This window comes from Mycolicibacterium sp. Y3, from assembly GCF_051188035.1.
In the GTDB taxonomy this organism is placed as follows: domain Bacteria; phylum Actinomycetota; class Actinomycetes; order Mycobacteriales; family Mycobacteriaceae; genus Mycobacterium; species Mycobacterium fluoranthenivorans.
This window is the reverse complement of record NZ_JAVQLT010000001.1, coordinates 573,965-629,969: the sequence shown is the minus strand read 5'-3', so window position 1 is coordinate 629,969 and position 56,005 is coordinate 573,965. Positions and strand designations below refer to the sequence as shown.

The following is a 56,005-nucleotide window of genomic DNA, read 5'->3' as shown; positions in this document are numbered from 1 at the left end:
CCGATCATGGTGAAGCGGAATGGGCCGGTGGCCGCCCTGGCGCTCGGCATGGCCGTCGAGGCCGAGCGCACATCGCCGAGGAAGCCGTCGTCGGTGCGCCAGCGGTAGTGGTGCGCCGCCGCCCCGGGTAGACCGTCGATCGGGGCGTGCACGTAGAACTGTTCGGCGGCCAGCACACCGCCGCGGCCATCGGGGATCTGGGTCACCAGATTCCGGATCTCGGCCTGCACCGTCGCGCCCAAGTCGGCCGTCGGGCCGTGGTCCAGGAAAACCCTCGTGCCCTTGGGATTTCGGGAGAGCTGTGCGGACAGCCGCAGCTGTGTCGAGGCATCCGAGCCATACCCCACCCGGCGGTTGGCCACCCCCAGGGGCGCGTCGTCCGCGTACGCGCGGACCCCGAACGGGGATCCGCCCACCGCGGCGATCGCTGCGGCGGCCGCCGCCCCACCGAGGAAGAGGCGGCGGGAGACCGGCCTGCTTCGCAGGTAGTTCAGATGCCAGTCATGGCGCTCGGCCGTGCTCATGGGGGCTGCAATCCCCACCGGGATCCCGGTGTCGGGTACGTCCCTGGCGTCGGGGGGTGAGTTGCGGACCATTCCACCGATGGTGGCTCAGATGGCGCCGCCATGCGCACCGCACCGGGGAAACCCGGACCGAACTTCCAGTGAACGACCTACTTCTGCGGGATGGGTCCCGGCTGCGTGGCATCGCATTCGCCGAGTGCGCAAATTCGATCCGGCTCAGCCGAACCCGATACCGATGCCGAACTCACCGCCCGGATCGTCATCGTTGTGGTTCGGGCAGCGCACGTCGACGTAGACGGTGTCACCGGTCGCCGGCGGCGCCCCCGAGTGATCGGGATTGTTCACCGCGACCACCGTGCACGAGGACAGCGGTTTGGTGTCGTAGCCGTTCACCCAGTTGATCTGGACGAGGTATCCCTGGTCTTCGAGATCGGCGATGACCGCATCGGCCCCCTCCGCGCGCGCGGTGGGGGCGGCGGTCAGCGCCGCAGCGGTCAGCACCGCCCCGACCAACATCCGCCCGCACCACATCCCTCCACGATCCACCCGATATCGCCGGGTGGCAACGGTCCGATCGAGGTCAGGATCAATCTCCCTGCAAGACAAACCGTTTCGCCGCCGCCGTCCGCCCCGGCCGGCCTGCCCCGACTCGCTGATTCTCAATGTTCTCGCGCTTGCTCCAGGTTCCGGACTTTCCCGGCCGCGGTCCGACGTTGCTGTGCCGGTCGTCCACGAAGGCTTCTCAGCCCCGGCCAACGGGGCCGCTAGGATGGGTGAATTCGGCAAGGGGGGGTTGCTTTTGAGCGCCATTGAGACGGAAGGGCTGACACCCGAGTTCCGTGAACTCGTCCATGCGGCGGCCCGCCAGGAGCTGACCAAGTGGGGCATCGATCGATTCAGCATCGTGGCGTTGGCGGATCGCAACGGTCTGCCGGTTGACGAGATCCTCGAGTTCTGGACGGACGAAGCGGCACTCATCATGGATGTCCTCCTGGACGGTGCCGGACGGGAGGCGGCGCCACCCGACACCGGTTCCCTTCGCGGCGATCTGTACGCGCTCGCCATCGGGATGGCCGCGTATCTGGGATCCGATCAAGGCCATCAGATCCAGGGTTCGCACCTGATCGGCGAACCGTTTCTCGATGGCATCGAGATCCGGCGCACGTTATGGCGGGTGCGCGTTCAGCGACTGGGCATCGTGTTCAACCGGGCGCGCGATCGTGGCGAGCTGCGAGACGGTATCGAACCGGCCGTCGTACTCGAGCTGCTGTTGGCGCCGATCAACATGCGCGCCCTGTTCACCGGCGAACCGATCGATGAGCCGTACTGCCGGCTCGTGGCCGATCTGGTGTGGCACGCGGTGCGTTGCTGACCACCGGTGGTCCGCGGTTGGGCTCAACGCCTGGTGGCGCGTTAATGTGCTGAGGTCAACCTCAGCGAACGCGCAGATAGAGAAGTTGAGCACAGCCATGACCGCAGCAGCAGATACCTCCGCACTTGAGTCCCGGGTCGGCCATTACTACCAGATGGACGACACGTACCTGGTGGGGCGCGAGAAGATACGTGAGTACGCCCGGGCTCTCCAGTCGGATCACCCCGCCCACTGGGACGTCGACGCCGCCAAGGCGTTGGGCTACCCGGGCCTGATCGCGCCGCTGACGTTCACCTCCGGCCCTGCCATGGCCTGCAACCAGCGCATGTTCGAGTCGGTGGTCGTCGGCTACGACATGTATCTGCAAACCGAAGAGGTCTTCGAACAGCACCGCCCGATCGTCGAGGGCGATGAGCTGCAGATCGACATCGAGCTGACCTCGGTCCGCCGGGTGGCCGGCCGCGACCTGATCACCGTCACGAACACGTTCACCGACACCGCCGGCGAGGTGGTGCACACCCTGCACACCACCGTCGTCGGCGTCACCGGCGAGGACGTCGATCCGGCGATCAAGCCCGCCGTGCAGGGCGTGATGATGCACGGCATCAACATGCTCGGCGCCGAGCACCCCGAGGACTACCGGAAAACGGTGCGGCCCGAGGGTGAGATCCGGATCGCCGAAGGCGGCGCCACCCGGACGCCCGCGTCGCCGTCATTCGACGAGCTCGCGGTCGGCGACGAGTTGCCCGTGCACCACACTCGGCTGTCCCGCGGCGACCTGGTGAACTACGCCGGCGTGTCCGGCGACGCCAACCCGCTGCACTGGGACGAGAACATCGCCAAGCTGGCCGGCCAGCCCGACGTGATCGCCCACGGCATGCTCACCATGGGATTGGGCGCATCGTTCTTCTCGGCGTGGTCGGGCGACCCCGGCGCGGTGACCCGCTACGCGGTGCGGCTGTCGCAGCCCGCGGTGGTGCCGGCTGCCGGCGGCGCGGACATCGAGTACAGCGGCAAGATCAAGTCACTGGACCCGCAGACCCGCTCCGGTGTCGTGCTGGTCGGCGCCAAGTCGCAGGGCCGGAAGATCTTCGGCTTGGCGACGCTCAACGTCCGGTTCAGCTGAGGGCAGCCGGCGAGCGCGCCTTGCAAGGCCGGCGCACCAGGAGAGATACTTAGTTCAATTAACGTTTCCTGGTTCCGCGGAAGAGGAGCACACGGTGAACCTCTGGGGTGATCTCACCATTCTCGACGGGATGCTGGCCCTGTCTCTGGTCGCGTGCGTCTTCGTCTACATCCGCCGGTTGGAGAACCGCACGCCCGCGGCGATGGGCGAACAGGTCGGCGCCCACAAGGCCGTACTGGCCAAACTGCGTAAACGCGAAACGCTCTCCCAAGAAGAGTTCGACTACGCCACCGAACTGGTCGACGACGCCCGCTCGCCGCTCGCCTACGCGATACCCGCCGTGCTCTTCAGCTGTGGCTTCTTCTACGTGGTGGGCTGCCTCTACGAGTTGCACGTACACGGTGGCAACCCTTCGTTTCGCACCTTCATCGGCGGTATCCCGATGCTGACCTCGATGAACATCGCCGCTCAGCTGCGCCGGGTGGCCCGGCTGAAGAAGAACCTGCGGGATGTCACCCTGCGGGATGTCGAGGCGACCGAGCCGCTCTATCGGGACTCCGGGGCCTCCGCGGCAACGTCGTCGTCGTCCTCCCAGAGCAGGAGCTGACGGACCGAGGCGCGGGAGCCGTAGGGCTGGAGCATCTGACTGGCGGGCCGGGGACGCACCTTCAGCGGCCACCAGAACCAGCGACCGAGCAGGGCCGCGATGGCCGGTGTCATGAACGACCGCACGATCAGCGTGTCGAACAACAGCCCGAGCGCGATCGTCGTACCGATCTGACCGAGGATGCGCAGGTCGGCGAAGACGAATGAGGCCATGGTGGCCGCGAACACCAGCCCGGCCGCCGTCACCACCGCGCCGGACCCGGCCATCGCCCGGATGATGCCGGTGTTCACGCCGGCACCGATCTCCTCCTTGAATCGGGATATCAAGAGCAGGTTGTAATCCGAGCCCACGGCCAGCAACAGGATGACGGCCAGTGCCAGCACGATCCAGAACAAGTCGATGCCGAGGATGTCCTGCCAGATCAGCACGGAAAGGCCGAACGAGGCGCCCAAGGACAGCGCCACGGTGCCGACGATGACGATCGCCGCGATGATGCTGCGGGTGATGAACATCATGACCAAAAGGATCAGGCTCAGCGCGGCGATCGCGGCGATCATGAGGTCGTACTTGGCGCCGTCCGCAATGTCCTTGTAGGTGGCGGCGGTACCGGCGAGGTAGATCTTCGATCCCCCCAGGGGCGTGCCCTTGACCGCACCCTGGGCGGCATGCCGGATGGCGTCGATATGCGAAATACCTTCGGGCGTAGCGGGATCGCCTTCGTGCGTGATGATCATCCGGGCGGCTTTGCCGTCGGGTGACATGAAAAGCTTCATCCCGCGCAGGAATTCGGGATTGCTGAACGCCTCGGGCGGCAGATAGAAGGAATCATCGGTTTTCGACGCGTCGTACGCCTGGCCCAGTGCGGTGGCGTTCTGCAGTGCGGCGGCGGTCTGGTCGTTGATTCCCGAGGTGGTGGCATAGTTCGTCAGCGTGAGATCGCGGTTGGTCTGCTGGCTCTGGATCTGCGGCGGGATCAGCGCGAGCAGTTTGGGTTGCAGCGCATCGAGTTTCGCGATACTCCCCGCGACGTTGCTCAACTGATCGGTCAGCGCGTCGATACCGTCCAGCGCGTCGAACACCGATCGCAGCGCGGCGCACCGCCGGGATGTCGAAACAGTGCGGCTCCCAATAGAAGTAGTTGCGCAGGGGCCGGAAGAAGTCGTCGAAGTTGGCGATCTTGTCGCGCAGATCGTTGGCGGTCTGGACGGTCTGCGCGAAGGCCTTGGCCTGCTCGTCGGTGACGGCGCCGGACTGTTGTTGCAGCGCGTACTGCTGGCGCAGCACGTCGATCGAATTGTTGATCACGTCAACCTGTTTGAGCAGATCCGCACCGCGAGCCTGCTGGAAGGGCAGGTTGTTGATCTGAGAAGCGCTGCTCGCGCTGATCTGGAACGGGATCGACGTGTGGTCCAGCGGTGTGCCCAGGGGCCGGGTGATCGACTGCACCTGCGCGATACCGTCGGTGTGGAAGACCGCCTTGGCGACCCGTTCCAGCAGGATCATGTCGGTGGAATTACGCAGATCGTGGTCGGCTTCGATCATCAACAACTCGGGGTTCAGCCGCGCCTGCGAGAAGTGCCGTTCGGCCGCGGCGTAGCCGACGTTGGCCGGGGCACCGGCGGGCATGTAGGGCCGGGCGTCGTAGCTGGTCTGATAGCGCGGCAGGGCGAGCAGGCCGATGAGCGCGATCGCGACCGTCGCCGCCAGAATCGGCCCGGGCCACCGGACGATGGCGGTGCCGATACGCCGCCACCCCATGGTGCGCATCGGCCGGGCGGGCTCGAACAGACCGAAATGGCGGCCGATGACCAGCAACGCCGGCGCCAGGGTCAGCGCCGCCACCACCGCGACGAGCACGCCGGTGCCGGCCGGGACACCCAGACTCTGGAAGTACGGGAGCCGGGTGAAGGTCAGGCACAAGACGGCGCCCGCGATGGTCAGGCCCGAACCCAGAATGATGTGCGCGGTCCCGTGGTACATGGTGTTGAACGCCGAGACGCGGTCCTGCCCGGCGTATCGCGCTTCGTGGAATCGGCCGAGCAGGAAGATCGCGTAGTCGGTGCCTGCGGCGATCACCAGCAGCGTCAGCAGGTTCGTCGAATACGTCGACAGCTCGATGATGCCCGCGTTCGCGAGCACGGCCACGACGCCGCGGGATGCGGTCAGTTCGATCATCACCGTGAAGATCACGAAGAACACCGTGGTGAGGCGACGGTAGAGCCAGAACAGCATCACCGCGATGACCCCGAGGGTGATCAGCGTGGTCTTCAGCGTGCCGTGGCGGCCGACCTCGAACTGATCGGTGACCAGTGGCGCCGCGCCGGTGACATAGACCTTCAGGCCCGACGGCGGCGGGGTGTGGTTGACGATGTCACGCACCGCGTCGACGGATTCGTTGGCCAGTGACTCACCCTGGTTACCGGCGAGGTAGACCTGCACCAGCGCGGCCTTGCCATCGGCGCTCTGCGACCCGGCCGCCGTCAGCGGATCGCCCCAGAAGTTGTCGATGTGTTCCACGTGCTTGGTGTCCTCGGACAGCTTCTGCACCAGGCCGTCGTAGTAGTGGTGCGCCTCGGCACCGAGCGGCTGGTCGCCTTCCAGCACGATCATCGCCGAACTGTCGGAGTCGAACTCCTGAAACACCTTGCCGATTTGCTTGCTGGCCTGTAGCGATGGCGCATCGTGCGGGCTCAGCGACACGTTGTGCGATTCGGCCACGGTCTCCAGCTGCGGTACGAAGACGTTCGTGACGACCGCCAGGCCCAGCCAGAAGAAGGCGATCAACACGGAGAACCGCCGGATGAAGTCCGGAACGCCGCCAGGGCGAGCGGAGCGACGGGGGGAGGTGCCGGGGGAAGCCGTGCTCATCCGGATTTGTCCAGACAGTAGGTGAGGGCGTTCAGGGTGTTCACCGTTCGCTCGTCCTTGACCGCGTCATCGATCTTGATCCGGCAGCCGATCGAGTCACTGTCGCCCTGTGCCGTGACGTTGACGAAGACGGCCGGTTGAGTGGTCGTCGTGTCATAGGCCCAGGGCAACGTGACACCATCGGCGCGCTGCGGTTGCGCGTCCACGTCCAGGTAGGTGATGGTGGCGACGGTGCCCGGCGGGCCGAACACCTCGATCACCACGTGTTTGGGGTTGAACGGCACGATGTCGTTGTCCGAGCCGCTGGGGGTGGACGTGACATCCGTCGAGGCGAAGATCCCGTGCAACCGAAAGACCGTGAAACCCGCGATGGCGACCACCGCCACCGCGACGAGAAGCATCCAGCGTTTTCCCAGCTTTCGGCTGAATGAAACCCGCTGCATCCGTGACCCTTTCGTGAGCGGCGACAGGCGCGGACAGTAGAGGCTTTTAGGACGGCTAATCAACTAGGTTGACGGTACGACAAGAGTGCGGGCATCACAACACCGGGCTGCGACCTACCCGTGCGCGCGGGTGCGTCCCGCCACGGCCCGAGGTGGGCATCTGTGCGCACCGGATCACCTGCTGCGACCCGAGTAGCATTACGGGACAACGATTCTCGGTCGTCCCGGCCGATTGTTCAGGCCAGGCCTGTCGCCGATCGGCGCCGGCGTGAGATCGCGTCGACGCTCGCCGCCAGTAGCAGGACCCCGCCGGTCACCAGGAAGTTGATGTAGGACGACTGGTTGAGCAGGCCCAACCCGTTGGCGATGGTGGCCACCACCACCCCGCCGATGACGGCATCCAGGGCCCGGCCCTTACCGCCGAACAGGCTGGTGCCGCCGATCACGGCCGCGCCGACGGCGTACAACAACACGTTGCCGGCGCCCGACGATGCGGACACCTTGCCGCCGTAGGAGGCGGCGATGATGCCACTGAGCGCTGCCAGCGACGAGCAGACCACGAACACCGACATCCGGATACGGGCGACGTGGATCCCGGCCCGGCGCGCCGCTTCGGCGTTCCCGCCCACCGCATAGATGTGCCTACCGTAGGAGGTGCGGTTGAGGACCACGCTCAGCGCGATGAGCAGCGCCCCCACCAGAGGCAGAACATAAGGAATGCCGCGTATCTCGACGTGCGGGTTGACGCTGCGATTGAGGTTGAGCACGTAGGCCACCCCGAGTGCCACCACGGCCACCCCGATGATGCGCGCGATCACCACACCGATCGGCGGATGGACCAACCCCTGGGTGACCTTGGTGCGGTGCCGATACAACTCGAGACCGGTGAAGCCGGCGACGATCAGCAGCGCGAACAGCCATCCCGCGGTGACCGGCATGTTGTCGATGGTGATACCGCGGATGACAGGGTCGTCGACGCGGATCGAGCCGCCTTCCCCGATGAGTTTCAGCGTCACGCCCTGCAGGCCGAGAAAGAACGCCAGCGTCACGACGAACGACGGGATACCGAGTTTGGCGCGCAGCAGGCCGATCGCCAGGCCGATCGCCGCACCGCACAGGACGCCCGCGAGCACCCCGGCCCACCAGGGCCAGCCGCCGTTGACGATCATCAAGCCCATCGCGCACGCCGACACACCTCCTGCCACGCCCGCGGACAGGTCAATATCGCCGAGCAACAGCACGAACACCAGTCCCATGGCGAGCACACAGATCGAGCCGGCCTGGGTGACGAGGTTGGCCAGGTTCAGTGCCGAGGTAAAACGCTCATTGGCGAGCCCGAACACGGTGAACAACACGATGAGGCCGAGGACGGCGGGCAGCGACCCCATGTCGCCGCCGCGGACGCGCCGCAGATAGCTGCGCACCGCATCGCGGAAGGATTCGTCGGTTCGGGCGTCGGCAGCGAAGTCCGCGTCGGCCAGTTTCGGATTGAGCGTTGTCATCGTGTGGTCCTCACATCGACTGTGCGGCGTCGGCCGGTGCCAAACCGAGGCTGCCGGAGCGGCCCGCCGTGATCAGTTCCACCACCTGGCTGTGGCTGACCTCAGCCGCTTTCACCTCTGCGGCCACCCGACCGAGGTACAGCGCGCATATCCGGTCGGCGACCTCGAACACGTCGTTCAAGTTGTGCGAGATGAACACCACGCCCACGCCTTGGTCGGCCAGCCGGCGGACCAGGTCGAGGACCTGCCGGGTCTGCGCCACGCCGAGTGCGGCGGTGGGCTCGTCGAGCAGCACCACCTTGGCCTTCCACAGGACGGACTTGGCGATGGCCACCGTTTGACGCTGCCCGCCGGACAGGCTGGACACCGGCTGGCGCACGGACTTCACCGTGCGCACCGACAGCGATGAAAGTGCTTCGCGGGCCAGCGATTCCATCTTCGCTTCGTCAAGTGCACCGTGTCGCTTGAGCTCACGCCCGAGGAACATGTTGGAGACGATGTCAAGGTTGTCGCACAACGCCAGGTCTTGGTAGACCACCTCGACCCCGAGCGCCGACACGTCGTTGGGTCCGTGCACCGTGACCGGGTTGCCCTCGAACACATAGGTTCCGCTGTCGAGTGGGTAGATCCCGGCGATGGCCTTCACCAGAGTGGACTTGCCCGCGCCGTTGTCTCCGACCAGCGCGGTGACCTCTCCCGGATACACCTGGAAGTCCACGTCGTGCAACACGTGCACGACACCGAAACTCTTGTTGACGCCGCGGAGTTCGAGGAGGGGCGCGTTCGGGACGGACACGATGCCCCTAGAGCCCCGCAGCGTTGCACGCCGCCACGAACTGCCCGGTGCAGACATCGGCCTTGGCCTGACCACCGTCGTCGAAGACCACCTTGACGGTGTCCTTGGTGATGGCTTTCGGCGTCAACAACACCGACGGCACGTCCCGGTTGCCCTTGTCGTCACGAGATGTGCTGTTGGTCTTGGGTTGTTCGCCCTTGGCGAGCGCGATCGCCGTCTGCGCGAGCGCCCCCGCCTCTTCCTTCGCCGATTTGTACACGGACATGCATTGCGAACCCGCGAGGATGTTCTGCAGGCCTTCGACGGTGGCGTCCTGACCGGTGACCGGCACCTGCCCGGCCCGGCCGTTCTTCTCCAGGATCGAGATCACCGACCCGGCGAGCCCGTCGTTGGCCGCGTACACGCCGTCGACCTTGCCGTCGGCGCCGGTGTACATCTGCTCGAAGATGGTGACCGCCTTGTCGTTGTCCCAATCCGGTACGGCCTGCTCGGCCACCACCTTGATGGTCGGCACCTTGTCCACCACCGAGTGCGCGCCACCGGTGAACAACGTGGCGTTGTTGTCGGTCGGTGATCCGTTGAGGAAGACCACATTCGACTGCTTGCCCGCGAGGCAGTCGACCAGCCCCTGGCCCTGCAACTCGCCCACCTTGGTGTTGTCGAACGAGACGTACGCATCGGCAGAGCCACCCAGGGTCAGCCGGTCGTAGTCGATCGTCTTGACGCCCTGGCCGGCGGCCTTCTGCTGGATGGACGCGCCGCTGTCGGAGTCCAGGTTGACCAGTGCGAGCACCGTCACGCCGTCGGCGATCATCGCGTCGGCGATGGTCGCCATGTTGTCGGCGGATCCCTCGGCGTTCTGGATGGAGTACGGTACGCCGGCCGCCTTGAAAGCGGCCTCCAATGCCGGCCGGTCCTTGGACTCCCAGCGGACCGACGACTTGGTGTCGGGCAGGATCACGCCGATCTTCTGCCCCTTGGCCTCACCTGCGCCGCCGCCACTGCCCCCGTTGTTGCCGCCACACGCGGTGAGCGTCAGGCCTGCCCCGACGACGACGGCGACCATCAGACCGGTGATTCGCTTCATGCAACCGCCCCTCATCACATCCGCCGATACCTCGGCCTTTTGTTGTTTCGGACAACTTATAGCGTGATGTGCATCACGTCCAGCGGTTCGGGCCGCGACTCTCAGCGCGCACCCATCAGATGCTCGATGGCCAACTGGTTCAGCCGGACGAATCCGAACCCCTTGGCGCCGAAATAGGAATCGGCATCGAAATCCTCGTACGCCGAGCGGTCGGCCAACAGCTCTTGATATGTCTCGCCGGCGCCCATCGTGGTTCGCCGGAGCTCGTCGACCCGGGCGACCCGGCGCGCCTCGATGACCTCCGGGTCGGCGCGGAAGGCCGCGGCACGTTGTTTCAGCAGCAGATACATCCGCATGTTGGCGGCGGCGGACTCCCAGACCCCACTGCTGTCCTCGGTGCGGCTGGGTTTGTAGTCGAAATGCCGGGGGCCGGTGTAGCTGGGGCCGCCGTCCACGCCGCCGTTCTCCAGGAGGTCGACGAGCGCGAAAGCATTGGCCAGGTCTCCGTGGCCGAACACCAGATCCTGGTCGAACTTGATCCCGCGCTGGCCGTTGAGGTCGATATGGAACAGCTTGCCGGAGTACAGGGCCTGACTGATGCCGTGCACGAAGTTCAGCCCGGCCATCTGCTCGTGGCCGGTCTCCGGGTTGACCCCGACCAGTTGCGGATGGGCCAACGACTCGATGAAGGCCAATGCATGCCCCACGGTCGGCAGCAGGATGTCGCCGCGCGGCTCATTCGGTTTCGGTTCGATCGCGAAGCGCAGCGCGTACTTCTGATCGAGCACGTACTCGCACAACAGGTCCAGCGCTTCGCGATAGCGTTCGAGCGCGGCCCGGACGTCTTTGGCGCTGTCGTATTCACTGCCTTCGCGACCGCCCCACATCACGAACGTCTCCGCGCCGAGTTCGGCGGCGAGATCGATGTTGCGCAGCACCTTACGCAGCGCGAATCGCCGGACGCCGCGATCATTGCTGGTGAATCCGCCATCCTTGAACACCGGATGGGTGAACAGATTGGTGGTGACCATGGGCACCACCAACCCGTGGGCCGCCAACGCCGAGGTCAGCCTGGAGATGGCGCGGCGGCGCTGGTCGTCGGTGCTGCCGAACGGGAACAGGTCATCGTCATGGAAGGTGAGGCCGTATGCGCCGAGTTCGGCAAGCCGCTCGACGGCCTCGACCACGTCCAGCGCCGGCCGGGTGGCCACGCCGAACGGGTCGGAGGCGACCCAGCCGACCGTCCACAGGCCGAAGGAGAATTTGTCCGAGCGCTTCGGGGCGAGGTCGCCCGTGGCCGCGGCGGTGGATTCGAGGATGGACATCGCATGCTCCTGAAACTGGATTTGTTGCTTGCCCGAACATAAGATGTGGCGCAGACCACTGTCAAGGGAGGATTCTCGAATGGGAGTCGGCACCAACACCGACGATGTCCGGCGCCGCAACCTGTCCGCGGTACTCACGCTGGTGCACCGTGCTCGCGCACTGACCAGGTCGGAGCTGACCCGCCGGACAGGATTGTCCCGCTCCACGGTCAAGGACCTGGTGGAAGAGCTGGTCGGCGCCGGTCTGATCGAGGAGTCGCCGGCCGCACCGGTCAGTCAGGTCGGCAGGCCCAGCCCTATGGTGCGCCCGCAGACCGGCACCCTCGCCATCGCGGTGAATCCCGAAACCGATGCCATCACCATCGGTGTGGTGGCCTTGGGTGGCACCGTGCTCGAGGTCGCCAGGTACCCGACGAACGGCGTACCCAGTGTGGGCGAGACCGTCACCATCACCGCCGACGCCGTCGCCCGGATCGAGGCCGGGCTGGACAGCCATCAACGTGTCATCGCGATCGGTGTTGCCGTTCCCGGCCTGGTGCACGCCACCAGTTCGGTGGTCCGGTTGGCCCCGCACCTCGACTGGCATGACGAGGAACTCGGCCAGATGCTGCGCGCGGCAACGGGATTACCCGTGTTTGCGGCGAACGACGCCAATCTGGGTGCGATCGCCGAACACATCTTCGGCGGCCATCCCGACGCGCGTCACATGATCTACGTCAATGGCGGCGCCAGCGGAATCGGCGCGGGCTTCGTCGTGGCGGGTGAACTGCTGGAAGGTGCGGCGGGCTACGCCGGCGAGCTCGGTCACACCTACGTCGGCGGCGCCGGGCCGTGCCACTGCGGACGCATCGGATGCCTGGAGACCGAAGTGAGCGAGACGACCACGAAAACCCTGGCGCACCAGGCTCAGTATCTCGGCATCGCACTCGGCAACGCGATCAACCTGCTGAACCCGAACCTCATCGTGCTCGGCGGATTTCTGAGCGCCTTCCCGATGCAGGCCGCTGCTGCACTCGACACCGCGGTCACCCGCCACTCCATGCGCGTACCGAACGAGCAGGTGCGCATCGTGTCGGCCAATTTGGGCTCGGGCACGTTGATGATCGGAGCCGCGGAGGCTGCCTTCGCGTCGTTGCTCGCCGACCCCGCGGCGCACTGTCCCACCAGCGGTGGACGCGCGATCAGATGAGGCCGAGTTTCTCGGCCAGGTCGAGGACCGCTTGTGCCCGGGCCCGGGTGGGGCCGACGCTGCCGTCGTACGGTCCGGCGGGTGCGTCCAGGTCGGCGAGCGTGCCACGCGCCTTGTCGATGTCCAGTGGCGACGGACTGAGCAACCGGTTGATGGTCTCTGCATGTTCAAGGTCCAGGCACAGCCGCCCGGTCATACCGGCAGCTTTGGCCACCGCCGTTTCCCGAGCGAGGTGGCGCGTCTGGTCACGCAAGGTGGGGCCGTCGATCGGCGCGGGCAGACCCGCGGCCCGACTGGCGATCACCAGCCGCGCACGCGCGTAGGCCAGCACCGTCGGCTCCTCGCTCATCCCGGTGTCGCGGCGAAAGTCACCGACCCCGAACGCAATTCGAGAACATCCAGGGGCCCGCGCGATATCGGAGACCGACTCGATACCCAGTGCCGACTCCACCAGCGCCACCAGTGGTGTGCCGGCCGGCAGCCGCGCGGCGGTCGCGGCGATATCGGCACCGGATTCGGTCTTGGCCAGCATGACGCCGGAGAGCCCACGGGCATCGGCCAGGGCATCGAGATCGGTCGACCAGTCGGGCGTGCTCACACTGTTGATCCGCACCCACCCCTGCGCCCCGGTGTTGAGCCACTCGACCACCGACAGGCGACCGGCGGGTCTCTGGGTGGCAGGCAGTCCATCCTCGATATCCAGCACGACCACATCAGCACTGCCGGCGGTGGCGGCGTCATACGCGTCGCGACCGTCCGGGATCCCCGGCTGCAACAGCCATGCCCGGGCCAGTGACCAGTGCGGCTTGCGGACTCGTCCCGTTACCTGTGGTGAAACTGTCACGTGTGGGGCCCTCTCGCTCGGCGACGTCGCATCCATCGTCCAAGCCCCGCGGCGTGGGTACCAGATTGCGCACATAAAGTTCACGACGCGTTCGCGCACGACAGCAGGAGGAAGCCCATGGCAGTGGCCACCGAGGCGATGGTGGTGCAGGCTGAGCGGCGCAGCCTGCACGCCTACATGTTCACGATGCTCGGCCTGGCGGTCCTCGGCTTCGCCGTCTACGCGATCACGCGGGTGTCGGCCACCCAGCTCGATGGGGTGATCTCGTTGATCAACGCGGCGGCCGCCTTTATCGCGGCACGGCTGGCGGTGACGGCGTCACGGCCAGCCGATGCCGACAACCCCTACGGCCGTCTGGCGCTGGAGAACCTGTACGCCCTGTTTCGTTCCCTGATGATCCTCGGCGTGGTCATCGTCGGTCTGGTCACCAATGCGATCAAGGTGATCGACTATCTGGTGACCGGCGAGGGCAGTGAACCGGAGTTCGGTATCGCGGCGGTGTACACCGCGGTGTGCGTGCTGATCTGCCTGGCGCTGAAGTGGAACCACGAACGGCACAACCGGGCGGTCGGCGGGGCGTCGGCGCTGCTGCGGGTCGAGGCGACGGCGGCGAAGATGGAAGCCATCATCAGCGGTGGCATCTGCGCTTCACTGGTCGTGGTCACGGTGATTCCGGAAGGCACCGTCATCACGTCGGCCGACTTCAACATCAAGGACATCGCCGACAGCATCATCGTGCTGATCCTGTGCGTGCTGCTCCTCGGTGAGCCGGTGCGCCAGATCCGGTTGGAGTTCGGGCGCCTGTCCGGGCGTCGCGCCGATCCCGATCTCGATGCCGCGGTGCGGGACGCGGTGAGCGCGGTGGACGCAGCCCATGCCCACGAGCTCGATCACGACCTGACGCTGGTCGACGCGCTGGCCATCAGCCGAGGCAAGACGATCGAGATCGACCTGCGGGTCTCCTACGCGGGCACGATGTCCGTCGCCGAACAGGATGAGTTGCGGGCCCATACCTATCAAGAGCTCCGCGACCGCATCGGGCCGCTGCGGCTGACGCTGGTCTTCAGCGACCTACCCATTCACGCCGTACCCACGCTGGATCGGCGATAGGCGTGACCGTAAGACCTGCACGCCGGGTCCGGTCAGGGCGTCGAGCGCCACCGCCCGACCGCAGAGCGCCAGCATCACCGATGTGCCGGATCCGCTGATCAGATCGCCACCACCCCAGGTCCGGCCGGTGTCCTCATCGCGCAGCGCGATGCCGCGCAGCCGACGCTGCGGGAAGAAGCCGAATTGTGTCGGGCCCGTGAGGAAATCGATGACGCGGGCCACGTGCTGCGGATCTGGGCGATGGGCCATCCCCAGGGGGATTCGAATGTCGGCACCGTGCACCAGCACATCGGTCAGACCCGACAGCGGGCCGGTGACCGGCGGGCTGAGCTGGTAGTCGGCCTCCCGGCGCAACGTTTCGGCGATATCGGCGGCCGAGGCGCGCGCCCGATGTCTCGCGAGCGCGTCGATGCCGCGATTCATCCCGCCGTGTCGTACCCCACTGGCCAGAAAGCCCCAGAATCCGTCGGTGAAATCGCTGACCAGATGTGCCGCAACGGTTTTGATATCCCAGCCGCCACACAGGCTCGGGGTGGCCAGCTGTGCTGGATCCAGCCCGTCGATCAGCGTCGCGATCGCCCGCCGCTCGTCGGCCACCGCGACGAAGACCCGTTCGCGTTCGTCCCCGCTGAGGCGCATGACCACAACCTATCCATCGCGGCGGATCGACTCAATCCGATAAATCAGGGTGCTCCACGCGGTTCACGAACGCAGGATTGCGGCGCCATACCAATGGCACAGCAGCAGGGCAACTTCCACGTCCAGCACGTCAGCGGTGACCGGTCGGCCACGGCGCTCGATCGCCCGTGCCACCCGATACTTCACCGAGTTGAAGTGCAGGTGAAGCTCGCCGGCAGCCGCGGTGAAGCTCTGTCCTGCTCGTAGGAACACCCGCAGGGTCTCACGCAGACGTTCGTCCCTCGCATCGGCAGAGGCCAGCGGCCCCAGTACCTCGTGCACCCAGACACGCGCCTCGGCCAGATCGCCGCCGGCCAGACCGGCCAGCATCAGTCCCGGCTCGGCGGCGCTGGCCGCCCGGGCAGGGCCGGTACCCGCAGCGGTCAGCACCGCATGCACGAGCTGCGCCTGTCGATGAGAACGGCGAAACCCTTCCACCCCAGGCAAGGGTTGGCCCGCAGCGAGATTGATCGACGAGTTCGCGGCGTCGGGCAGCGGGACGCGGCGGCCGGGTTCCAGCGGTATCCATGCCCACCCGGTCAGCCGGTCCGCCGACACGAACAGCGCACGGTCGCGTGCACCCACGGTGGTGGCGTATTCGTAGACATACCGCTCCAAGGTGGTCAGCTCATCCTGCTCGGCGGATTCCTCACACCAGAGCACCAGCGCCAGGTGGTGCGACCGCAGCGGATAGCGCAGCGCCGCAGCGACCGCGTCGACGTCGATGTCCTCGTCGCTCTCCAGCACGCGCCGAATCTCTGCTGCCCGCATGTGGTTTCGACTCTGTTGCCACCGGTCATGCTCGTCCTGATAGATGGTGAGGACTTGCTGGCTGATCCAGTCGATATAGCGGAATGTCACGGCGACGATCTCGTCGAACACGTCCAGCCTGCGTTGCGGATCCAGTTCGGCGGCTCGGATCTCCTCGAGCAGGATCTTGAGCACCTCCTGGTGACCGATCCGGTACGCGCGCACCAACGCGTTCGCCGATATATCCCGCTGTGCAAGCCGCCTCGCATACTCCAGGGCGGCCGTCGGCGCCTCCACGTGCTCCACCGGGATGCCGTGGCGGATCGCCGAGAAGACCGTGTCGATGTTCGCGGCAACGTTGTCCCGCATCAGCTGCACCAGTTGTGCGTCGCCGCGCAGGTCGGCGACCTCCTCCATCAGGACGGCCTGGGTGCGGGCCGTGACCTCATCAAGCTCGGCGGCCAGTCTGCTGACCACCGCCGCCGCGGAGTCAGCCACCGAATCACCGGCGCTGCGTTCAACCATGCCTGCGACCCTACTTGTCTTCCGGCAACAAAGAGAGGCCCGCAGTTGGTGCCCTGGGGATGTCGTTTTGGGCTCACGAGCCTCTTAGCGTTGTACTGAGCGGTTCTCAGACCGCAGACACAGAGCGTCTTGGAGCAGCCCATGTCCGTCGCAGCGGCAATCGACGAACCCGCCACGACATCACCCGAACCCCATGCGTTGCCGGATCCGGGTGCGCCGGTGCCCAAGCTGGCCCTGCCGACGGTGGCGCTCCTCGTGGTGGCGTGGACGGCGTTCGTGACGTCGACGGTCGGCTACCTCCACGGCTGGCTCCCTGCCGGAGTCACCATCGCGATCAACGCCGTGGTGACCTTCGTGATGTTCACCGTGAGCCACGACGCCATCCACCACGCGATCAGCGGCACGCGGTGGCTCAACGGGTGCGTCGGGCGGCTGGCGTGGCTGCTGGTGGTCCCGTTCATCTCGTTCCCGACGTATGCGTTCCTCCACATCGAGCACCATCGGCACGCCAACGACGACGCGAACGATCCCGATGCCTGGGCCTCGCACTCCCGGTGGTGGCAGATGCCGCTGCGGTGGCCGTTCCCCGAGCTGATGTACTCCGGGTTCATCCTCCGCACGGTGCGCAGCCGGCCGAAATCCGAAGTGGCCGAGACGTTGGGGCTGCTCACCCTCTGCGTGTCCGCACTGAGCGTCGCGATCGTCAGCGGCCATTTCTGGACGCTGGCCGTGGTGTTCCTGATCCCCCAGCGCATCGGGCTCATCGTTCTGTTGTGGTGGTTCGACTGGCTGCCGCATCACGGCCTGGCCGACACCCAGCGCAGCAATCGCTACGGCGCGACCCGAGCCCGGGTGGGCATGGAGTGGCTGTACACCCCGCTGATGCTGTCGCAGAACTACCACCTGGTGCATCATCTGCACCCCTCGGTGCCGTTCTACCGGTACCGTAAGACCTGGCACCGCAATGAGGAGGCCTACCTCGAGCGTGACGCGGCGATCACCACGGTGTTCGGCCAGCACCTCAACGCAGGCGAGTACCGCGAATGGAAGCTGCTCAACAGCAAGCTCGGCCGGGTGGTGCCGGTCTACATGCCGCCGCGGTCGAGCGCGCCGTACGCGGTGCTGCACAGCATTCCGGTGGCCTCGGTCGACCCGATCACCGCTGACAGCACCCTGGTGACCTTCGCGGTGCCCGAGGCGCTGCGCGATGAGTTCCGGTTCGAGCCCGGCCAGCACGTCACCGTGCGGACCGATCTCGGCGGTGCAGGTGTCCGGCGCACCTACTCGATCTGTGCACCCGCGACCCGTGCCCAACTGCGCATCGCGGTCAAACACCTTCCCGGCGGCGCATTCTCGACGTTTGTCGCCCATGAACTCGAGGCCGGAGACGTGCTGGAGGTGATGACCCCCAGCGGCCGGTTCGGCACCACACCGGAGCCGCTGGCCCGACGGCACTACGTGGGCCTGGTGGCCGGGAGCGGAATCACACCGGTGCTGTCGATCCTGGAAACGGTGATGCAGATCGAGACCGAAAGCCGGTTCACCCTGATCTACGGCAACCGCACCAGGGAGTCGACCATGTTCCGGCACGATCTGGCCCGGCTGGAGTCCCGCTACGCCGACCGCCTGGAGATCACCCACGTATTGTCCGACGAGCCGCTGCACACCCCCGCGCTACGGGGGCGGATCGACCGGGACAGGCTGCAGTCACTGCTGAGCACCGGCCTGGCGCCCGACACGGTGGACGAGTGGTTCGTCTGTGGGCCGATCGGCATGAGCACCGTGGCCCGGGATGTGTTGACCGGCCACGGGGTCGCCGAAGAACGCATCCACCTGGAGCTGTTCACCGGCTACCCACAGAAGCCCACCGCTGATCGTGACTATGCCTCTGCCACGGTGACTTTCACCTTGTCCGGACAGCAGGCGACGGCCGAGCTGACCCCCGGCGACTCTGTCCTGGAGGCCACGTTGCGCGTCCGCGGTGATGCCCCCTACTCGTGTATGGGTGGCGCCTGCGGGACCTGCCGCGCCAGGCTGTTGCACGGCACCGTGGTGATGGACCAGAACTTCGCGCTCGGGTCCGCCGACCTGGAGGCCGGGTATGTGCTGACGTGTCAGGCGCATCCGACGAGCCCGACGGTGACGGTCGACTTCGACGCGTGATGCTGACGACCGATCCCGGACTACTGCTCTTCCCACGGCAACAGCACGCACTTGCCCGTCGTTTGCCGGTCTTCGATGAGCCGGTGTGCCTTCGCGGCCTGCGATAACGGTAGCTGTACTCCGAGCTGGATTCGGAGGCGCCCTGATGCCACATGGTCGGCGAGTTCGGCGAGCGCAAACGTGACTTCGTGCCGGTCGCCGTACAGATAGGGATAGAGGCTGAAGAATCCCAATGTCTGGTTGCCGAACAACCGTCCAGCAGCGAACTCGGCCTCGAAATCTATGACCGGAATGGTCTTGTCGGCGCCGCCGTAAGCGCTCAGCCGGCCGAAGGGCGCCAGCGAGGCGACGGCTTGGGTGAACGCGCTTCCGCCGACGTTGACCAGCGCGGCGTCGACGCCGCGACCGCCGGTGGCGTCCAGCACCGCTTTGCTCCAGTTGGGTTGCGTGTAGTCGATACATACGTCAGCGCCCAGTTCGGACACCATCTTTCGCTTCTCCACCGAGCTGGCGGCGCCGATCACCGGTCGCGCACCCCGGATCTTGGCGAGCTGCACGGCAATCGAGCCCAAGCCTCCCGCCGCGGCGAGGATCAACACCGACTCGCCGGAGGCGAGCCGCACTCCGTCACGAAGCAAGAAGTAGGCGGTGACTCCTTGAACCAGCAGTGCGGTGCTCTCTGCGTACCCGAGGCCGGGAGGCAGTGGGCGCACCGCCTCTGCCGCCGCGACGACGTACTGTGCGTACGCGGCCGGCTCCGCTCCGGAGAGGAAGCCGAATACTCGGTCGCCCACCGCTGCGCTTGCGACACCGTCGCCGACGGCCTCGACAACGCCGGCGAACTCCGCCCCCAAAAGGTGAGGCAGTGCGGGCTGAAATGGGTAGTTGTTGCGCCGCTGGTCGATGTCGGCGAAGTTGATTCCCGCCGCCTCATTGCGGACCAGCACCTGGCCGGGACCCGCTTGGGGGATGGGGACATCCTCGTAGACCAGGCACTCAGGCGGCCCATAACGGTGGATCCTGACGGCCTTCATCGTACCGCTGGTCATTGAATTCTCCCTTATCGAAAACGCGCCGCGGGGCACTCGACCGAGATTTAGTTGGTATCATCAAACTATAGTCACATTGGTTGGTTTGCACCAACCAACTGTCACGCGGGGGAATGAGACACATGTCGACTCAGGAACAGCCCACTCAGCGCATCCACACCGCGATGGCCAAGCTGGCCCGCTTCATGACTCGTGCCGAGACGCGCACCAAACTGTTGGGCGACTCCGGCCGCGATCTGACGCCCATCGACGTCGAGTTGCTGCGGACCATCGTTGCCAATGGCCCCATGCGGGCGTCGGAGCTGTCCGATTGGCAGGCCGTCGACAAATCCACCATCACCCTGCAGGTTCGTCGGCTCGTGCAGCGCGAATTGGTCGCGCGGCAAACGGATCCGACCGATCGCCGGGCGGTGCTGCTCACGGCGACCACCCAGGGCCTGAGAACGTGTCGGCGGATGGACTCGGCGGGAGTCGAGTTGCTCGAAGCCGTGGTAGGCAAGTGGCCGAAGCGCGATCAGGTCATATTCGCCTCGCTGTTCTCGCGGTTCGTCGACGACCTGAGCGCGGGACCGACGGAGTAGGCGAACATCGGTCCGCGACCGATGTCCTGACCGAATACAGCCAGGGCGCACCTGCGATGTTGGCGCGACCCGTCGCACCACGCGACCTCGAGAGTGGCCTCGGTCACCCCCTTGCCGAAAAGTGCACTGAAACATTCAGGCATTCATGCGATTTCACAGCTTGGCCCTAAGAAATCCATTGATTCGATCATTAACTTGTCATTCCGTGTCGGGTGAAACCCCGAAACGGCCCGATAGCCGCAACCTCGCGCCACACCCTCCTGTGCCACCACCCCATACAGCGAACTCACGAGCCGATCGGAGCACCACTCCTCATGAACAGCCAGGACGTCGTCCAAGAACCGACCGACGAGCCGACGCGAGTGCGTCGGATACGTCATTTTCTGGGGGCGACCAGCGACGCCGTGGAACCCCTCGTCGATCTGTGCCGGCCCTATGTGGACGGCATCGACCATATTCCACACGACGGCCGGGTTCTTTTGGTGGGCAACCATACTCAGGGCGCCATGGAGGTCGTCCTGATATCCCATTACGTGCGCCGCACGATCGGCACCCGGGTACGGCCGCTGGCCGATCGAGGCATGGGCAAGATGAGAGGCCTGATGCGTGACGTCAACACCGCGGTCGGGGCCGTCGTCGGCTCGCACGAAAGCGCCCAGGAATTGATGACGAACAACGAGACCATTCTGGTCTTTCCCGGTGGCGGCCGAGAGATCGCCAAGTTCAAGGGCGAGGAGAGCACCATCAACTGGAAGGGCCGTTCCGGCTTCGCCCGGGAGGCCATCATCGGCAGCTATCCGATCCTGCCCGTCGCCCTCGTCGGTAGCGACGAGATGTACGAACATTTCCTCACCCGCGACAGCAAGTTGGGGCAGTTGAGTCTGGCGCTCAGCGAAAAGCTCAGTGGTCGCAAAGAAACGCCGATTCCACTCGTGCACGGGATCGGCCCGACACTGATACCGCGGCCACAGCGAATGTATCTCCGCTTCGGCAACGTTATCGACACCACCCGGCCACCGCGTACGTCGGCCGAGAAGTGGATCGAGACCGTCAAAGAGACGACGCAGACCTCCATGGAAGGAATGCTCGCCGATCTGCTCAAGATCAGGGCGGATGACCCCTACCGCGCACTGAACCCACTGGCGTGGCATCGCGCTGCGCACCCGGCGCCAGCGTCACGACTCCAGCATGCCGACGACGAGTAGCGCCCCCGTGAGCAGCAGGGCGGAAGTTCGGAGTCGACCGCACCGACTGCTGCCCAGGGAGATGGCGCACGCCGCCGCGGTGGCGGCGGCGGTGGCCGGTTTCGCCATCGCGGCCTCGATCATCCCGCTCTTCGCGCCGTTGGCATTGGTCACCATGGTGCCGATCGGGCTGTTGGCCTACCGGCACCGGTTGCGGACACTGATCGCTGCGGTGGTCGCCGGTGCGACGATCGCCTTCCTCATCGTCGGCGTGCCGGGTCTCATCACCGTGCTCAACTGTGCCTACATCGGCGGACTGACCGGTGTCGTCAAACGCCGCGGCGGTGGAGTCATCGCTGTCACGATTGCATCCCTGCTCGCCGGCGCAGTCCTGGGCGCCTTCGTGACCGTCCTATTGCTGATCTTGGTTCCGTTGCAGCAGTTGGTCTTTGGCGTTATCGGCGCCGCCTTGACCGCGCTGTCGGCAGTCCTCGGTCACCTGCCGGGCATGGCCTCGGCAGCCAACGGCATGCAGGAGGTCATCCGGATCGGGTTCGCGCACTGGCCGCTGTTGCTGATCGGCCTGGGGATGATCGTCGTCACGATCGTCTCGCTCGTCGGGTGGTGGGTGATGTCACGAGTTCTCGGCCGGTTGAGTGGCATCCCCGACGTCCATACCCTCGACGTCCCAGCCTCGGATCTGGCTGGTGGCGCGCCCGCACCGGTGCCGGTGACATTGCGGGGCGCCGGATTCCGGTACCCCGGCGCCGAGCACGCGGCGCTCGCACCCTCCGAGATCACCGTGGAGGTCGGCGAACACATCGCCGTGGTGGGCGCCAACGGCTCCGGTAAGAGCACCCTGATGCTGATTCTGGCGGGCCGGACGCCCACCACCGGCACCGTGCACCGACCCGGTGCGGTCGGCCTGGGCCGGCCCGGTGGGACGGCGGTTGTCCTGCAGCATCCCGAAACCCAGGTTTTGGGCATGCGGGTTGCCGACGATGTGGTGTGGGGTTTGCCGCCCGAGGTCGACGTCGACATCGACCGGCTGCTCAGCGAGGTCGGTCTGGCCGGTATGGGCGGCCGTGCCACTGCGGGACTGTCCGGAGGAGAACTGCAGCGCCTCGCGGTGGCTGCCGCCCTGGCTCGCAAACCGCGACTGCTCATCGCCGACGAAGTCACCTCGATGGTGGACCAGGACGGCCGTCAAAAGCTCCTCGGGGTTCTGGCGGCCCTGACCGACCACCGCCAGATGTCACTGGTACAGATCACTCACCACAACGACGAGGCCGAGTCCGCTGATCGCGTCATCAGCCTGTCGGAGGCCCAGGACAACACCGTCATGGTCCGGACGGCTCCGGTCCCGGCGACAACGGTCGACGAAGCACCGCGGACCGGGGTGCCGTTGCTGCAGCTGGACCGGGTCAGCCATGAGTATGCGGCCGGAACGCCGTGGGCCCACACCGCTCTGCGTGATGTCAGCTTCACCGTGCAGGAGGGCGACGGCCTGCTGATCCACGGCGGGAACGGTTCGGGAAAGTCGACGCTGGCGTGGGTGATGGCCGGGTTGACGACACCATCGGTCGGCACTGCGCTCGTCGACGGCGAACCGGCAGTCGATCGGATCGGGCACGTGGCCATCGCCTTCCAGGCGGCGCGTGTCCAGCTGATGCGGGCCCGCGTGGGCGAGGAAGTAGCATCGGCGGCCGGGTTCTGCCCGACCGATCACGAGCAGGTGGCCACGGCGCTGGCGAGGGTGGGCCTGGATGCTGTCCTGGCCCGGCGCCGGGTGGACCAGCTGTCGGGTGGACAGATGCGTCGCCTGGTTCTGGCGGGTCTGCTCGCCCGCAAGCCGCGCGTGTTGATCCTCGACGAACCGTTGGCCGGTTTGGATGCCGACAGTCAGCGGGGCCTGGTCCGGTTACTGACCGACCTGCGGCGCAGCTCTGGGCTGACGGTGGTGGTGATCTCCCACGATTTCCTCGGCCTCGAGGAATTGTGTCCACGGGTGCTGCATCTGTTCAACGGGACCATCGAGGCGTCGGTGTCGCCGACGGCGGGAGGACGTTCATGACGACGACCCAGCCACAGCAGAATCCGGCGCGCCGGCCGCTGGTGCTGTTACGTCCGGTTCCGGTTGCCAGCCCGATCCATTCGCTGTGGGCGGGCACGAAGTTGATCATCATCTTCGCGGTCGGATTGCTGCTGGCCACCAACCCCGGCTGGGTTCCACTTGCGGCGACAGCCGGACTCGTCGTGGTCGGCATCTGGTTGGCGCACATCCCGCGCAGTGCGCTGCCGGCGGTACCCGGTCCAGTCTGGGTGATGCTGGCGCTCGGCTCGGTCTTCTTGACCACGTCCGGGGGCGCACCGTTCATCGAGCTCGGATCGGTGCACGTCGGGCTCGGCGGAGTGTTGCAGTTCCTGCAGATCACGACATTGGCGATCGTCTTGCTGATGTTGGGCGCGTTGTTGTCGTGGACCACCGAGCTCTGCGATATCGCGCCCGCGTTGGTCACACTGGGCCGGCCGCTGAAGTGGCTGCGCATCCCGGTGGAGGACTGGGCAGCCACCCTGAGCCTGGCGCTGCGCTCGTTTCCGATGATGTTCGACGAATTCCGGTTGATGCATGCCGCGCGCAAGCTGCGCCCCGAACCGCCGTTGCGCACCCGTCGACAACGTCTCGGGTATCGGGTCCGTGATTTCATCGATTTGATCTCCACCGCAATCGCGATGGTCTTTCGCCGGGCCGACGAGATGGGCGATGCGATCACCGCGCGCGGCGGCGCCGGGCAGATCGCAGTCGGCCGGTCGGGCCCGGGACCACGCGACTGGGCGGCGTTGACGATCGTGGTGCTGGTATGCGCGGCGACGTTGGCGGTGCAGTTCGCCGTCGGTGGCCCGGCTTTCCCCCCGCCGCCCTAGTCTCGTCCGCAACGGGCTAGCGCACGGACCGGCCGGCCGAACCCAAGGTCTGCGCGGCCTCGACGACCCGCGCGGCCATCGCGTTCTCGGCCGGTTTGCCCCATGATCGCGGGTCGTAGGCCTTCTTGTTGCCGTAGCCGCCGTCGACCTTGAGCACCTGGTCGTAGCTGCCCATCATGTGCCCGGCGATCGACCGGGTGAACGCGTACTGGGTGTCGGTGTCGATGTTCATCTTGACCACACCACTGGCGACCGCGGACGCGATGTCCTCCGCACTCGATCCCGATCCGCCGTGGAAGACGAGGTCGAATGGCTTGGGTCGCCCGACTTCCCCGCCGATGACGGTCTGGATCTCATGCAGAAGTTCCGGGCGCAGCTGGACCGAATCCGGGTGGTAGACACCGTGCACGTTGCCGAACGTCAACGCGGTCAGGTACCTACCGCGCTCCCCCGCGCCCAACGCCTCGATGGTCGCGCGCGCATCGTCGACGGTGGAGTACAGCTGCTCGTTGATCTCACGGGATATGCCGTCCTCCTCACCGCCGATCACGCCGACCTCGATCTCCAGCAACGTGTTCGCCGCTACCGACGCCTCCAGTAATTCCGCTGCGATGCGCAGGTTTTCGTCCAGGGGCACCGCCGATCCGTCCCACATGTGCGACTGATAGAGCGGGTCGAGGCCACGGCTGCGACGCTCGAGCGAGTCGGCGAGCAACGGCCGGACCCAGTCGTCGAGATTCTCGGCGGGGCAGTGATCGGTGTGCAGGGCCACCGTGACCGGGTAGTGCGAGGCGACCTCGTGCGCGTAGAGCGCGAGGGCCCTGGACCCGGCGAAGCGGCTCTGAACCACGTTGCCGGACAAGTAGAGTGCCGTGCCGAGCGACACCTGGATGATGCCGTCGCTCTCGGCCTCCGCGAAGCCCTGCAACGCAGCGTTGAGCGTCTGGGAGCTGGTCACGTTGATCGCCGGATAGGCGAACCCGCCCGCCTTGGCCCGATCGAGCATCGCCACGTACTGGTCAGGGGTGGCTATCGGCATGGTGGGGGTCCTATCAAGAGGGCGGGGTTGGGCATTACGTGCATCCGCATGAATTGCGATGGTGAAACGTCGTCGGCACGCGTATCCGTTGCGGCGCGGCATCGTGCCCTCGAATCCGGCGCAGCAGCAGTTCCACCGCGGTGGCACCGATCGTCTCGACATCCTGCGCCGCCGCCGTGAGCTTGGGCTCGAAGAGATCTGACCATTCGAAGTCGTCGTAGCAGACCAGTGCCACGTCGGACGGAATGGACAAGCCGAGGCTGCGCACCGCTTTGAGCGTGCCGATGGTCATGGCGTTGTTCAGGGACACCAGCGCGGTGGGCCGGTCCGCCCGCGACATCAGCTCGCAGACCTCGCGTTCCGCCACGTCCGTGCTGGACTGGCCGTCCACCACCAGATCCGCGTGGACCGTAATACCGCGGTCTGCGAGGGCCGCGGTGTAGCCGTCGAACCGCTCGGTGGTGGAGGAGATCCCGGCAAGGCCGCGCACGACCCCGATCCGGCGGTGTCCGAGGTCGAGCAGGTGCTCGGTCAGCGACTGCGCCGAGGAGAAGTTCTCCGGACCGACCTGATCGCAGGCGATGTCGACCCAGCGATCGATCAGGACCAGTGGGGTTCCCGTGCGGGTGACCTGCGGGAGGGTGACCCGCTCCGAGCCGGCCGCCGGCGCCACGATCATCCCGTCGACCTGCCGGTCCAGCAGCGAGTCGGTGACACGTCGCTCCGAGTCGACGTCGTCGTGGGAATCTCCGACGATCAGGACGTACCCGGCATCGGACAGCGCACGTTCCACCGCGTGCACCAGGCTCCCGAAGTACGGGTTGGTCAACGCGGAGATCGACAGTCCGACCGTGTGCGTGCGTCCTGCCGCCAGTGCTCGCGCCACCACGTTGCGGCGGTAGCCGGTCTGCTCGATGGCGGCCTCGACGCGCAGCCGCGTCGCCGTGTCGACCTTGCGGGTGCCGTTGAGCACGTGCGAGACAGTCGAGGCAGAGACGCCGGCGATACGGGCCACATCGCCCATCGTGGTCACCGGATACGCACGATTCGGTCGGCGCGACCTGAGGTCGACTCGATCAGTTGGGCGTTGCGTTCATCGGACCCGAACGCCCAGAACGCCGCGTCCTCCGGGGACTTGCCGTGCGCTTCGTGTCGCCGGACCAGCCGCGCGTGGCGAACGTCGGTGTCGGGAGCCAGGAACCAGACCGCGTCGAGGCAGGCTCGCGCCGCGGGCCACGCGTCGCATTCCAGCAGGAGGTAGTTGCCCTCGGTGACAACCAGGGGCACCGTGGGCGGGACCGGAATGGACGAGCCGATCGACTCTTCGAGTTCGCGCCGGAACCGGGGCGCGTACACGATCGCGTCGTCGGCGCGCTGCGCCCGAAGGGCGGCGATCAACCGGGCATACCCGTCGTCGTCGAACGTGTCGTGCGCACCCTTGCGGTCCCGACGGCCCAGGTCGATCAGGACTTCGTTGGCCAGATGAAAGCCGTCCATGGGGACCAGCACGGCGGTGTCCGGGCCCAGCGCGGTGACGAGTCGTTCGGCGACGGTGGACTTCCCGGCTCCGGGGGCGCCGGTCAGGCCGAGAATGCGGCGCTCGCCCGGAACGACGAGGGCTGTGGCCCACTCGACGAGATCCTCCAACGTGGCGTCCTGTACGTCTCGCTCGATGGTCACCGTTCTCGCTTTCGAGTCTGCTGGGTGGGGAGTTCGTTCAGCCATGCCCGTGGCCCGATGACCGAGCACCGGAGTGCGGCGACCCGAGCCGAGCGATCGATGCGCTCGGCCACGCCGCGCTCGCTCTGGGTCGAGAAGTACGAATATGCACCATGGAAGACATCGCCGGCACCGAGTGTGTCGACCACCACCACCGGTTCCACCGGCACGGACCCGCACTCGCCGGCGGACCACCACTGCACGGGGTCGCCGCCGTGCGTGGTGACGACGGTGCGAACACCAGTGCGCACCAACGCCGCTGCGGAGGACGCGGTGTCGCCGGCGCCCGGCATCCGGAAGTCGTCGGAGCACACCATGTCCGTCGCGTAGCCGGCCAGCTCACCCATGACCGGTTTCCATCGGCCCGCGTCCACGACGAGCGTGACACCTCGGACCGCCGCGAATTCCGCGGCAGCGATGGCCATCAGCGGGTGGTGGCCATCGACGAGCACCACCTCGGCTTCCGCCACGAGATCACCGAGGCCTGCCGGTGGTGACGCGTCGGAGGTGACCGCGTCGAGTGAGACCACCGATCGGTCACCCGTCGATTCGACGACCGCCACCGACGACACGGGCACCGCCCGAGTAGTACCGGTCACCGCGTCGACGACGCGCACGCCGTACGCGGCGAGATCGGCTCGGATCAAATCGGCGACGGGATCATCGCCGAGCGCGGTCACGAGGATCGCGCGACCGCCCAGCGCCGCGAAGGTGACGGCGGCGTTCGCGGCTGGTCCACCCGCAGCGACGAACTGCGCGGTGGAGGTGATCTTCTGGTTGACCGCAGGGGCTGCTCCGATCCGGTGGATCACATCGAGGGTCGCCAGTCCGACGAAGACCCCGACCGGCGCCCCCTCAGAGTCCGGCGCGTTCCTCATCGGTGGGCTCCTCTGCACCGGTCATGAGCGCGACCACCTCGGACATCGAGCGCTTCTTCGGATCGACGACACCGGCACGTTGCCCCAGTCGGTGGATGTGGATCCGGTCGGACACCTCGAACACGTGCGGCATGTCATGACTGATGAGCACCACGGGGATACCGCGGTCGCGGATCGACTTGATCAGGTCGATGACCTGTCCGGACTCCCGGACCCCGAGCGCGGCGGTCGGCTCGTCCATGATGATCACCCCGCGACCGAAGGCGGCCGCGCGCGCCACCGCGACGCCCTGACGCTGACCCCCGGACAACGTCTCGACGGCCTGGTTCACGGACTTTATGCCGATCTTCAGATCCGCCAGGTGCTGGGATGCCTCCTGACGCATTCTCGGCATGTCCAGGCGACGGAACAGGCTGCCCGCGATGCCCTTTCGCCGGACCTCGCGTCCGAGGTACAGATTCGACGCGATGTCCAGCGCCGGCACCACCGCGAGATCCTGGTACACCGTCTCGATTCCGGCCGCTCTGGCGTCTCGGGTGCTCTTGAACGACACCGGTGCTCCGTTCATCAGGATCTCGCCCGAATCCGGTATCACCGCGCCTGCCAAGGCCTTGATCAGACTGGACTTCCCGGCGCCGTTGTCACCGATGACCGCGAGCACCTCACCCGCGCGCAGCTCGAAGTCGGCGCCGTTGATGGCGGTGACGTTGCCGTACTTCTTGACGAGACGGCGGGCTTCGAGCACGGGTACGCCGCTCTTGGTGGTCGTCATCCCGGTGGTCTTCCCGGTCGTCACTGCGATCTCCTGCGCGCGAATTGATCCACTGCAACCGCGACGATCACGAGGATTCCGGTCGCGATGTTCTGATACAGATTGTCGACGCCGGCCTGGGTGAGACCGTTGCGGAGCACGCCGACGATCAACGTGCCCACCAGTGTTCCGCCGACCCCGCCACGCCCACCGAACAGGCTGGTCCCACCGATGACCACCGCGGTGATCGTCTCGAGGTTGGCGTTCTGGTACGCGTTCGGGTCGGCGTTCGGGATGCGTCCCAGGGCCGCCCACGCGGCGATGGCGGCGATCACGCCCGTGGTGAGGTACACCGAGAACAGCACCCGCCCGGACTTGATTCCGGACAAGTTAGACGCCTGCGGGTTACCGCCGACGGCGTATATGTGTTTGCCCCAGGCGGTTTGGGACAGCGCGTACCCCATGGCGAGGTAGACCAGGAGCATCGCCAGCACGCCGTAGGTGGTGGAGAACGACCCGATCCGGAAGGACGTGCCGAGGAACGTCAACGGTCCCTGCGGCACGCGGTAGGTCTGCGAACCCGCGAGCAGCCGGGTGCCCGCCAGGATCGCCGTGAACGTTCCCAGCGTGACGATGAACGGCGGCAGGCGGAGCACCGTGACGAGCCCGCCGTTGAGCGCACCGAACACCATGCACACCAACAGCGTCGACCCCAGCGCCACGACCGGTCCTGCCGCACCGGCGCTTTGGGCCATCACGATTGTGCCGAAGACGGCGACCGCGCCGATCGACAGATCGATACCGGAGGTCAGGATGATCAGCGTCTGGCCCACGGCCAGAATGCCGACCACCACGGACTGTTGCAGGATCAGCGAGACGTTCTGCGGGTTGAGGAACGAATCCGAGACCGCACTGAAGATGATGATCGCGATGACCAGCGCCACCAGCGGACCGAGCAATGGTTCACGCAGGATGCTTGCCGCGTTGAACCGGCTCGATACCGAGGGCTTGGCCGCAGCTGGTGCTGTCGCAGGTGCGCCGGTGGTCATGTCTCGGCTCAGCCCCAGCAGTTCTTCTCGCCCCAGGCGGTGTCCTTCGACTCGAGTCCGGGAACCGGTTTGTCGGTGACGAGCTGCGAGCCCGTGTCGTTGAAACCGCTCGGCTTGGTGCCGTCCTTGGCGAACTTGACCACGGCGTCGACGCCCTGCTCGGCCATCTTGGCCGGGAATTGCAGCACCGTGGCGCCGATCTTCCCCGACTTCACGTCCGCGATACCCGTGCAACTGCCGTCGATCGACCCGATGGTGATCTGGCCTGCGCGGTTGGCGGACTGGATCGCCTGGTACGCACCGGCGGCGGCGGGCTCGTTGATGGTGTAGAGCGCGTTGGCGCCTGGGGCGCGTTGCAGGATGTTCTCCATCGCGGTCTGCGCCTTGGTCTGGTCGCCGTTGGTGCTCTCCCGGCCGACGATCTCCGGTGAGTCGTTGGTGATACCGAAGCCCTCGAGGAAGCCGTCGTGCCGGAAGGTGTCGACGGTGCCACCCGGGGTGCCATCCAGCATCACGACCTGGGGAGGTGTGTTGCCGAGCGCGGCCTTGACCCACTTGCCCTGGCTGACGCCCGCGGCCTTGTTGTCGGTGGCGAAGGTGGCGTCGACGGCGTCCTCGGGATCGGTGGCGGTGTCGAGTGCGATGACCACCACGCCGGCGTCGCGCGCCTTCTTGATCGCGTCGAGCACCCCGGTGGAGGAGTTCGGGGTGATCAGGATGCCCTTCACGCCCTGGCCGACCATGTTCTCGATCGCCGCGACCTGGCCCTCGTTGTCACCGTCGAACGCGCCCGCGAGGGCGATCAGCTGGGCGCCGTCCTTGTCGGCCTGCGCCTTCGCGGCCTCTCGCAGCTTCACGAAGTACGGGTTCGAGTCGGTCTTGGTGATGAGGCCGACCTTGACGCTGCCCGAACTCGATCCGCCACAACCGGTGAGACCGAGTACCAGCGAACCGGCCGTCAGCACCGCTCCTACGGCGAGCGTGCCCTTGTTGCGCTTGTCGAACATGCGGACCCCCTTGTCCTCGATGTGACGCCGATCACGCGACGTTCTTCGGCAGCCTAGGGGTAGGCAAGCGCTTGCGCATGCGCTTTCGCGAATTGGTTCCGACCGATGTGGAGCCCGCATGAGTTGCCCGCCCTCACGGGTTGATCAATCCAGACTGATAAGTCTAGCCTGATGATATGGGTGAGAGCCGGGAAACCGAGCAGGTGGCACGGTCACTGTTCCTGTGCATGGGCCTACTGCGCCGGCGCCTTCGGCAGCGACCGGTCGCCGACGTTCTGACGTTCCCTCAGATGGCCGCTTTGAGTCGGTTGGACCGGTGCGGACCCGCCACCTCGGCGGATCTGGCGCGACAGGAGCAGATCAGTCCACAGTCGATGGGCACCACGATCGGAGAGCTCGAAGCCAGAGGGTTCATCACCCGTCAGCCCGACCCTACCGATGGAAGGCGAATTCTCTTGTCCATCAGCGCCTCCGGCAGTCGAGAGGTCAATCGTCGGCGCGACGCCCGCGTCGACCAGCTCGCGGCCGGGTTGGCCGGCTTCACGGCCCACGAACTGGCCCAGTTGGCCGCCGCCGCGCCGCTGATCGAGCGACTCGCGCAGCGCCTCTAGATGACTGTCGAAGAGCAATCCACCGAGGCCCCGGACAACTACCGCTGGGTCGCGCTGACCAACACCACCGCGGCGGTATTCATGTCCGCCCTGGACGGATCGATCGTCATCATCTCACTGCCGGCGATCTTCCGCGGCATCCACCTGGACCCGCTGGCGCCGGCCAACATCACGTATCTGCTGTGGATGATCATGGGCTACCGCCTGGTCCAATCGGTACTCGTCGTGACCCTGGGCAGGATCGGCGACATGTACGGCCGGGTGCGTGTGTACAACCTGGGTTTCACCGTCTTCACCGTCGCCTCGATCCTGTTGTCGTTCGACCCCTTTGACGGGTCGTCCGCCGCGGAGTGGCTGATCGGCTGGCGCTTGCTGCAAGCCGTGGGCGGATCCATGCTGACGGCCAATTCGGCCGCCATCCTCACCGATGCGTTCCCCTCCGACCGGCGCGGCTTCGCACTCGGCTTCAACCAGGTGGCCGCACTGGCCGGCCAGTTCATCGGACTCATCGCGGGCGGACTGCTGGCGGCCTGGGATTGGCGGGCCGTGTTCTGGGTCAACGTGCCGGTCGGAGTTTTCGGCACCATCTGGGCCTATCGCCGGCTCCGCGACAACGGTGAACGGCACCGCGGGCGGATCGACTGGTGGGGGAACATCACCTTCGCCGTCGGATTGTCTGCAGTTCTGATCGCCATCACCTCCGGAATCCAGCCGCACGGCGGGCATCCCACCGGGTGGCACAGCCCGTTCGTCCTGGGCACGCTGACCGCCGGAATACTGCTGCTGATCGCGTTCGTCATCATCGAATCCCGTGTCGCCGAGCCGATGATCAGGTTGAGCCTGTTCAGAATTCGGGCCTTCAGCACAGGCAACATCGCCACGCTTGCGTCGGCGCTGGCGCAAGGTGGCCTGCAGTTCATGCTCATCATCTGGCTGCAGGGCATCTGGCTGCCACTGCACGGTTACGACTACGCCGACACACCCCTGTGGGCGGGCATCTTCCTGCTGCCGCTGACGGCAGGCTTCTTGATCGCCGGTCCCGCCTCGGGTGCGCTGTCGGATCGGTTGGGCGCCCGCGGTATCGCGTCTTCGGGCATGGTGCTGTTCGGGCTGAGCTTCGTCGGTCTGCTGTTGTTGCCGATCGACTTTCCGTACTGGATGTTCGCCGCACTCATCGCGCTCAACGGTGTCGGCAGCGGGATGTTCGCCGCACCGAACACCTCGGCCATCATGGGCAGCGTGCCGGCCGCCGAGCGCGGCGTCGTGTCCGGCATGCGTGCGACATTCCTGAACAGCGGCACCGCGCTGTCTATCGGGGTGTTCTTCTCCCTGATGGTCGTCGGCCTGTCCGGCAGCCTGCCCGGTGCCTTGGCAACCGGGTTGCAGGACCGTGGGATTCCCGGCGACGTGGCGCACCAAGTGGCTGGGCTGCCACCGGTGTCGACACTGTTCGCCGCGGTGCTGGGCGTCAATCCGCTCGAGCACCTGCTGACGCCGAGCGGCGTTCTCACCGCGCTGCCGACTGCCGATCGTGATGTCATCACCGGCCGCGAATTCTTCCCGCAACTCATCAGCGCGCCATTCCACCAGGGGCTCACCGTGGTCTTCGGGGTCTCGATCGGTCTGGCGCTCGTGGCTGCCACCGCCTCACTGGCCCGGGGACGGATTCGGCAGCCCACCAGACCTCGTTGATTGGCTCGATCGACGTCGTTTCTGTGCACAGACTGACAATTTTGGCAAAGAGTTGATGCACCGCATGAAGAACCGTGCCAAGATCGCCACTGGGGGCATCTGGTGCAAAGACCAATGGGACGGCCGATCGGAGTTCGCGGATCAGAGACGCGAGAGCGAATAATCGCGGCTGCCCGCGAAGTCTTCGGTGAAGTCGGATACGAAGGCGCGACGACAGGCGAGATCGCACGCCGAGCGAGCGTCACGCGCCCGGCGCTGCGTTGCTACTTCCCGTCCAAGCGGGCCGTCTACGACGGAGTGCTGGACGGGGCGAGTGCTGATATCGCAGTGGCGGTCGCGACCGCCGCACGCGAAACGACACTGCTCGAGCAGCTCACCGCGTTCATGGCGCTGATCGTCGTCGACCGGCGCCGCGCCACGTTCTTCGCCACCGTGGTCCTGGACTCCTACCGCCACCCCGACTTGAAGAATCGCCACTGCGCACCGCGCGAAGATGCCCTGGCATTCCTGACAGCGGCAGTGGGCGACGCTGTCGCGCGGGGTGAACTGACCGACGACACCGACACGGCTGCAGTGGTGGAAATGCTCTACGCGGTGATGGTCGGCGCCAGCCTGCACGGCGGGTTCGCCGATGCGGAGATCGAGCACACCGCCGCGGTCGAGAGGTTGCGCAGGCTGTTGTCCGGGGGATTCGGCGGCTGACTGCGAATCACTTTTCATGCCAATCAGATTCATCTTCCTTGCGTCGTAGAGTCCGACACCTTCGCTTGCCGGACAGGAAATGACCGCAACGAGGCAGACCGGCTACGCTGCCGTCTCATGGGCACGCGCCAGGTAGTCATCGCCATCGCAGCTGCCACCGGCGCGCTGGTGGTGGTCGGCGGCGCGACGCTCGCTGCGCTCCACCTGCAGGCCGACGAGACCCCCGGTTCACCCCATCCGAGCCAGCCGGCGACCACGGCCTCGCCGTCTCCGTCCAGTGGACTCGCCCCCGGTGCCCTCGCCGAATATGACCAGCAGCTGGTGACCAGTTTGCGCTCCCACGGGCTCAGCATCGCGAACCCGTCCATGACGGCGCGCGATGCACATCTCATCTGTGCACGGCTGCAGCACGGGCAATCCGTGGCGGAGGTGAAGCGGGACTATACGCAGGTGTCACAAGGTGATTCGGCAGTCGCGGACCTGTTCGTCTCGACGGTGATGGAGATCTATCCCAGTTGTCCGTGACCACGGGCGCTCTTGCGCTGTTTGAAAGCCGGCCGAATCGGCTATTCGATCGCGGTCGAGCCGATTTCAGACGCTCCCGGACCGAGGGGACCCCTCATGCCAGACGTTGCGATCCGGCAAGCCACCTTCGACGATCGATTGGGCGAGCTGCGGTTCACGCTGGAACAGGTCTGCGGACTCCTGGAAGCGTCGCTACTGGCGGTGGGCGATCTAAGTGATTCGGACACGTTGTTGGTGATCGATGAGGTCCGCCGCGACAACGATCAGGTCCAGACCGGCTGCGCCGAAGCCAAACGCGAGGCTCTCGCCTTGGCGCGGCAAGTCCCCTCCGCTTCGCGCATTCCGCCGCTCCTCACCGTGTACCGCGACGCCCGAGTGCTGGCCAAGATGGGTTGGCTCGTGGTCGAACTCGCCGAAGCGGGTGCCCCGATGGCGGAACAGTGCCGCGACGTTCTGCGCGCGGTGCAGTCGAAGATGCTCGCGGCCACGACCGACCTGTACGTCGTGATGACTGAAGGCGATCACCGTCGAGCCAACGATGTCGGCGCGATGTCCACACTCGGTATGTCCACACTCGGCGGATCTCAGCTCCACACCGGGGGCCGCTCGTCGGCCGGCCGGAAGACTGCCCGGCGACTGGTGCGCACGGGCGAGCGCTGGACCAGCCATGCGATGTCGATCTCCCGCAGAGCCGCGACGGTCGCCGCGTAGGCGGTCACTTCTGGGCCAGGGCCTCCACGATGGCGGCGCAGAACGCCGGGAGGTCGTCGGGCGAACGACTGGAGATCAGGTTTCCATCGACCACGACCTCGCGGTCGACGACCGAAGCACCCGCGTTCTGAAGATCGATGCGAAGACTCGGGTAGGAAGTCAACGTCCGGCCCTTGGCCACACCCGCGTCGATCAACGTCCACGGGGCATGACAGATCACGGCGACCGGCTTACCCGATTCGACGAAGTCGTGCACGAAGGTCACCGCCTTGGCATCACTGCGCAGTTTGTCGGCATTGACTGTGCCACCGGGAATCACCAACGCATCGAATTCGGCGGGCGTCGCTTCCGCCACCACACGCTCCACCGGCGTCTCCCCTGCCGGCTCCAAGTCATGGTCGCGCATACCGACCGAACCATCTTGCAGTGAAAGGAGTTCGGTACTTGCTCCGGCGGCGCGCAACGCCTCCCGGGGTTCTTCCAGCTCGCGACGCTCGACGCCGTCGGTGGCCAGTATCGCGACTTTCTTGCCCTCCAACTCCGCGATGCTCTCCTCCAGCGCCTGTTCGGCCTGCCCGGCGAAATCAGCCAACTCCGCGATCGACTCGTCGCCTTCTTCAGCGCGCATGGTGACTCCCCCTAGGTTGCGTTCGAATGAGACCGTTGGCTACCCCTGCCTTTCGGTTCCGAAACGCATCAGCTGCTGCGCGCGTCCACGCGGGTATGCGGCGATGAGGGGCGATGAGGACAGCGCGGCCGAAAGAGTCCACGTCGCCCCGCGAGGCAACATGCTTAACAGCAGTCCCATTGTTAACATCGCTCGGTGTCCGACTCGTCGTGGATGACCAACGAGCCGCGCGTCAGCCCGGTCTCCCGCCGTGACGCGCTGCGCTACGCCGCCGCCGTGACGGCCGTGACCGGACTGGGTGCGGCAGCGGCACGTGCCGGCGCGCCCACGGCGTCGGCAGCCGCGCCCACTCTGATCGACTTTGCCATGCGCCAGATTCCGGCTCGCGACATCCTGGCAGCGGGGCACGCCGGCGTGATCAACTACGTCTCGACGTCACGCCCGGGCTCGTCGATGGGTGCCAAGCCGATCACCCTGCCCTACGCGCAGTCGCTGACCGCCGCTGGGCTGGCGATCGTCAGCAACTACCAATACGGCAAGCCGGGCGGGACCGCACCGTCGGACTTCACCCGGGGCTACGCCGGCGGCGTCGCCGACGCCCGCACCGCATGGCAGCTCCACACCGCCGCCGGTGGCGGCCAGAGTGCACCCATCTTCTTCAGTGTGGACGACGATATCGACCGCGACACCTGGAACAATGTGGCACTGCAATGGTTTCGGGGAATCAACTCGGTACTCGGCGTGCAGCGCACCGGCATCTACGGCGGTATAAGGCCGTGCCAGTGGGCCACCACCGACGGCGTCATCGGACGGTCACGTTCGCCCGGCCGCGTCTGGGCGTGGCAAACCCGGTCATGGTCGGGTGGTCAGATCTACCCCGCCGCCGTGCTCTACCAGCGCGTGGTGAGCACCGCATCGAATCCAGGCCCGGTGGTCGGCGGGCTCGAAGTCGATGTCAGCGATGCCCTGGCCCAGGATGTGGGCCAATGGAACCTGCATCCGTGAAGGCTGCGTAGACAGAAGCCTTCGCTCACCCCTCTGCCGCGGGGCCGGCCGATTAAGCTGGGGTTAACGGTGGGCGCAGCGTTGACCCCTGATTCAGGATCTGTTGGAGGAGATTTATGCGCTGGCGGCTGCCGAAATGGGCGATGACGAGCATGGCGACCGTCGGGGTGGCACTGCTCGTGAGCGGTTGCGAGGCGCAGGCGGAGGGTGCGCCTGCGACCGTGGGGGACACGCCACTGGCGACGTTCGCTCCCCAAGCCCCGCCCGCCGAGCCGGCGGCGCCACTGGCCGGACTCGACGCCCGAGTCCGTCAAGCCACTGCTGACGCGGCAAAGTCTGGGGCCGATATCGAGGCAGTCGTGCTCGACCGCACCACCGGCCAGACCGTCTCCAACGGGGCCAACAGGCCCTTCCCGATCGCGTCCGTGGTGAAGCTGTTCATCGCCGACGACCTGCTGTTGCAAGAATCCCTAGGCAAAACGACACTATCGGCGTCCGACCGCCAGTTGCTCGACGTCATGCTGCGCTCGTCCGACGACAGCGCCGCCCAGACCTTCTGGGACCGTAGCGGTCAGAACGCCGTCATCGCGCGCATCAAGGCCCGGTACGGGTTGCCGGGCACGACAGCGCCGTACAACGGGCACTGGGACGTCACGCAAAGCACCGCAAACGATCTCGTCCACTACTACGCCATGCTGTTGGACGGCACCGGCGGGCTGCCACCCGAACAGGCCGGCGTCATCATCGGCGACCTCGCGCAATCCACACCGACGGGAAGTGACGGGTACCCGCAGCGGTTCGGCATCCCCGAGGGGCTCTATGCCGAACCGGTCGCGGTAAAACAGGGCTGGTTCTGCTGCTGGAACGGCGCCAACCAGTTGCACGTGTCCACCGGCGCAATCGGACCCGACCGCCGCTACGTGATGGCGATCAGCTCCCTGGATCCCGATGACGCCGCCGCCGCCCGCGAGACCATCACGCAGGCCGTCAAGACGATGTTTCCGGGCGGGAAGATCTGAGACACAGCCGGATTCAGAGCCGGCTCATTCATCCGTAGGCGGCGTCGAGGAAACGGCCTCGCACCTCAGGTGACGGGATCGGACACGTGTCGTAGCGGCCACCTACGAGGTAACGTCGCGCGGCGAAAAGCTCATAGAGCCTGTCGCGTACCCGCGACGGAATCACGCGTCCAGCCAGCGCCAGTCGCCACCAGCCGCCGAGATACGCAGCGACCCGCAGCAGCGCGGCCGAACGGATCTCCACCGCCTCGGTGGGCCGGCCGACGTTGCGGACGTACACCACCGAATCGATGCCCACCAGTTCCGGATGGCGCGCCGTCACCCCGCGGGCGAAGTCACTGTCCAGGGCTGCGAACCGTAGGGTGCCGCGGCGATCGAATCGTAGGATGGTGCGCACCGCGCTGTTGCAGACGCCGCACACACCGTCGTACAGCAGGACCGGTGCGTCGAGCGATGGCTGCGCTGCGTTCACCCGGACCTCCCCTCCAGAGAAGCCATGCCGTCTCGTCGATCATCGCAAACCTTGACTCTGTCAACTGCGGACTGTTCCCAGTATCACGTCAGCGCCAGGCCGGGGATGTGTGCGCGGATCGCTTCGAGGTCGGCCTCGTCGGACACGCCTTGGAAGTCGTTTCGCGGAGTGAACGGCGCCTGCAGTGCACGGGACCTCATCGGGGGTGAGCTCGAGGTCGTACGAACCCGTCATCGGCGCGATCCGACGCCTCCTCGACGCCGCCGACACCACCGTCGACGTCGATGTCGACGGCACCACCGAGTCACTGCCCCTGATCGACGGGATCGGGTTTCAGGCACACATGCTGGGTGGCGAAGGCCAACAGCCCTCGGTCCCCGACATGGCCGCGAATCTGCAGCGCTTCGCCGACCTCGGGCTCAAGATCCGCTTCACCGAACTCGACGTCCGTATCCCCGTCGTCAACGGGACCGCCACCGCGGCCGACCTCCATCGGCAGCGGGACGTCTTCAGAACGATGACCACACTGTGCCTTGATCAGCCACAGTGCACGGGCATCACGCTCTGGGGATTCACCGACAAACGCTCCTGGATCACCGACTACCCCGATACCTTCTCCGGCTACGGCGCCGCCACCCCACTGACCACGGACTATCAGAGGAAGCCGGCCCGCGACGGAATAGCCCAAGCGCTGCAGGAGAGTTGACTGAGCCGCAGCCCTAGGGGGTGTCGTGTTTATGATCCTCACGCTTGAACTCCTGCGGGGCCGACCGGTCTTCCCACATCGCGGGCCTGGGCCGGATGACCGGTGTGGTCCACCATTTGCGCAGCTTCTTGAGCAAGTTCCACCCCTTCGCAAGCCCCAGACCGAGAAGGTCGCGTTTGCTCGCGTGGCCGGCCCCCAAGGGCCAATACGGTCATATTGTCGCACAGGCCGATCGTCCTGAACAGGCACCGCCCGCCAGAATCGAGGGCTCGCTCGACGACAGGGGCGCCTTAGGCTGGGTATCTCATCGCTGTACAACGGGAAGGAGTTTCGAGTTGCCGAGCTCTGACGAGTACGACTCGACCGCCATCGCCCGGGTGAATGCGCGAGCCTGGAATATCGAAGTTGCCAACCATCATTGGGCGACCGTGCCCCTGACCGACGACGAGTTCCGCGACGCGGCGCGCAACGGGTTTCCGGTGTCGTTGACAGGATCTCGGCCGGTGCCCGCCGGGTGGTTCGGTGACCTCGCGGGCCGACGGGTGCTGTGCATCGCCTGCGGGGGTGGACAGCAGGCGGTGCTGCTCGCCGCGCGCGGAGCTGTCGTCACCTCATTGGAGAACTCCACCCACCAACTGCAACGCGACCTCGACACCTGCGTCAGGTTCGGCCTGTCGGTGACCGCCGTCATCGGTTCCATGGATGACATGCATATGTTGCCGGCGTCGGCCTTCGACATGGTGGTGCTCGGCATGGGGTCGCAGTTCGTGGCTGACATTCGCCCGGTGTTCGCGCATGTGCGCCGCGTCCTCACCAGTGAGGGCGCCTTCATCGGGGCCTTCATCAACCCGGTCTGCTATGTGTTCGATTGGGCGGCTCAGATGGCCGGCAGGCTCCAGGTAAGGCACCGGGTGCCGTACTCGGATCTGGCATCGCTGACCGAGGAAGAACGGCTCACCCTCTTCGGACCCGACGCACCACTGGAATTCGGGCACAGCCTCGAACAGATCATCGGCGGTCTGTCAGCGGAAGGCCTGCGCATCAACGGCTACCTTGAAGAATTCAACGCGCGCGAACAGGTGGGTAAGTACTTTCCGAGCTATTTCGCGTTGCGCGCCGACTGAATGGCCGATGACGCTAGGCCTTGGCCCGAAAGCAATGCGGTGACCTTGCTTCGTTTGGCGTCCAGGTCGCGCAGCCGGCCGTCGATATCGCGCAACGCCTCACGGATCACCGCAGCCACCTGCGGGCACATGTCCAGGTCGTCACCGCTCATGCACGGCAGCACTTTTCGGATGGTGTCGGCGCTGAACCCCGCATCGATCAGGGCCCGGATCTGCTTGACCGATTCGACAGCCGATTCGGGGTAGTCGCGGTATCCGTTCGAGTGACGGTCGGACTGCAGCAGCTCCTGTTCCTCGTAGTAGCGCAGCGACCGGGGCGATACGTCGCAGCGTCGTGCCAGCTCGCCGATCCGCATGGTGCCTGCCTATGTGATGGTGGTCGCACGAAGTTGACCTTGACGTCGATGTGAAGGTTTAGCGTCCACTCTATGACGCATCCACACCTCGTCGCCGACCCCGACATCATCGCGACTGGAACCGGCGAGCCGCTCGTACTCGCCCACGGTGCGGGAGGCAGCGTCGGCGCCAACTTCGGGCAGGTGATCGAGGCCTTGTCGGCCACCCGCACGCTCGTCGGCCTGAACTATCCCGGCTCAGGCGCAACACCCGAGGCCCCAAATACATTGGACGTGAACGTTCTCGCCGATTCTTTGGTGCGGGCGGCTGTGGACGCCGGGTTCGAGAAGTTCCCCATCCTCGGCTTGTCACTGGGGACGGCTGTTGCGGTGACGGCCGCGGTCCGTCACCCGGGTCGGGTGACGGGACTGCTGCTCACCGTGGGATTCGCCCAGCCCGACCAACAGCTCCGGCTCGTCGTCGACACGTGGGCCGCGCTGGCGGCACGCGATGATCGCCGGGCGCTGGCCGGCTATCTGGTGAGTCTGTCATCCCCCGCGGCGCTCGGCGAGTTCGACCGGCAAGCCGCCGATACGGCCATCGCGGCGACGCTAGAGAACTACCCTGCCGGCGGCGCGGACCAGGCGCGGTTGGCGGCCTCGGTCGACACCGTAGCCGCGTGCCGCCAAATCGCCATACCCACAGTGGTTTTCATCAGCGGCCAGGACCGTATCGTGCTGCCGCAGACGACACGTCAGTTGGCCGAGGCGATACCGGGCGCGACGCTGATCGAGTACGCCGAGGCCGGGCACATCTTCACGCCTGCCGAGGCATCGGTCTGGATCGACGACATTCGCGAGTTCCTGCGCGATCACGAGTTGTGAGCGCCTGCCGCAGGTAACCCACGGCCCGCGCGTGAGCGTCGACATTCCCGCACGGACGGGCGTACCCTCCCACCGTGCACGTCGACATGATCACCACCACCGTGGCGCTGGGCTGAGCCGTGAGCACACACCTCGCTGTCCTGGCCACACTCGCGCTGGCCATCCTGTTCAGCCCCGAGACGCTGGTGTTGGGATTGATCGTCGCCAGCGACAAGAAGGTGCCCAGGCAGGCGTCATTCGCCTTCGCGGTCGGCGCCATCGCCGGTATCGCGTTCGCCACCGGCATCGGCATGGTGATCGCCCACCTGACCGGCGCCGGGGGTGCGTCAGCCGCGCACCACAATTCGTGGCCGGGTTTCCTGGTCCGTGTCGTGATCGCCCTCGCCCTGCTGGTGATCGGCATCCACCGGGCGATCGGCGCGGTGCGGCACAAGCCGATCGCCGACGTGTCCGAGCCGGACCACCAGCCCAGCCGGCTGCGGACCCGCATCACCGAGCACTTCCCGGCGCTCGCGCGCCGGCTGAATCCGCAAGCCGATCTACCGGTGCGCCAACGGATCACGCGGGCCGCATTGGCGGGGTTCGCCGTCTGCGGGCTGCACCCGAAGGTGTTCCCGATCGCGATCGCGGCCGGCCATCAACTGCTGGAGATCAGCGACCGCTCCGAACGAACCCTGGGCATCGTGGTGTTCGCGGTCATCGCCGTTGTGCCCGCCCTGGCGCCGGCGGTGATCGAGCTGGTCAGCCCCGGCGCCCCCGGGCGCATCAAGGACGGCTACGAGCAGCTCATGAAGGTGCACGGGCGCTGGATCATCGCGGTCCTGCTGCTGGCCGCCGCGGCGTTCGTGGGCCACAACGCGTTCGAGCACCTGCCGAGGGGCTGATCGGACGCCCCCCGGGGGTAGATCCCGACCTAGTGCGGCGTGCAGTGCCCTTTTGACGGCGGCACGTCCAATGTCGGATTACGGTCGAAGAACCCGGACGGCTTCAAGGTGAAACCGGTGTAATCGACGGGCATTATCGGCCAGTCCTCCAGGCGGGGCGTGTGGGTCAGACCGAAGGTGTGCCGGACGACGATATCCCACACTCTGCCCGTCGACCGGTCGGCGACACGTTGCGCCTCGCTCTCGGTTCGCAGCGGGGTCTCCGAGATAGTCCAGGCATTACCGCGCGGATTGCCCTCCCCGATCGGCAGGCGCACGGTGTTCTTCTCTACGACCGAGTTGGCGTGGCCGTCGACTTGCATGTGCAGCCGTGCGCAGAACAGGTGCTGGTGGAAGGGTGCTCCCAGGCCGGGTGCGATCTGGCTGGCGTACGGATTCTCCGTTCGGCCGGGGCCGGGATAGACCGAAGTGAAGACAACACCGGTGGCCTTGGTCTCGAGTTCGATCGTGCCATCGAGGTAGAGGTACCAGTAGAAGCCGTAGTCGTAGTTGCCCAACGTCGCAAAGAACGAAATAACCAGTCGGCGTTGCCTTCTCACGTTGGAAGAGCCGGCCCAGTCATCGCGGTGCTTCCAGAGGATGCCGTAGTCCTCTTCGTGAATGCAGATCGCATTCGTGATGGTGCGCGGATTGTCAAATTGGTCGGCGACCACGGCGTCGACGTAGGTGATCTCACCCAGGCAATCGCAGCCCAGCTGGAGGCTGTTGGCCATCTGTCCTATCAGGTATTCGCCGGTGTCGAAATAGTTCTGCCAGTCCCGGATCGGCGAAGGATCCGCATACGGCACCGCCATCTCGGCCACCGATCCACGAAAGATGATCGGTCGCAACGTATTCCCATCGAGGAAGCCGAGCTGGTGCAACACGACGCCCTCACGCGCGTCGAACGTCACATGGACCTGCCACTTCTCCCAGGTGAGCAGATTGCCCTCCATCGTGAAGCTCGGACCGTCCGGTTGCCCGACTTAGATGGGCTTCTGACTGGTCCGGTGCGGTCCGGTGACATCTGGATCATCGAAGTTTCCCGACGCCTCGGGAATGGGGACCGGGCCCATATCGATGATGTCGACGACGGACCCCGCCGTGACGTCGACGAACGCGACGAGCCCGTCGATGGGATGCGCCCAGGCGTGGTCGGCCGGGTGATCCTGTCGGAACGCCAGCCCGCGCAGGATGCGTCGTCCCGACTCGTTCGGGTAGTCGAAGACGCCGGCCGACAGTGGTGCCACCCTGACCTGGCCGACGTCGAGCCCGCGGGCGGCCAGTGATGCCAGCCAGCGGGAGTCGGCGGCCAGGATCTGCTCCACGACCTCGAACTCCTGCTCCAGAACCGGGAGCTGACCGTCGACGACACCCAAGATGTGAACCACGCAGCGGACTCTCGGTGAAGACGTCGGTGACGAGTACGGCATGCGGTGGCGTCAACCGACACAGAGTCCAGCAGGTAGAACATCTCATCGTCGTCACGACTGTCGGCCTTCAACGCCAGAAATTCGACGAACCCCGCCAGGTCCTCATCGCCTGCCGAAGTCCACATCACGGCATCAGCCCGCCAATTCAGGCAACAATCGGACTCGGAGTCATTGAACGAATGCTGGTCAGATCATTGCGGCCTCATGAAGAGTCGCGACGAGGTCGAGGATGTGCAGGAGCCCAAGCATCAGCAGCACCGCGCCCGCGACGATGAATCCCGTGCCTCCCGACCGTGGTGGCGTTGAGCGATGTTCATCGGACGGAGCTGGTTCGTCTGGACGCAGCAGGCGATTGTCGTCTTCACGGTCCCAGCGAGCGCGGTCGAGGCGGCGGCGAACACCGACAACGATCAGTGCCACCCCGCCGGCGGTGAACAGGGCTGCGCGGACAGCAGCGCTGATCCACGGATCGCCGCCACCTTGGGCGAGCACGTACTCAACCATCACGTTCCCCTAATTAGCCTGTTGCGTTGCATGTCGGGCCCTTTCGATGGGCTCTCAGCGACGCGCGGCAAGAACTGCCGGGCCTTGATCGCGGAATTCGGCCCACCCACCAGCGTCATAGCGCGTCGGGTTCCCAATCGTCGTCGTCTTCAAGCGGTGGCCGCGGCGTGAGCATCACCGATACAGCCCAGATCACGCCGGCGATCAGCGCTACGACGATCGCCCAGAACAACAGCTGTCCTGCCATGTAGGCCATCAACAGTGCCTCTCAGCACCGCTCGGCGCGGTCCCTCGTCGGGACGGTTCATATCGAACAGGGGTTGGCGGAAACTGTCTTGGATGCATGAGGTTCTCCGGTCGGTGCAGTTTGAGTTGGATAGGACGCAGTCGATGAACGGCCGCCACGGCGGCTGAGGGCGCGCAGTCGTAGCGCTTGCGCGGTCTCCGTCGCACTTTCTTCTCGTTCACGGTATCGCTGCGTCCTTGAGGGCTCATCCACAGTGGTCGGCTACGCCACTTGAATGTTGTTGAACAGAGCGTCCGAGTCTGCTTGGTAGGTCTTGTTATTGGGATCGACAGTTTGACTGAATACGCCGGCTACGACAGTCCCGCCAGAGGAGTTCGGAACCAGCACCATCAACGCGGTCACCAGCAGCGGTGCTGGCGTGGTCGACAGCGCTTGCGTGTAGCTGATGTGTCGGGCCTGGAAACCGCAGACGGTCGCCGGTGTCACCGTAAACTCCTTCGTACCAGCACCTTTAAGGCCTTGCACGTACGCGTCGAAGTCGCCTTGGGGATCAGAGACGCTCACAATGACCGATGTGTGGGCGCCGGGAACGCTCAGCGCGTCATTGACGTAAACAGCTTGTATGCCCGAACCGATGTTTGCCTCACCTTTCGTCCAGCCTGGCATCACTGGAAGGCGCATCGCCGGGCGTGGTTCGGCACCCGGCAGCTTCACCGTCAGCCAATGATCCGGTGTGACAGTCACCGGTGAGCATGTCCCGCTCTGATGAGGTGATGCCACTGCTGTGGATGGTTCAGATGATCTCGGGGATGCGCTGCTGTGTGCGGTGTCAGATTTCGATGAGCACCCCGCGGCGATCACTACGATCGACCCGATCGCCGCGACAGCCCTCAACGCGCTGCGGTCGACTACGTTCCAAAACGCCACTGCTACCCCCATTTGCGCAACCACTCTCATGTCCGCATCTCCTAGCGGACTGGTGTTCTCTCACATGTAGTCGGCAGATTGACCCGCAACCGAACGCCGTCCCAGCCGTGATCTAACACACAGTTGAAGAAAGCGATATTCGGCCACCGTCGCGTGAAGCCTGAACCGATCGCGCGGATTCACTGCTTCCGAGGCGGCCGGGGCCATCCTCGGATTACGATCTCCACACCTCTTCTGCGCAACCCCCAGACTTCCGGCGTCGTTCAGGCGGGCGCCGTCACCGGCTCAGTCGCCCACACTCCAACCACCGAAGCCGCGAGCTTTCGAACCAGGCGAGGATGCTCTCCCCCAAGGTCTGTAGCCGGTCAACGTGCACTTCATGCAGTGATCCCTCGCCCAGGCCCATTCGTTCGCTTTCGATGCTGCCAAGCAGCGCGGCGATCTCGTTTGCTGAGGCCCCGTTGCTCAGCGCGATGACAAGCTGAGGTGCATAGGAGTCATATTCATCTGCTGCATAGGGGAATTCGCCCGCAATGCCGATGGGGTCCCACCTCCAGAGCAGGATCTGGCGCAGCTCGTACGCTCCGGTCTCTTCCCACCACTTCGCGGACTCTGCACTATCGAGCCGCTCGGCATCACCTGGCATACGTTGAGGCTCCTACTTGGCATTTCAGGTTTCATGTTCCAGCTGAGTAGATGAAGAAGCGGCCCTGCCCAAGGACGAGTATGCCGGGAGCAACGGCGATCTCGTAAGCACCTTCGTAATGTGCCGCAGATCACCGTTCGGTTTCTGCTGGCTGCGACGACTACTCGATGACGTGTGTAACCGGTTGCCACGGCTTTAGGTCGCGAGGGTGAGGATTGAAGAACTGATGTGCATTTGTGGACGGTCGGTGTCTGCGCGATGCATGCGCGACCCTAGGGTTCGCGGTAGTAGTGGATCGCTGTGATCGCGATGGCGAATCGATCGTTGTGCGATACCGAGATCACACCGGATGAGCGCATCGTGGTCGTCGGCGATGCCGGCGCCCACACAATGCCCGGTATCTACGTGTACCAGGGCATCACGCCCGAAGTGGACAGTCCTGCGCACTTACCCTGGATCCGCACGATCAGCGACCACGAATGTGTCGTCGGGCGATGCGTGCGGGTTCGCGTGTTCGCCGGGTCAGACACCGACGGGCTGGGCGCTCTGGCGGGTCCCAGCGATATCACGGTGCTCATCCCCGACGAGCCGTCGTTCAGCCACGCCGTACCGCTTGCGCCGACGCCGCCATGGTGGTCGCCGCAACGATCCTGGTCACGAGAGGCCTAAATGCGCATGGGAGAGAACGCAATCGACAGCTTTTGGGGTTGGTGGCGTGCGAACGGTGCGGCGGCGGTCAATGCCGCGATTGAGGCCGGCACTCCTGAGGCGGCGGTGCCTCTGCTCAGTCCGCGCGTTGCATCTATCGACGAGGGGTTGTCGTGGGAGCTTGGTCCCGGCCAGCGATCGGCTCATCAACTGATTGTCACCGCAGCCGACCCTGCTGAGCGCGCAGTGGCGCGCCGCTGGCTCAACGCTGCCCCGCCGGCCGATACGGTGTGGTCCTACAGCGATTACCGTCAACGCCGCACGCTAGGGATGTTCACCATCACGGTCGGCTCGTCGCGGATTCACTACTGCGATGTGATCGTCGGGGTGCAGCGTATGCATGCCCATCTCGACGTGCAGGTCTACCATCCGTCATTCGCCGACGCGCCGCAACGCCAACGGCTTGAGGTCGCGTTTATCGTGCTCGATCACGCACTCGGTGAACTCGACGTGGAGAAGTGGATCGGTGGGGTCGATGTGGTCACGCACCGTCCGGTCGACGGCTACCCGCTGGCCGAGCTGGTCGGCGTGGTCGACGCATTGGCCGCGGAGAACACCCTCCACGATGGCTCACCGGCATGGGCGGCAATGCAATGGGACGGCGAGGACGGGCCGGTCGTGGCCAACGCCCAAGTACCTCTGTGCGCCGCGGCGGCACCGAACCTGGACACCCACTGCCTACTTCAGGTCCCCTACAGCGTCGTTGATGAGAAGGGAATCCCGACCGACCACACCTGGGATGCCCTAGCCGATTTGCACGAAGTGCTCGATTCGACGCTGGCGACATCGGGGCGTGTCGTGGCCAGGGAGACGGTTGCCGGTATGACCACCGTGCACGTCTACCTCGATTCATCGGCCGTGGACGCCGATGTGTTGACCGCGGTGGCGTCGGGATGGACGCAGGGCGCGGTGAGCACGACGTGCGAGCATGACCCGGGGTGGGATGCCGTGGACCACCTGCGCACGTGATTGCACGGCACCGATGGGCATCGCGAGATCGACAGTGGCGGCAAGACGCAAGCTCTTGCCCGGCGACTTCGGCGACATGCTCACCGCGGGTGAGCTTCCCGCGCTGTATGCGGTATTCGACACGTGCCGGTTCGATGCGCGTACCCGCAAGAGTCAGTGCTCAGGCCGCGGCCCGGGTAGCCGTTGCCGCGAGCAAGTAGAGCGACCGCCCCGTCGACCCACGTGTAAAAGTCAGCGCGCAACAGGGATGACCTCATCACGTGAGCAAGGAGACGCTCTGCTGTGCCGTGGGATAGCCCGATTGCGCGATGTCCGAGGCGAGGTCCTCCAGCGTTGTGTGCGCGTTGAGCCGCCGCACGACCTCGGGAGTCAACGGGCGCAGGTCGAAGACGTGCGCGACCGCCTCTGCGTCGGCCACCACTTCGAAGTAGGTCGAGGCGAAGTCCCGATATGCCTGTTGTGGATCCGGGTCGATCAGCATACCAAGCATCGCGTGAGAACCATCCGGATCTTCACGATCATCTAGTGCTGTGTAGTCGACTGCTCCAGTGCGCCAACGTGAGTCGTGGTTCTCGCGCCAGATGCAGAAAGTCGCGTTGAGTACGTCGTCGAAGCTGAACGCGGGTTCGTCCAGGAATTCTGCGAAGGCCTTGGGCACGTCGCCGACCAGGCCGGGCCACAGCTGAGCGGGGCGGCCCCGTCCAGGGGCCATCTCGGATTCGTGGTCGACGCCCTTGATGAAAGCTCCTCCCGAGGCGAACACGATGAAGCAGTCGTCGCCGCTGCCGTTACGGATCTCAGTGGCCGCCTGTCCGTCGCCCCAGTTCGCGGTGTAGCTGTAGAAACGGTTGTCCCACACATCGGGCGACAAGATTGCGTCCAACATCGCCACCGCGCGGCAGCGCGTCCGCAAGGTTTCGATATCGGGCAGTGCGGCGGCGACGTCCCGGGCGGTCATATCCCCATCAAATCACGCGCCTGGACGCTGCTCTGTGCCTTGCCGTCGCCCCCTCAGATGACCAGGCCCCCTCGTGTAGCCGCCGGAGGAGGAGGGTGTGGCTTCTCAAGTTTCGAGTCCAAATCAAGGTCGCTGAGCTGGTCCTAGTGCGAGAGTCTCGCCTCATGTCCACTGACATTTCCTCGCTGTCGTTTCGAATTTCAGACAACTGTTCTTCCCAGCATTTCGTCCCTGGTAGCCACTTCGGGCACCTGCTCAGCCGAGCCGTGTTTTGCGGCCCGATCAGCCGACGGCGCGCATCGCCCTCCTCAGAGGGCCAGCCGAGGTGCTCACTGCCACCGCGTCCGCTATGCGTGTTGACTCGCGGCGTGTCGCGTTTCTGCTGAGTCACCCGCTGTCGGACGTCCGCCCACAGAGTCCGCGCGAACAGCGACGGCACCTGCAGCCGTGCGGGTGGGTCTATTAGACCGCGCACGCGCGGAAAACGCTCAGCCACAACACTATCGGTGCATGCGGCCATCAAAGGGGCCTGCCGAGTCAGGCTTCTCAGCCGCTGTATGGAGGTGCGGGAACTGCTGGGCGCTGGCGGGCGGTCGCTAGCCCTTTTCACCGTCCAAACTGGCCCGATGAGAGCGGTAGCGGCACCGTAGAAGCGCCGGGGGAGATCGGTATCGTCCGGCGCGACGACGGTGCTTTACCGGGTCCACGCCGGGCCATCCTCGACCTGGTTGACCTGGCGTTGCTGCATGCTTGCCTGCCGGAGGTCTATCGGTGGCGAGTTGATCCGACGGCCTGACCGGCGGCCTGACCACTCGAAGTGGCCTGCCTACTCGGCGAACACCACCAGGGTGGACACTATGACGTGGCCCTTTCTGCAACGGTGTTCAAAGTCGAACTCGGCGTGTCCGATGTCGATCACGGTTACTACGCCGATCACACGCTGACTGTGGCCCGTCATCCCAGTGAGACCGATGAGCGGATGGTGGTGCGGTTGTTGGCGTTTGGGCTGCGCGCACACCGGCTCAGCGACGTCGACGGTGAGCTGGCATTCGGGGCAGGCCTGTCCACCCCCGGCGTACCGGACCTGCGGCTCGCGGACTACACGGGCCGGATCCTGGAGTGGATCAACGTTGGCCAGCCCGATGAACGCGCCTTGGGCAAGGCTGCCAGCCAGGCCGACCAGGTGCTGCTGTTCCCGTTCGCCGCCGGCGTGGCCACCTGGTGGCGCACCGTGGGGCCCAAAGTGACGGGGCGGCCGAACCTGTCGGTGCTGCAGATACCGCACGCGCCGGTGCAGCAACTGGCCCAGACTGTCGATCGACGGGTCTCGGCACAGGTGATGGTAATCGAAGGTCAGGTGACGATGACCGTGGGCGGAGTCGACGTCACCTTCACGCCCGAGCCATTGAAGTGAACGACTGAGCCCGCGACACTAGTCGATAGCGTTAGCGCGATCCGCTGACGTCAGCGTCGTTGGGGCGACCCTGGCCGGACTGGTCACCGCCGGCTTCGAGACCGATTTCTTCAATCCTGCAGTCAGACGCTCAGTGGTGGCGGCAGCGGCAGCATGGCACCGGCAGTACGTTAAGACTTCCCCACAGGAGGCCGCCACACCAGCAACTGCCAGCCGCGTCCCAAGTCATCGGAAAACCGTGGCCGACCGATCCACGGGACTTGGGAAATTCTCACTTCTATGTCCGATTGGACATCATGGACATTTCACTTGAGAACTGGACATCAAGCTTGATGAGCCACAGCTGGTGTGGCTTCACGAACTCCGTGTCCGTACGCGATCTCTTGAACTGCGGCGACGGCAGCGTTCTCACGACATGTCCATACCCACAGTTCTCACTTTCGTGTCCACTGCTTCGGAGACACCTATTCGTGCAGCAGACCCGAACGAGGTTTCGTCGGCATCGGCATACCCCTCACTCCCTGCACCCACGAGTACATTCGGATCGTCGCCGGCGGATCGCACCGTCCACGCTGCGGGGTTTGTGAAGTTCATACCGCATTAGCACCTGTGATTAGAACTCTCATCGGCTATGCCATCATTTGCGGGGGGTCCATGATCTGCTCAGACTTCGGCAGCTGCTGCATCCATGCCGTTAGCGACGGCGCCGCCGGCGACCAGCCGAGCCGGCGGGCGTTGGCGGCGCTGACGTAGCTGTTGGATGCCACGCCAAGACGCGCGTACTCCCCGTGCTGTGCGATCACCTGCTCAACCGGCACACTGACGGTATTGCCACCGAAACCGAGATGGCAACTGATCATCTTGGCAATCTCTTCGAACGAATTGCTGCCATTCTCGGCGAAGAAGAACGACCCCCCAGGTGCCTTGTCCACGGCCAGTAGATAGAGGTCGACCAGATCGTCGATGTGGACGTTCGAATAGCGGTTCAACCCCTTCCCGAACAGTACGCCGGCACCCAGTTGCCGGGACAGGGCGATCAGCTGCGGGATTTGCTCACTGTCGGGGCGCATGCCGCGCCCGGTGCCGTAGACCATGGTGGGGCAGATGACCACGGCGCGAACGCCTTTCTCGATCGCTGCTTGGCGCACGTAGCGGTTCATGTCAACGCGTGGCCGCCGAGACGGAAGGGCCTCGTAATAGTCGTCCTCGGTGATCGGGGTGTCGGTCCGGTACTCGCCGTCGGCATGGTCAGCGACGATGGACGAGCCCGTGGTGTGGATCAGCGTCTTACCGCTGCGTTCGAGGGCGGTGACCAGCGTGACCGTCGACCCCGCGTGATCAGCGCTGGCCGCATGGATGACGGTATCAGCCGCCTGGGCGGCGCTGGTGAGGATATCGGGATCATCGAGGGTGCCCAATATGGTTGCGATTCCACGCGATTGGAGCACTTTGGCCTTCTCCTCCGACCGCACCAGACCGGTCACTGCGTGACCCGCGACCACCAGTTTTTCGGCGACCGCACCACCGATGTATCCGGTCGCTCCCGTCACGAAGACCTTCATGCTGCATCTCCGTTGGATCGCGGTGCCGCGCGGTGTTCCATCAGGGCAGCAAGGTTGGCGTTTTCGAGATCGATGAATGCGGCCAATGCGTCTACACCGGTCAGTGTCAGATCGGGGTTCAGTCCGTCGCCTAGCCGTTCGAGTTGGATGTTGTTCCACGGCAAGATGTGAAACATGCTCAGCGTCGATTCAGGCGAAGGAAGATGGTTGGTGTCGCCATTGATCGATCTCAACATCGGACGGGGACAGCGGTGCTTGGTTGATATGGCTGCTGACCTGGCGCCCCGTGTGGCTGAGCTGCGCCCAGAAGTGCGCGCCCTGTGAGGTGCCGGCCTCGGCGAGCCGGGCCAGCTGCACCCGTCCTGTCTCGTCGTCGATGACGACGTTGTTCGGCCGCTCCAAGTGCTGACGGTCGACCTGGATGTTCCCCGACAGCAGCAATCCCGCTCCGGAGCCGGCCCATCGCCGATACAACGTGTCGAGCCGGGGCGTGGAGTGGTTGGCGACATCGGCGAGACCTTCGCTCATCGCGGACTTCGCGAGGCGATTGGGCAGAGTTGCGCCGCTGGGCAGGTCGAGCGGCTGGCCTAGTGGGCTATGCATGATGGCTCCGGCGTTTCGGTTGTAGTCTGAACGGTACGACAGTGAGTGCTGTTCCATATACGACAGTGGTCGCTGTCGTATAGATTGTCAACAGCGAGCGAGTGTGGTGATGGTCAAGACCTGGTCTTCGGACAACCCCAAGGCGGCCCTGATGGCGGGCAAACGCGCCGCGATCGTCGACGCCGCGCTCGGCGCCTTCCTCAGCGCGGGCTACGCGGAGGCCTCGGTCAACGCCATCGCGGCGTCAGCCGGCGTGTCGATCAAGACCCTCTACCGACACTTCGAAAGCAAAGACGAACTCTTTGCCGCCGTGATGCAGGCTGCGTGTGGGGACATGGCTGGCGCAGAACTCGACGAGGATGTGCCGCCGCCCTGGTACGACGCACCTCCGGCGGAGGCACTACCTCGCGCCGGGGTCGAGTATCTGCGCAACGCCCTATCGCCTGCGCAACTGGCGCTCTACCGCGTCGTCACCCGCGACGCACACCGCTTCCCCGAACTCGGTCGGCGCTACCACGAAGAGACCACCGGCAACCGCGACGCCATCTTCGCGGGCTACCTCGACCGATGGGTGACCCGTGCGGGTTGGACGGTGCACGACAAGCGAGCCGCCGCCCAGGTTTTCGCCGCACTACTCAAAGCCCGCATCTTCGACGAGGCGCTGCTAGGGCTGCGCGAGCCCTCCGAACTCGAGTTGGTCGAGAAGGCGCGGGAGGCCGCGGCCAGCATGCTGATACTTCTCGACGACGGACGCTTTTGAATAAGCCGAAGGTTCGGCCAGCCCCCGGTGGTCGGCGACGAGCAGATCAAGGAATTGATCCCCAAAAGTTGCAGTCCACGCCACCGGATGCCACGCATTGATCGACCCGGTCGATGGCCGAGCACCCGGGCCTGAGTCAGTCGATGGTCTCGCGGCTCTGGCGGGAATTCGGATTGGCTCCGCACAAACAGGATTCGCGGAAACTGTCTGAATCACCCGAGGTCTTGTGCCGCCTCCATGGTGGGCTGGGCGTTCGACGCAACGCACTGCTGCGAGCCAGCCCGCCTGCACTACCGGCGTCGAGGGGCCGCATTCTCACTTTTATGTCCAATTCGACATTGGCGGTCAATGTCAAGCTGCCGGGAGTCGGTCGGGTTCGGTTTTGGGGAGGTTGATTCCGACGATGGGGCTCGGTGATGCGGCCTTGGGCCGGCTGTGGAACCGTTCAGGGTGGGTGTCGTAGTAGGTCTGGTGAACGCGGTCGCGGTGGCGCCAACTCTGCTGCTAGGCACCGCTGTGGACCTCCGCGGGAGTGAATAGCGCGATGCCGCCGTGAAGGTGGTGCTCGTTGTACCAGGGCACGTAGGAACCCACCCAGTTACGGGCGTCGAGATTGTCGAAGATGCCCGGATAGTTCGGCCGGTACTTCATGGTTCGGAACTCCGATTCGGAGAACGGGTTGTCGTTGCTGACCCGGGGTCGGTCGTGTGTCTGGGCGATGTCCAGGTCTGCCAGGAGCGTTTTGAGGTCATTAGAGCGCATCGCTGGCCTGGAGTCGGCGTGCACCGCGGTCGGGGTGCCGTGGGTGCCAAACGCGGTCTGGAACATCTCCACAGCCAGGGCATCGACTTCGCGTTCCTCGACACGCCAGCCCACGATCTTGCGGGAGTCGATGTCGATGATCGAGTACGCCTTGAACGCCACACCACGCCACGAGGTCCGCAGATCGGTGATGTTAACGACGGTTGAATCCCAGGCCAGTCGCGACGGCTGAAAATCAGGTCACCCAATCAGATTGGATGGGTGATTTCCTTGGAAGACTGGGCGTTGATCCGGCATCTTCACCGCAGTGAGGGTTTGTCGAAGCGGGCTATCGCACGGCAACTGCGGATCGCGCGTGACACGGTGGCCAACGCGCTGGCCAGCGACGATCCACCCAAGTATGTGCGGGCGCCGGCGCCGTCGGCGATCAGCGAGGTGGAGCCGCGGATTCGGGCGCTGCTGTCGGCGTATCCCGCGATGCCGGCGACGGTGCTCGCCGGTGATGTCAATCGTCTCCGGGCCTCGCGTGTTGGCCCACAGGTGCTGGGACACTGTGATCGGAGAACCGTTGCGCCACAACCGCACCCACGGTGCCGGTACCGGTGCCCACAATAGCGGGCTGCAGGGAGCAGCTTATCGCACGACCTCCGTGATCCGAGCAGCCGCGATGAAGATCGCCACCGCCAGGAACACGGCGTTCACGGGCCACTGTTTGTACTCCGCTCGTCGACCGTGGAACACCACCGCGCCGACCTGCAGCAGCGCGAGCCCCACGGCAGCGGCAGGCGTCAGGATAGGCGCGATGTCGGTGAGCCACGGCAGGATCAGACCGAGAGCGCCGGCTACCTCGATGCCGCCGATGAATTTGATCGACGTCGCAGACAACGCCTCGGCGACGCCAGCCGTGGAGGGGTTCTCCGCCAAGCGCTCCTTGGACATCAGCACTTTCGTGCCGCCGACAATGAGATATGCGGCGGCGAGTATTCCGGACGCGATCCATACCGCGATGTTCACGAGGGCTCCTCGAAGATGTGTGCATACGAACAGGGGCGCCCCGGCCGGTTGCACCTGTGAACTTCACATTCACGCGGGCGTGTCCGGGGACTACTTGATGCTTCAACAAGCCTAGATCGTATTACATGACACGTCAACTAATGGTCTGTGTCGAACTCGTTGCCCGCGCGACTCAGACCGCGTCGCCGCGATGACGACGAGGCGCTGTCACCCGTACCACCGAGTTGAGAACTGTTCCCACGGAATCGCTGGTACCGAGGGATTCGACGTCGAAGCCGTCGTCGGTCGGCGGCTCACGTTCAATGGTTGATGGTTGATGGTTGATGGTTGAACTATCATTCAGATGGAGGAGGAGGTCCGGATGACAGCGGTGGGATGGGACACCATCGGGTCGTCGCGATGACGCGACCCAGGCGTGATCGTCGTCGAGACGAAACGGTCTGGCTTGACGACGACCAGCAGCGCGCGTGGCGTCAGCTCCTGTCGATGATCATGGAGCTTCCGGCGGCCCTGGAAAGCGATCTGCAGCGCACCACCGGACTGACGACGTTCGAGTACCTGGTGTTGGCGAATCTGTCGGAAGCCGACGAAAGGACGCTGCGGATGTCGGAGCTCGCCGCGACAGCGAACTCCTCGTTGTCGCGGTTATCGCACGTGGTCAGGCGCCTCGCGGACAACGGGTTGGTGATCAAGCGTGCCTGCGCCGATGACGGCAGGGTGAGCGTGGTAGTGCTCACGAAGGCTGGAATGAAGCGGGTCGCCACCGCGGCCCCGTTGCACGTCGCGAAGGTGCGCGAACTAGTGGTGGAACCGTTGACGAAGGCGGACCTGATCAATCTCGGCAAAGCGGCCAAGGCAATTACTGACCAGATCGCCGCGTCTGGTTGATTGCGTCAACCCCATAATCTGTGCATGGTGCGCTGAGACAGGTCGCGACCGTCGGCTGCAAGCAGCAGATCGCGCTATTCGTCGTGCGATGAAGTCGCCGGGGGCACCACCGCATCAGTGCGAGATGGAGCGGTTGTTTTGGATCGAGATCGCCAAAGGGCTGTTGCCCGCGGCGGCTGCG

General features: G+C 65.5%; 58 protein-coding genes and 3 pseudogenes (2 of these 61 cut by a window edge). 27 read left to right on the top strand and 34 right to left on the bottom strand.

Annotated features, from left to right (window positions below; genetic code table 11):
* Both QN239_RS03070 and QN239_RS03065 read right to left on the bottom strand, forming a co-directional pair.
* Positions 1–596: the 5' portion of a metallophosphoesterase gene (locus QN239_RS03070; protein ID WP_499008129.1), read on the bottom strand. The gene continues 1,108 nt to the left of window position 1, outside the view; the window shows 596 of its 1,704 coding nt (coding positions 1–596); the start codon lies at positions 594–596; its stop codon lies beyond the left edge, outside the window.
* A 144-nt stretch (positions 597–740) separates the two neighbouring features.
* Positions 741–1,040: a hypothetical protein gene (locus QN239_RS03065; protein ID WP_499008128.1), complete on the bottom strand. Its 300-nt coding sequence runs from the start codon at positions 1,038–1,040 to the stop codon at positions 741–743.
* A 283-nt stretch (positions 1,041–1,323) separates the two neighbouring features.
* Between QN239_RS03065 and QN239_RS03060 the strand changes: the two genes are divergently transcribed.
* The 3 genes from QN239_RS03060 to QN239_RS03050 all read left to right on the top strand — a co-directional run bounded on the left by QN239_RS03060 (position 1,324) and on the right by QN239_RS03050 (position 3,629).
* A complete protein-coding gene (locus tag QN239_RS03060; protein ID WP_499008127.1) occupies positions 1,324–1,896 on the top strand; it encodes a TetR-like C-terminal domain-containing protein in 573 nt (190 codons plus the stop codon).
* Between the two features lie 97 nt (positions 1,897–1,993).
* A complete protein-coding gene (locus QN239_RS03055; RefSeq protein WP_499008126.1) occupies positions 1,994–3,022 on the top strand; it encodes a fused (3R)-hydroxyacyl-ACP dehydratase subunits HadA/HadB in 1,029 nt (342 codons plus the stop codon).
* Positions 3,023–3,116: 94 nt separating this feature from the next.
* Positions 3,117–3,629 carry a hypothetical protein gene (locus QN239_RS03050; protein ID WP_499008125.1) on the top strand — a complete coding sequence of 171 codons (513 nt, stop codon included), beginning with the start codon at positions 3,117–3,119 and terminating at the stop codon, positions 3,627–3,629.
* On the opposite strand, the pseudogene QN239_RS03045 reads toward QN239_RS03050, so the two are convergent.
* The 6 genes and pseudogenes from QN239_RS03045 to xylA form a co-directional block, all read right to left on the bottom strand.
* Positions 3,569–6,497: pseudogene (locus QN239_RS03045) on the bottom strand (MMPL/RND family transporter). The gene QN239_RS03050 and the pseudogene QN239_RS03045 sit on opposite strands and share 61 nt — an antisense overlap.
* On the bottom strand, positions 6,494–6,940 hold the full coding sequence (locus QN239_RS03040; RefSeq protein WP_090359346.1) for an MmpS family transport accessory protein: 447 nt from the start codon (positions 6,938–6,940) through the stop codon (positions 6,494–6,496). The pseudogene QN239_RS03045 and the gene QN239_RS03040 overlap by 4 nt, the downstream one beginning before the upstream one ends.
* 236 nt (positions 6,941–7,176) lie before the next feature.
* Positions 7,177–8,442, bottom strand: coding sequence for a sugar ABC transporter permease (locus QN239_RS03035; RefSeq protein WP_499008124.1), 1,266 nt, complete (start codon positions 8,440–8,442; stop codon positions 7,177–7,179).
* Positions 8,443–8,452: 10 nt separating this feature from the next.
* Positions 8,453–9,238, bottom strand: coding sequence for an ATP-binding cassette domain-containing protein (locus tag QN239_RS03030; RefSeq protein WP_499008123.1), 786 nt, complete (start codon positions 9,236–9,238; stop codon positions 8,453–8,455).
* Between the two features lie 7 nt (positions 9,239–9,245).
* Positions 9,246–10,325, bottom strand: a complete 1,080-nt coding sequence (locus QN239_RS03025) for a sugar ABC transporter substrate-binding protein (RefSeq protein ID WP_499008122.1) — start codon at positions 10,323–10,325, stop codon at positions 9,246–9,248.
* Positions 10,326–10,426: 101 nt separating this feature from the next.
* Positions 10,427–11,650, bottom strand: coding sequence for a xylose isomerase (gene xylA, locus QN239_RS03020; RefSeq protein ID WP_187097603.1), 1,224 nt, complete (start codon positions 11,648–11,650; stop codon positions 10,427–10,429).
* Positions 11,651–11,729: 79 nt separating this feature from the next.
* On the opposite strand from xylA, the gene QN239_RS03015 reads away from it, so the two are divergent.
* Positions 11,730–12,839, top strand: coding sequence for an ROK family protein (locus QN239_RS03015; protein ID WP_499008121.1), 1,110 nt, complete (start codon positions 11,730–11,732; stop codon positions 12,837–12,839).
* Here QN239_RS03015 and QN239_RS03010 read toward each other — a convergent pair.
* The gene (locus QN239_RS03010; protein ID WP_499008120.1) at positions 12,832–13,683 is read right to left on the bottom strand and encodes an HpcH/HpaI aldolase/citrate lyase family protein; all 852 of its coding nucleotides are present in this window, start codon (positions 13,681–13,683) and stop codon (positions 12,832–12,834) included. The genes QN239_RS03015 and QN239_RS03010 overlap by 8 nt on opposite strands.
* A 117-nt stretch (positions 13,684–13,800) precedes the next feature.
* On the opposite strand from QN239_RS03010, the gene QN239_RS03005 reads away from it, so the two are divergent.
* Positions 13,801–14,793 carry a cation efflux transmembrane domain-containing protein gene (locus QN239_RS03005; RefSeq protein ID WP_499008119.1) on the top strand — a complete coding sequence of 331 codons (993 nt, stop codon included), beginning with the start codon at positions 13,801–13,803 and terminating at the stop codon, positions 14,791–14,793.
* On the opposite strand, the gene QN239_RS03000 is transcribed toward QN239_RS03005, so the two are convergent.
* Both QN239_RS03000 and QN239_RS02995 read right to left on the bottom strand, forming a co-directional pair.
* Positions 14,755–15,432 (bottom strand): maleylpyruvate isomerase family mycothiol-dependent enzyme, encoded by a 678-nt coding sequence (locus tag QN239_RS03000; RefSeq protein WP_499008118.1) that lies wholly within the window; start codon positions 15,430–15,432, stop codon positions 14,755–14,757. The genes QN239_RS03005 and QN239_RS03000 overlap by 39 nt on opposite strands.
* Positions 15,433–15,495: 63 nt before the next feature.
* Positions 15,496–16,746 carry a PucR family transcriptional regulator gene (locus QN239_RS02995; protein ID WP_499008117.1) on the bottom strand — a complete coding sequence of 417 codons (1,251 nt, stop codon included), beginning with the start codon at positions 16,744–16,746 and terminating at the stop codon, positions 15,496–15,498.
* A 141-nt stretch (positions 16,747–16,887) separates the two neighbouring features.
* On the opposite strand from QN239_RS02995, the gene QN239_RS02990 reads away from it, so the two are divergent.
* Positions 16,888–18,909, top strand: coding sequence for a fatty acid desaturase (locus tag QN239_RS02990; RefSeq protein ID WP_499008116.1), 2,022 nt, complete (start codon positions 16,888–16,890; stop codon positions 18,907–18,909).
* 20 nt (positions 18,910–18,929) lie between these two features.
* On the opposite strand, the gene QN239_RS02985 is transcribed toward QN239_RS02990, so the two are convergent.
* Positions 18,930–19,958 (bottom strand): quinone oxidoreductase family protein, encoded by a 1,029-nt coding sequence (locus tag QN239_RS02985; protein ID WP_499008115.1) that lies wholly within the window; start codon positions 19,956–19,958, stop codon positions 18,930–18,932.
* A gap of 164 nt (positions 19,959–20,122) precedes the next feature.
* Here QN239_RS02985 and QN239_RS02980 point away from each other — a divergent pair, with 164 nt between their 5' ends.
* The 4 genes from QN239_RS02980 (at position 20,123) to QN239_RS02965 (ending at position 24,648) form a co-directional block, all read left to right on the top strand.
* The gene (locus QN239_RS02980; protein ID WP_499008114.1) at positions 20,123–20,539 is read left to right on the top strand and encodes a MarR family winged helix-turn-helix transcriptional regulator; all 417 of its coding nucleotides are present in this window, start codon (positions 20,123–20,125) and stop codon (positions 20,537–20,539) included.
* Positions 20,540–20,853: 314 nt separating this feature from the next.
* Positions 20,854–21,744, top strand: a complete 891-nt coding sequence (locus tag QN239_RS02975) for a lysophospholipid acyltransferase family protein (protein WP_499008113.1) — start codon at positions 20,854–20,856, stop codon at positions 21,742–21,744.
* Complete coding sequence (locus QN239_RS02970) at positions 21,728–23,797, top strand: ABC transporter ATP-binding protein (protein WP_499008112.1); 2,070 nt, start codon at positions 21,728–21,730, stop codon at positions 23,795–23,797. The genes QN239_RS02975 and QN239_RS02970 overlap by 17 nt, the downstream gene beginning before the upstream one ends.
* Positions 23,794–24,648, top strand: a complete 855-nt coding sequence (locus QN239_RS02965) for an energy-coupling factor transporter transmembrane component T family protein (protein WP_499008111.1) — start codon at positions 23,794–23,796, stop codon at positions 24,646–24,648. Before QN239_RS02970 ends, QN239_RS02965 begins: the two co-directional genes overlap by 4 nt.
* A 16-nt stretch (positions 24,649–24,664) precedes the next feature.
* Here the strand turns inward: QN239_RS02965 and fbaA are convergent, their stop codons facing one another.
* From fbaA to QN239_RS02930, 7 genes are read right to left on the bottom strand one after another with little or no spacing between them, the layout of a single operon-like run.
* Positions 24,665–25,687 (bottom strand): class II fructose-bisphosphate aldolase, encoded by a 1,023-nt coding sequence (gene fbaA, locus QN239_RS02960; protein WP_499008110.1) that lies wholly within the window; start codon positions 25,685–25,687, stop codon positions 24,665–24,667.
* A 34-nt stretch (positions 25,688–25,721) separates the two neighbouring features.
* The gene (locus QN239_RS02955) at positions 25,722–26,711 is read right to left on the bottom strand and encodes a LacI family DNA-binding transcriptional regulator (RefSeq protein WP_499016527.1); all 990 of its coding nucleotides are present in this window, start codon (positions 26,709–26,711) and stop codon (positions 25,722–25,724) included.
* A gap of 5 nt (positions 26,712–26,716) precedes the next feature.
* The gene (locus tag QN239_RS02950) at positions 26,717–27,367 is read right to left on the bottom strand and encodes a nucleoside/nucleotide kinase family protein (protein ID WP_499008109.1); all 651 of its coding nucleotides are present in this window, start codon (positions 27,365–27,367) and stop codon (positions 26,717–26,719) included.
* Positions 27,364–28,284, bottom strand: coding sequence for a PfkB family carbohydrate kinase (locus QN239_RS02945; protein WP_499008108.1), 921 nt, complete (start codon positions 28,282–28,284; stop codon positions 27,364–27,366). Before QN239_RS02945 ends, QN239_RS02950 begins: the two co-directional genes overlap by 4 nt.
* Positions 28,262–29,056, bottom strand: coding sequence for an ATP-binding cassette domain-containing protein (locus QN239_RS02940; protein ID WP_499016524.1), 795 nt, complete (start codon positions 29,054–29,056; stop codon positions 28,262–28,264). Before QN239_RS02940 ends, QN239_RS02945 begins: the two co-directional genes overlap by 23 nt.
* Before the next feature lie 20 nt (positions 29,057–29,076).
* The gene (locus QN239_RS02935) at positions 29,077–30,084 is read right to left on the bottom strand and encodes an ABC transporter permease (protein ID WP_499008107.1); all 1,008 of its coding nucleotides are present in this window, start codon (positions 30,082–30,084) and stop codon (positions 29,077–29,079) included.
* An 8-nt stretch (positions 30,085–30,092) separates the two neighbouring features.
* Positions 30,093–31,091, bottom strand: coding sequence for a substrate-binding domain-containing protein (locus QN239_RS02930; protein WP_167154910.1), 999 nt, complete (start codon positions 31,089–31,091; stop codon positions 30,093–30,095).
* A 176-nt stretch (positions 31,092–31,267) separates the two neighbouring features.
* On the opposite strand from QN239_RS02930, the gene QN239_RS02925 reads away from it, so the two are divergent.
* The 5 genes from QN239_RS02925 (at position 31,268) to QN239_RS02905 (ending at position 35,332) form a co-directional block, all read left to right on the top strand.
* Positions 31,268–31,702 carry a MarR family winged helix-turn-helix transcriptional regulator gene (locus QN239_RS02925; protein WP_499008106.1) on the top strand — a complete coding sequence of 145 codons (435 nt, stop codon included), beginning with the start codon at positions 31,268–31,270 and terminating at the stop codon, positions 31,700–31,702.
* Positions 31,703–33,394, top strand: coding sequence for an MFS transporter (locus QN239_RS02920; protein WP_499008105.1), 1,692 nt, complete (start codon positions 31,703–31,705; stop codon positions 33,392–33,394). It abuts the gene before it with no gap.
* 114 nt (positions 33,395–33,508) lie between these two features.
* A complete protein-coding gene (locus tag QN239_RS02915; RefSeq protein WP_499008104.1) occupies positions 33,509–34,096 on the top strand; it encodes a TetR/AcrR family transcriptional regulator in 588 nt (195 codons plus the stop codon).
* Between the two features lie 117 nt (positions 34,097–34,213).
* The gene (locus QN239_RS02910) at positions 34,214–34,621 is read left to right on the top strand and encodes a DUF732 domain-containing protein (RefSeq protein ID WP_499008103.1); all 408 of its coding nucleotides are present in this window, start codon (positions 34,214–34,216) and stop codon (positions 34,619–34,621) included.
* A 96-nt stretch (positions 34,622–34,717) separates the two neighbouring features.
* Entirely contained in the window at positions 34,718–35,332 is a 615-nt protein-coding gene (locus QN239_RS02905) for a hypothetical protein (RefSeq protein WP_499008102.1), read from the top strand.
* Positions 35,333–35,336: 4 nt separating this feature from the next.
* On the opposite strand, the gene QN239_RS02900 is transcribed toward QN239_RS02905, so the two are convergent.
* The gene (locus QN239_RS02900; RefSeq protein WP_499016521.1) at positions 35,337–35,870 is read right to left on the bottom strand and encodes a type 1 glutamine amidotransferase domain-containing protein; all 534 of its coding nucleotides are present in this window, start codon (positions 35,868–35,870) and stop codon (positions 35,337–35,339) included.
* Positions 35,871–36,173: 303 nt separating this feature from the next.
* Here QN239_RS02900 and QN239_RS02895 point away from each other — a divergent pair, with 303 nt between their 5' ends.
* Together QN239_RS02895 and QN239_RS02890 are read left to right on the top strand one after the other, a co-directional pair.
* Positions 36,174–36,965, top strand: a complete 792-nt coding sequence (locus QN239_RS02895; RefSeq protein ID WP_499016519.1) for a DUF1906 domain-containing protein — start codon at positions 36,174–36,176, stop codon at positions 36,963–36,965.
* Between the two features lie 116 nt (positions 36,966–37,081).
* On the top strand, positions 37,082–37,984 hold the full coding sequence (locus QN239_RS02890; protein WP_499008101.1) for a serine hydrolase: 903 nt from the start codon (positions 37,082–37,084) through the stop codon (positions 37,982–37,984).
* A 28-nt stretch (positions 37,985–38,012) separates the two neighbouring features.
* Here the strand turns inward: QN239_RS02890 and QN239_RS02885 are convergent, their stop codons facing one another.
* Complete coding sequence (locus QN239_RS02885; RefSeq protein WP_499008100.1) at positions 38,013–38,456, bottom strand: thiol-disulfide oxidoreductase DCC family protein; 444 nt, start codon at positions 38,454–38,456, stop codon at positions 38,013–38,015.
* A gap of 205 nt (positions 38,457–38,661) precedes the next feature.
* On the opposite strand from QN239_RS02885, the gene QN239_RS02880 reads away from it, so the two are divergent.
* Together QN239_RS02880 and QN239_RS02875 are read left to right on the top strand one after the other, a co-directional pair.
* Positions 38,662–39,162, top strand: coding sequence for an endo-1,4-beta-xylanase (locus QN239_RS02880; RefSeq protein WP_499008099.1), 501 nt, complete (start codon positions 38,662–38,664; stop codon positions 39,160–39,162).
* Between the two features lie 335 nt (positions 39,163–39,497).
* Positions 39,498–40,286 (top strand): class I SAM-dependent methyltransferase, encoded by a 789-nt coding sequence (locus QN239_RS02875; RefSeq protein ID WP_499008098.1) that lies wholly within the window; start codon positions 39,498–39,500, stop codon positions 40,284–40,286.
* Here QN239_RS02875 and QN239_RS02870 read toward each other — a convergent pair.
* A complete protein-coding gene (locus QN239_RS02870; protein ID WP_499008097.1) occupies positions 40,262–40,642 on the bottom strand; it encodes a MerR family transcriptional regulator in 381 nt (126 codons plus the stop codon). The genes QN239_RS02875 and QN239_RS02870 overlap by 25 nt on opposite strands.
* Positions 40,643–40,714: 72 nt before the next feature.
* On the opposite strand from QN239_RS02870, the gene QN239_RS02865 reads away from it, so the two are divergent.
* Positions 40,715–41,506, top strand: coding sequence for an alpha/beta fold hydrolase (locus QN239_RS02865; protein ID WP_499008096.1), 792 nt, complete (start codon positions 40,715–40,717; stop codon positions 41,504–41,506).
* A gap of 119 nt (positions 41,507–41,625) precedes the next feature.
* Positions 41,626–42,390, top strand: coding sequence for a GAP family protein (locus tag QN239_RS02860; RefSeq protein WP_499008095.1), 765 nt, complete (start codon positions 41,626–41,628; stop codon positions 42,388–42,390).
* A gap of 29 nt (positions 42,391–42,419) precedes the next feature.
* Here the strand turns inward: QN239_RS02860 and QN239_RS02855 are convergent.
* From QN239_RS02855 to QN239_RS02835, 5 genes and pseudogenes are all read right to left on the bottom strand, one after another.
* Positions 42,420–43,802 (bottom strand): annotated as a pseudogene (locus tag QN239_RS02855) (copper amine oxidase); the annotation flags it as partial.
* 246 nt (positions 43,803–44,048) lie between these two features.
* Complete coding sequence (locus QN239_RS02850) at positions 44,049–44,366, bottom strand: hypothetical protein (protein ID WP_499008094.1); 318 nt, start codon at positions 44,364–44,366, stop codon at positions 44,049–44,051.
* 115 nt (positions 44,367–44,481) lie between these two features.
* Positions 44,482–44,622 (bottom strand): hypothetical protein, encoded by a 141-nt coding sequence (locus QN239_RS02845; protein WP_499008093.1) that lies wholly within the window; start codon positions 44,620–44,622, stop codon positions 44,482–44,484.
* A gap of 252 nt (positions 44,623–44,874) precedes the next feature.
* Complete coding sequence (locus QN239_RS02840; protein WP_499008092.1) at positions 44,875–45,357, bottom strand: hypothetical protein; 483 nt, start codon at positions 45,355–45,357, stop codon at positions 44,875–44,877.
* Positions 45,358–45,817: 460 nt separating this feature from the next.
* Positions 45,818–46,186, bottom strand: a complete 369-nt coding sequence (locus QN239_RS02835; protein ID WP_499008091.1) for a hypothetical protein — start codon at positions 46,184–46,186, stop codon at positions 45,818–45,820.
* A gap of 309 nt (positions 46,187–46,495) precedes the next feature.
* Here QN239_RS02835 and QN239_RS02830 point away from each other — a divergent pair, with 309 nt between their 5' ends.
* Positions 46,496–46,855 (top strand): hypothetical protein, encoded by a 360-nt coding sequence (locus QN239_RS02830; RefSeq protein ID WP_499008090.1) that lies wholly within the window; start codon positions 46,496–46,498, stop codon positions 46,853–46,855.
* Between the two features lie 6 nt (positions 46,856–46,861).
* Positions 46,862–47,863 (top strand): hypothetical protein, encoded by a 1,002-nt coding sequence (locus QN239_RS02825; protein ID WP_499008089.1) that lies wholly within the window; start codon positions 46,862–46,864, stop codon positions 47,861–47,863.
* A gap of 256 nt (positions 47,864–48,119) precedes the next feature.
* On the opposite strand, the gene QN239_RS02820 is transcribed toward QN239_RS02825, so the two are convergent.
* Positions 48,120–48,821 carry a hypothetical protein gene (locus tag QN239_RS02820; RefSeq protein WP_499008088.1) on the bottom strand — a complete coding sequence of 234 codons (702 nt, stop codon included), beginning with the start codon at positions 48,819–48,821 and terminating at the stop codon, positions 48,120–48,122.
* Positions 48,822–49,683: 862 nt separating this feature from the next.
* On the opposite strand from QN239_RS02820, the gene QN239_RS02815 reads away from it, so the two are divergent.
* Positions 49,684–50,235, top strand: a complete 552-nt coding sequence (locus tag QN239_RS02815) for a YaeQ family protein (protein WP_499008087.1) — start codon at positions 49,684–49,686, stop codon at positions 50,233–50,235.
* Between the two features lie 629 nt (positions 50,236–50,864).
* Here QN239_RS02815 and QN239_RS02810 read toward each other — a convergent pair.
* From QN239_RS02810 to QN239_RS02800, 3 genes are read right to left on the bottom strand one after another with little or no spacing between them, the layout of a single operon-like run.
* The gene (locus QN239_RS02810; protein ID WP_499008086.1) at positions 50,865–51,797 is read right to left on the bottom strand and encodes an NAD-dependent epimerase/dehydratase family protein; all 933 of its coding nucleotides are present in this window, start codon (positions 51,795–51,797) and stop codon (positions 50,865–50,867) included.
* The gene (locus QN239_RS02805; protein ID WP_499008085.1) at positions 51,794–51,961 is read right to left on the bottom strand and encodes a hypothetical protein; all 168 of its coding nucleotides are present in this window, start codon (positions 51,959–51,961) and stop codon (positions 51,794–51,796) included. The genes QN239_RS02810 and QN239_RS02805 overlap by 4 nt, the downstream gene beginning before the upstream one ends.
* A 25-nt stretch (positions 51,962–51,986) precedes the next feature.
* Positions 51,987–52,400, bottom strand: coding sequence for an oxidoreductase (locus QN239_RS02800; RefSeq protein WP_499008084.1), 414 nt, complete (start codon positions 52,398–52,400; stop codon positions 51,987–51,989).
* Positions 52,401–52,509: 109 nt separating this feature from the next.
* On the opposite strand from QN239_RS02800, the gene QN239_RS02795 reads away from it, so the two are divergent.
* Positions 52,510–53,160 carry a TetR/AcrR family transcriptional regulator gene (locus QN239_RS02795; RefSeq protein WP_499008083.1) on the top strand — a complete coding sequence of 217 codons (651 nt, stop codon included), beginning with the start codon at positions 52,510–52,512 and terminating at the stop codon, positions 53,158–53,160.
* Positions 53,161–53,664: 504 nt separating this feature from the next.
* On the opposite strand, the gene QN239_RS02790 is transcribed toward QN239_RS02795, so the two are convergent.
* From QN239_RS02790 to QN239_RS02780, 3 genes are all read right to left on the bottom strand, one after another.
* A complete protein-coding gene (locus QN239_RS02790; protein WP_499008082.1) occupies positions 53,665–54,084 on the bottom strand; it encodes a DDE-type integrase/transposase/recombinase in 420 nt (139 codons plus the stop codon).
* Positions 54,085–54,221: 137 nt separating this feature from the next.
* The gene (locus QN239_RS02785; protein ID WP_499008081.1) at positions 54,222–54,431 is read right to left on the bottom strand and encodes a hypothetical protein; all 210 of its coding nucleotides are present in this window, start codon (positions 54,429–54,431) and stop codon (positions 54,222–54,224) included.
* 124 nt (positions 54,432–54,555) lie between these two features.
* Positions 54,556–54,936 (bottom strand): DoxX family protein, encoded by a 381-nt coding sequence (locus QN239_RS02780; protein WP_499008080.1) that lies wholly within the window; start codon positions 54,934–54,936, stop codon positions 54,556–54,558.
* Positions 54,937–55,335: 399 nt separating this feature from the next.
* Between QN239_RS02780 and QN239_RS02775 the strand changes: the two genes are divergently transcribed.
* Both QN239_RS02775 and QN239_RS02770 read left to right on the top strand, forming a co-directional pair.
* Entirely contained in the window at positions 55,336–55,824 is a 489-nt protein-coding gene (locus QN239_RS02775; protein ID WP_499008079.1) for a MarR family winged helix-turn-helix transcriptional regulator, read from the top strand.
* Between the two features lie 88 nt (positions 55,825–55,912).
* Positions 55,913–56,005: pseudogene (locus tag QN239_RS02770) on the top strand (IS30 family transposase) (it continues 1,257 nt past the right edge of the window).

Excerpts from the sequence above, each read along its gene's own strand:
- QN239_RS02870 (WP_499008097.1), bottom strand. The coding sequence starts at position 40,642 with ATGCGGATCGGCGAGCTGGCACGACGCTGCGACGTATCGCCCCGGTCG.
- QN239_RS02940 (WP_499016524.1), bottom strand. The coding sequence starts at position 29,056 with ATGACGACCACCAAGAGCGGCGTACCCGTGCTCGAAGCCCGCCGTCTC.
- QN239_RS03025 (WP_499008122.1), bottom strand. The coding sequence starts at position 10,325 with ATGAAGCGAATCACCGGTCTGATGGTCGCCGTCGTCGTCGGGGCAGGC.
- QN239_RS02845 (WP_499008093.1), bottom strand. The coding sequence starts at position 44,622 with ATGGCCTACATGGCAGGACAGCTGTTGTTCTGGGCGATCGTCGTAGCG.
- QN239_RS02945 (WP_499008108.1), bottom strand. The coding sequence starts at position 28,284 with ATGAGGAACGCGCCGGACTCTGAGGGGGCGCCGGTCGGGGTCTTCGTC.
- xylA (WP_187097603.1), bottom strand. The coding sequence starts at position 11,650 with ATGTCCATCCTCGAATCCACCGCCGCGGCCACGGGCGACCTCGCCCCG.
- QN239_RS02910 (WP_499008103.1), top strand. The coding sequence starts at position 34,214 with ATGGGCACGCGCCAGGTAGTCATCGCCATCGCAGCTGCCACCGGCGCG.
- QN239_RS02915 (WP_499008104.1), top strand. The coding sequence starts at position 33,509 with ATGGGACGGCCGATCGGAGTTCGCGGATCAGAGACGCGAGAGCGAATA.
- QN239_RS02820 (WP_499008088.1), bottom strand. The coding sequence starts at position 48,821 with ATGACCGCCCGGGACGTCGCCGCCGCACTGCCCGATATCGAAACCTTG.
- QN239_RS03055 (WP_499008126.1), top strand. The coding sequence starts at position 1,994 with ATGACCGCAGCAGCAGATACCTCCGCACTTGAGTCCCGGGTCGGCCAT.
- QN239_RS02930 (WP_167154910.1), bottom strand. The coding sequence starts at position 31,091 with ATGTTCGACAAGCGCAACAAGGGCACGCTCGCCGTAGGAGCGGTGCTG.
- QN239_RS02990 (WP_499008116.1), top strand. The coding sequence starts at position 16,888 with ATGTCCGTCGCAGCGGCAATCGACGAACCCGCCACGACATCACCCGAA.
- QN239_RS03005 (WP_499008119.1), top strand. The coding sequence starts at position 13,801 with ATGGCAGTGGCCACCGAGGCGATGGTGGTGCAGGCTGAGCGGCGCAGC.
- QN239_RS02830 (WP_499008090.1), top strand. The coding sequence starts at position 46,496 with ATGGCGAATCGATCGTTGTGCGATACCGAGATCACACCGGATGAGCGC.
- QN239_RS02800 (WP_499008084.1), bottom strand. The coding sequence starts at position 52,400 with ATGCATAGCCCACTAGGCCAGCCGCTCGACCTGCCCAGCGGCGCAACT.
- QN239_RS02890 (WP_499008101.1), top strand. The coding sequence starts at position 37,082 with ATGCGCTGGCGGCTGCCGAAATGGGCGATGACGAGCATGGCGACCGTC.
- fbaA (WP_499008110.1), bottom strand. The coding sequence starts at position 25,687 with ATGCCGATAGCCACCCCTGACCAGTACGTGGCGATGCTCGATCGGGCC.
- QN239_RS02965 (WP_499008111.1), top strand. The coding sequence starts at position 23,794 with ATGACGACGACCCAGCCACAGCAGAATCCGGCGCGCCGGCCGCTGGTG.
- QN239_RS02935 (WP_499008107.1), bottom strand. The coding sequence starts at position 30,084 with ATGACCACCGGCGCACCTGCGACAGCACCAGCTGCGGCCAAGCCCTCG.
- QN239_RS02895 (WP_499016519.1), top strand. The coding sequence starts at position 36,174 with ATGACCAACGAGCCGCGCGTCAGCCCGGTCTCCCGCCGTGACGCGCTG.
- QN239_RS02905 (WP_499008102.1), top strand. The coding sequence starts at position 34,718 with ATGCCAGACGTTGCGATCCGGCAAGCCACCTTCGACGATCGATTGGGC.
- QN239_RS02825 (WP_499008089.1), top strand. The coding sequence starts at position 46,862 with ATGGGAGAGAACGCAATCGACAGCTTTTGGGGTTGGTGGCGTGCGAAC.
- QN239_RS03065 (WP_499008128.1), bottom strand. The coding sequence starts at position 1,040 with ATGTTGGTCGGGGCGGTGCTGACCGCTGCGGCGCTGACCGCCGCCCCC.
- QN239_RS03035 (WP_499008124.1), bottom strand. The coding sequence starts at position 8,442 with ATGACAACGCTCAATCCGAAACTGGCCGACGCGGACTTCGCTGCCGAC.
- QN239_RS03015 (WP_499008121.1), top strand. The coding sequence starts at position 11,730 with ATGGGAGTCGGCACCAACACCGACGATGTCCGGCGCCGCAACCTGTCC.
- QN239_RS02955 (WP_499016527.1), bottom strand. The coding sequence starts at position 26,711 with ATGGGCGATGTGGCCCGTATCGCCGGCGTCTCTGCCTCGACTGTCTCG.
- QN239_RS02925 (WP_499008106.1), top strand. The coding sequence starts at position 31,268 with ATGGGTGAGAGCCGGGAAACCGAGCAGGTGGCACGGTCACTGTTCCTG.
- QN239_RS02920 (WP_499008105.1), top strand. The coding sequence starts at position 31,703 with ATGACTGTCGAAGAGCAATCCACCGAGGCCCCGGACAACTACCGCTGG.
- QN239_RS02985 (WP_499008115.1), bottom strand. The coding sequence starts at position 19,958 with ATGACCAGCGGTACGATGAAGGCCGTCAGGATCCACCGTTATGGGCCG.
- QN239_RS02865 (WP_499008096.1), top strand. The coding sequence starts at position 40,715 with ATGACGCATCCACACCTCGTCGCCGACCCCGACATCATCGCGACTGGA.
- QN239_RS03000 (WP_499008118.1), bottom strand. The coding sequence starts at position 15,432 with ATGCGCCTCAGCGGGGACGAACGCGAACGGGTCTTCGTCGCGGTGGCC.
- QN239_RS02795 (WP_499008083.1), top strand. The coding sequence starts at position 52,510 with ATGGTCAAGACCTGGTCTTCGGACAACCCCAAGGCGGCCCTGATGGCG.
- QN239_RS02980 (WP_499008114.1), top strand. The coding sequence starts at position 20,123 with ATGGCCAAGCTGGCCCGCTTCATGACTCGTGCCGAGACGCGCACCAAA.
- QN239_RS02835 (WP_499008091.1), bottom strand. The coding sequence starts at position 46,186 with ATGCCAGGTGATGCCGAGCGGCTCGATAGTGCAGAGTCCGCGAAGTGG.
- QN239_RS02970 (WP_499008112.1), top strand. The coding sequence starts at position 21,728 with ATGCCGACGACGAGTAGCGCCCCCGTGAGCAGCAGGGCGGAAGTTCGG.
- QN239_RS02850 (WP_499008094.1), bottom strand. The coding sequence starts at position 44,366 with ATGGTTGAGTACGTGCTCGCCCAAGGTGGCGGCGATCCGTGGATCAGC.
- QN239_RS03040 (WP_090359346.1), bottom strand. The coding sequence starts at position 6,940 with ATGCAGCGGGTTTCATTCAGCCGAAAGCTGGGAAAACGCTGGATGCTT.
- QN239_RS02775 (WP_499008079.1), top strand. The coding sequence starts at position 55,336 with ATGACGCGACCCAGGCGTGATCGTCGTCGAGACGAAACGGTCTGGCTT.
- QN239_RS02810 (WP_499008086.1), bottom strand. The coding sequence starts at position 51,797 with ATGAAGGTCTTCGTGACGGGAGCGACCGGATACATCGGTGGTGCGGTC.
- QN239_RS02975 (WP_499008113.1), top strand. The coding sequence starts at position 20,854 with ATGAACAGCCAGGACGTCGTCCAAGAACCGACCGACGAGCCGACGCGA.
- QN239_RS02995 (WP_499008117.1), bottom strand. The coding sequence starts at position 16,746 with ATGGTTGAACGCAGCGCCGGTGATTCGGTGGCTGACTCCGCGGCGGCG.